We start from the raw sequence: 55709 nt of genomic DNA on the forward strand, positions 1-55709 counted from the left end.
ATATTTATATGGTAAAAATTTTCATCTTTTAATGGGGGGATGAAAAAATGATGCAAATATTCAGTGGCGCTTCGTCGGGTGGATGTTTTGAAAAAGCGCAGCGCTTTGGCAAATCCTTTATGTTGCCTATCGCCGTATTGCCCGCGGCGGGTCTGCTGCTCGGTATCGGCGGGGCGTTATCGAACCCCAATACGCTGGCGGCCTATCCGTTTTTAGATGTGAGCTGGCTGCAGGCCATTTTCACCATCATGAGCAGTGCGGGTTCGATTGTGTTTGCGAACCTCTCGGTGCTGTTTGCGGTTGGGGTGGCCGTCGGGCTGGCAAAAAACGATAAGGGCACGGCGGGGCTGGCAGCGCTACTCGCGTTTCTGGTGATGAACGCCACCATCAACGCGCTGCTGATCCTCACCGGCAAACTGGCGCACGAGAACCCGGGCGCTGTAGGGCAGGGCATGACGCTGGGTATTCAGACGCTGGAAACCGGGGTGTTTGGCGGCGTGGTGATTGGTCTCGTGACCTGCGCGCTGCATCATCGGTTTAACAAGATAGCGCTTCCGCAGTTCCTGGGCTTTTTTGGCGGCTCGCGCTTTGTCCCGATTATCAGCTCGCTGGCGGCGATACTCGTTGGCGCGATCATGACCGTGGTCTGGCCGCATTTCCAGAAGCTTATTTTTGGTCTGGGCGGGCTGGTGGATGCCACCGGTTATCTTGGCACGCTGCTGTACGGCTTTATTTTGCGCATGCTTGGCCCGTTTGGTCTGCACCACATCTTCTATCTGCCGTTCTGGACCACCGCGCTCGGCGGCAGCGAGATCGTCAACGGCCACCTGGTTGAGGGCACGCAGCGGATCTTCTTCGCTCAGCTCGCCGACCCGAACACGCAGCATTTCTATGAAGGCACGTCACGCTTCATGTCCGGGCGCTTTATCACGATGATGTTTGGCCTGCTCGGTGCCTGCCTGGCGATGTACCACATGGCGAAACCGGAGAACAAAAAGCGCGTTGCCGGGCTGCTGCTCTCCGCGGCGTTAACCTCATTCCTGACGGGAATTACCGAGCCCATCGAGTTCTCCTTCCTGTTCATTGCGCCGGTGCTCTACGTCATTCACGCGCTGTTTGACGGGCTGGCGTTTATGCTCGCGCACATGCTGCACATCACCATCGGGCAGACCTTCTCCGGTGGTTTTATTGACTTCGTGCTGTTCGGCATATTGCAGGGGGAGGCCAAAACCAACTGGATGTTCGTTCCGCTGGTCGGCGTGCCGTGGTTCTTCCTCTACTACTTCACTTTCCGCTACCTGATTAACCGCTTTGATTTCGCCACGCCGGGCCGTGAAAAGGAGGCGATGGTTGATGGCGTCAGCCTGCCGCAAAGCGAGCGCGCTGCGGCGGTGATCGCCGGGTTGGGCGGAAAAGACAATCTGGAAGAGGTGGACTGCTGCGCCACGCGGCTTCGCGTGACGGTCAAAGACGGCAGCAAAGTGAATGACGCGGCGCTGAAAGCCACCGGCGCGCGCGGCGTTATCGTGCGCGGTAACGGTGTACAGGTCATTTATGGCCCGCACGTCACGATTATCAAAAACGAAGTGGAAGAGATTTTATCGTAATGAAAAATGTACTGGATAACCTGAAGGGAAAACTGGTCGTCTCCTGTCAGGCGCTGGAAAACGAACCGCTGCACAGCCCGTTTATCATGTCGCGAATGGCGCTGGCGGCGGCACAGGGCGGAGCCTTCGCCATTCGCGCCAACAGCGTGGTGGATATCGAGGCCATTAAACAGCAGGTGTCTTTACCGGTTATCGGCATCATCAAACGGGACTATCCAGGGAGCGAAGTATTTATCACCGCTACGATGAAAGAGGTGGATGAGCTCATGGCCGTCTCTCCGGAAATCATTGCCCTTGATGCGACGGCGCGGGAACGTCCTGGCGGTGAATCCCTGGAAACACTGGTCACGGCCATCCGCTCACGTTACCCCTCGGTACTGCTGATGGCAGATATTTCCACCGTAGACGAAGCCGTGACGGCGCAGACGCTTGGCTTTGACTGCGTCGGTACCACGCTGTACGGCTATACGGCGGAAACGGCAGGCCATACGCTTCCGGAGAATGACTGTGCGTTCCTGAAAGCGGTGCTGGCGGCCGTGACGGTCCCCGTGGTTGCCGAAGGCAACGTGGATACGCCCGAGCGCGCGGCCCGATGTCTGGCGCTGGGCGCGCATACGGTCGTTGTCGGCGGGGCGATCACCCGCCCACAGCAAATTACCGCGCGCTTTATGGCGGCGATTAGCGCGCAAAGCACCGATGGAGCATGACCATCCGACGGGGATCTGCGATACTTATCGTTTATCCCCTTTACTGAGATGACTATGCAGTACCCGATTAACGAGATGTTCCAGACCCTGCAAGGCGAGGGTTACTTTACCGGCGTTCCCGCTATCTTTATTCGTTTACAGGGATGCCCGGTTGGCTGTGCCTGGTGTGATACCAAACATACGTGGGATAAGCTCGCAGATCGGGAAGTGTCGCTGTTTAGCATTCTGGCGAAAACCAAAGAGAGCGATAAGTGGGGCGCGGGCAGTGCAGAAGACTTGCTGGCCATAATTGGTCGCCAGGGCTGGACGGCTCGCCACGTCGTCATCACCGGCGGCGAACCCTGCATTCACGATCTGACGCCGCTGACCGAGCTGCTCGAAAAGAACGGCTACAGCTGCCAGATTGAGACCAGCGGCACCCATGAAGTGCGCTGCTCGCACACCACCTGGGTGACGGTATCGCCAAAAGTGAATATGCGTGGCGGGTATGACGTGCTGTCTCAGGCGCTGGAGCGCGCGGATGAAATTAAGCATCCGGTAGGACGCGTACGTGATATCGAAGCGCTGGATGAACTGCTGGCAACGCTGACGGATGAGAAGCAGCGGGTAATCGCCCTGCAGCCGATCAGCCAGAAAGAGGATGCGACGCGCCTGTGCATTGAAACCTGCATTGCGCGCAACTGGCGCCTGTCGATGCAGACGCACAAGTATCTGAATATTGCCTAGAAAAAAGCCCGGTTTTGCCGGGCTTTTTTTTACTCTCCGCGATACACGCAGCCTGCCGTGCAGGTTTCTTTGATCATCACCGCGCTCAGCAGCGGTACCAGCGGCTTCATCTGATCCCAGATCCATTTTGCCAGCACTTCGCTGGTCGGGTTTTCCAGACCCGGAATATCGTTGAGATAGTAGTGATCCAGACGATCGTAGGTCGGCTTAAACGCGGCCTTCAGCTCGGCAAAGTCCATGATCCAACCGGTATGCGGATCAACTTCACCGGTGATCTCAAGACGCACCATAAACGAATGCCCGTGCAGGCGGCCGCATTTATGTCCTGCAGGAACGTGCGGAAGGTGGTGGGCGGCTTCGAAGGTGAAATCTTTAAACAGTGTGGTGGACATGATCGCTCTCAGTAATGCGGAAAAAACCGCCGCATAGTACCGGAAAGCACAATTTTTAGCATTAACTAAAACGGCTCTGAACGGTGAACGCCCGGTATTCAGGGTGATTATTGGTTTTTATTCTTTTATTTCAAATGGTTATTCAATCGTTTTTATCGCTAAGAACGATAACTAAAACAGGTTAGTCCATTTGGTTATTTATTATTTCCATCCCTTCTTTAATTGTTATTATCCACGCCGTTAACCTTATCTTCAGTTTGGATTTATTCGCTTAAAGTCCGCTTGGCTACTGGAACATAACGACGCATGACAACACAGGCCCCACCTTCAAATTTGCTTCCCCTTAACCCGGAGCAACTGGCGCGCCTTCAGGCTGCCACCTCTGATTTTTCTCCCACTCAGCTTGCCTGGGTCTCCGGTTATTTCTGGGGAATGCTCAACCAGCAGCCTGGCGCTGTGGCTGGCGCACCGGCAACGGCCGTGGAAATTCCTGCCATTACGCTGATTAGCGCCTCGCAGACGGGCAACGCCCGCCGCGTGGCCGAAGCGCTGCGTGATGATCTGCTGGCCGCCAAACTGAACGTGAACCTGGTCAACGCCGGGGATTATAAATTCAAACAAATCGCGTCAGAAAAACTGCTGGTGATGGTCGCCTCGACCCAGGGTGAAGGTGAACCCGCTGAAGAAGCGGTGGCGCTGCATAAGTTCCTGTTCTCGAAAAAAGCGCCGAAGCTGAACGGCACGGCGTTTGCCGTCTTTGGCCTGGGCGATACCTCCTATGAATTCTTCTGCCAGTCCGGTAAAGACTTCGACAGCAAGCTGGCGGAGCTGGGCGCGGAGCGCCTGCTGGACCGCGTGGACGCGGATGTGGAATACCAGACTGCCGCCGCTGAATGGCGTGCGCGCATCGTTGAGGTATTGAAAGCCCGCGTCCCGAAAGAGACGCCAGCACAGGCCGCGGTGACCGCTGCGGGCACCGTCAATGAGATCCACACCAGCCCGTACACCAAAGAGTCGCCGCTGACGGCGAGCCTGTCGGTGAACCAGAAAATTACGGGCCGCGACTCGGAAAAAGACGTGCGCCATATTGAAATCGATCTTGGCGACTCCGGCCTGCGCTATCAGCCTGGCGATGCACTGGGCGTCTGGTATCAGAACGATCCGGCGCTGGTGAAAGAGCTGGTGGAACTGCTGTGGCTGAAGGGTGACGAGCCCGTCACCGTTGACGGCAAAACCCAGCCACTTTCAGAGGCGCTGCAGTGGCATTTCGAGCTGACGGTGAACACTCCGAATATCGTCGAGAATTATGCCACCCTAACGCGCAGCGAATCCCTGCTGCCGCTGGTGGGCGACAAAGCGAAGCTGCAGCATTACGCCGCGACGACGCCGATTGTCGATATGGTGCGTTTCTCTCCGGCACAGCTGGATGCCGATGCGCTGATCGGTCTGCTGCGTCCGCTGACCCCACGCCTGTACTCTATCGCCTCTTCCCAGGCGGAAGTGGAAAGCGAAGTTCACGTTACCGTCGGCGTGGTGCGCTACGACATCGAAGGCCGCGCCCGCGCGGGTGGGGCATCAAGCTTCCTGGCGGACCGCGTGGAAGAAGAGGGCGAGGTGCGCGTCTTTATCGAGCACAACGACAACTTCCGCCTGCCGGCGAACCCGGAAACTCCGGTGATCATGATTGGCCCGGGCACCGGCATCGCGCCGTTCCGCGCCTTTATGCAGCAGCGTGCCGCGGACGACGCGCCGGGTAAAAACTGGCTGTTCTTCGGCAACCCGCACTTTACCGAAGATTTCCTCTACCAGGTTGAGTGGCAGCGCTACGTCAAAGAGGGCGTACTGACCCGCATTGATCTGGCCTGGTCCCGCGATCAGAAAGAAAAAGTATACGTACAAGACAAACTGCGCGAACAGGGCGCAGAGCTGTGGCGCTGGATCAATGACGGTGCCCACATTTATGTCTGCGGCGACGCCAATCGCATGGCGAAAGACGTTGAGCAGGCACTGCTGGAAGTGATTGCCGAATTCGGCGGTATGGATGCCGAAGCGGCGGATGAATTTTTAAGTGAGCTGCGCGTTGAGCGCCGTTATCAGCGAGATGTCTACTAATGAGCGAAAAACATCCAGGGCCACTGGTGGTCGAAGGTAAACTGACAGACGCCGAGCGCATGAAGCTGGAAAGCAACTATCTGCGCGGCACCATTGCTGAAGATCTAAATGACGGCCTGACCGGCGGTTTCAAAGGCGACAACTTCCTGCTGATCCGTTTCCACGGCATGTATCAGCAGGACGACCGCGATATACGCGCCGAGCGTGCAGAACAGAAGCTGGAGCCGCGTCACGCGATGCTGCTGCGCTGCCGTCTGCCGGGCGGGGTGATTACCACCAAACAGTGGCAGGCGATCGACAAGTTTGCCGGTGAAAACACGATCTACGGCAGCATCCGCCTGACCAACCGTCAGACCTTCCAGTTCCACGGGATTCTGAAGAAGAACGTGAAGCCGGTGCACCAGATGCTGCACTCCGTGGGTCTGGACGCGCTGGCGACCGCCAACGACATGAACCGTAACGTGCTCTGCACCTCGAACCCGTACGAGTCCGAGCTGCACGCCGAAGCGTATGAGTGGGCGAAGAAAATTTCCGAGCACCTGCTGCCGCGTACCCGCGCCTATGCGGAGATCTGGCTCGATCAGGAAAAAGTCGCCACCACCGACGAAGAACCGATCCTCGGTCAGACCTACCTGCCGCGTAAGTTCAAAACCACGGTGGTGATCCCGCCGCAGAACGACATCGATCTGCACGCCAACGACATGAACTTCGTGGCGATTGCCGAAAACGGCAAGCTGATTGGCTTTAACCTGCTGGTGGGCGGCGGCCTGTCTATTGAGCACGGTAACAAGAAAACCTACGCCCGCACCGCGAGCGAGTTCGGCTTCCTGCCGCTGGAGCACACGCTGGCCGTGGCGGAAGCGGTAGTGACCACCCAGCGCGACTGGGGCAACCGTACCGACCGTAAAAACGCGAAAACCAAGTACACTCTGGAGCGCGTGGGCGTTGAAACGTTCAAAGAGGAAGTGGAGCGTCGTGCGGGGATCAAATTTGAGCCGATCCGCCCTTACGAATTCACCGGTCGCGGCGATCGCATCGGCTGGGTGAAAGGCATCGACAATAACTGGCACCTGACGCTGTTCATTGAAAATGGCCGTATTCTGGATTATCCGGGCCGCCCGCTGAAAACCGGTCTGCTGGAAATCGCGAAGATCCACAAAGGCGAGTTCCGTATCACCGCTAACCAGAACCTGATCGTCGCCAGCGTGCCGGAAAGCGAAAAGGCGAAAATTGAGGAACTGGCGCGCGAGCATGGGTTGATGAATGCGGTGAAGCCACAGCGTGAAAACTCGATGGCCTGCGTGTCGTTCCCGACCTGTCCGCTGGCGATGGCCGAAGCCGAGCGTTTCCTGCCGTCATTCACCGACAAAGTGGAAGCGATTCTGGAAAAACACGGCATTCCGGACGAGCATATTGTTATGCGCGTGACGGGCTGCCCGAACGGCTGCGGTCGCGCGATGCTGGCCGAGCTGGGGCTGGTGGGGAAAGCGCCGGGTCGCTACAACCTGCACCTGGGCGGTAACCGTATCGGCACGCGTATTCCACGTATGTTCCGCGAGAACATCACCGAGCCGGAAATTCTTGATTCCATCGACGAGCTTGTCGGGCGCTGGGCGAAAGAGCGCGAAGCGGGTGAAGGCTTCGGCGACTTTACGGTGCGTGCGGGCATCATTCGCCCGGTGCTCGATCCCGCCAGGGATTTCTGGGAGTAACCACGAGAGGTAATTATGTCCGTACTCGATCTAAACGCCCTTAATGACCTGCCAAAAGTCGAACACATTCTGGCCCTGGCAGAAACTAACGCTCACCTTGAAAAGCTGGACGCCGAAGGGCGCGTGGCGTGGGCGCTGGAAAACCTGCCGGGAGAGTATGTGCTCTCGTCGAGCTTTGGTATTCAGGCGGCTGTGAGCCTGCATCTGGTGAATCAGATCCGTCCGGACATACCGGTGATCCTCACCGATACCGGCTACCTGTTCCCGGAAACCTACCAGTTTATCGACGAGCTGACGGACAAGCTCAGGCTGAACCTTAAAGTCTACCGCGCAACGGAAAGCGCGGCCTGGCAGGAGGCGCGCTACGGCAAGCTGTGGGAGCAGGGCGTTGAGGGCATTGAGAAATACAATGAGATCAACAAAGTTGAGCCGATGAACCGGGCGCTGAAAGAGCTGAACGCCCAAACGTGGTTTGCCGGCCTGCGCCGCGAGCAGTCCGGGAGCCGCGCAACCTTACCGGTACTGGCGGTACAGCGCGGCGTATTCAAAGTGCTACCGATTATCGACTGGGATAACCGCACGGTGTATCAGTACCTGCAAAAACACGGACTCAAGTACCATCCGCTGTGGGACCAGGGCTACCTGTCCGTGGGCGACACCCACACCACGCGCAAATGGGAACCGGGAATGGCGGAAGAAGAGACGCGATTCTTCGGGCTGAAGCGCGAGTGCGGGCTGCACGAAGGGTAATGTTTTTTCGCCCGGTGGCGCTGCGCTTACCGGGCTTAACGACATCAGGCTTTGCCCGCTTTCGCCAGCTCCTTCACCAGCGGCAGCATCACTTTCACGACATCCCGGCTGCGGTGCTCAATCCGCTGCGGCAGCGTTTTATCAATGTGCTGCTGATTATCCAGCCGCACATCATGCCAACTGGTCCCGTCCGGGAACGCTTTCGATTTAGCGCGCTGCTGATAGCCATCCTTTTTGCCCAGCGCCCAGTTCGTCGCCTCGACGTACAACACCGGAATGCCTGCCTTATCAAACACTTCCCCGTCGTTACAACAGCCAGTGCCTTTTGGATAATCCGGGTTACCGCCTGGGTTTGTTGCGGCATAGACGCCATGCCTACGGGCAAGCGCCAGCGCGCGGTCGCGGGTGAGTTTACGCACGCTGCTCGGCGTGCTCTGTCCACTATTAAAATAGAGCTTATCGCCCACGATCAGGTTATCGAGGTTAATCACCAGCAGCGTATTTTTCTTCTCCTCAGCGCTCATCCGTTTAAGGAGATTCTCAGCGCCGAGTTTTCCTTCTTCTTCGCCGCTGGTCGCCACAAAGCGAATACCGTATTTCGTCGGAATATTTTTAAGGCGTTCAGCCAGTTCAAGCATCACGCCGAGACCCGCTGCGTTATCGTCCATGCCCTGCAGCGTCAGTCCCCCGAGGTTATTATCAATATCGGCGTCGCTCATTGGCGCATAGGTATCCAGGTGCGCCATGATAATAATCTGCTCAGCCGCTTTCCCCTCATGCGCCGCAATCACCGTGCTGCCGGTCACGTTATGCCAGTTTTGCGTTTTATTGCGTGAGGTATAGATGTAGCGGCTGTGAAACGAGCGTATGTCACTCTGGTAGCCCATCTGTGCAAACTGCTGGCGAATATAGTCGGCGGAGAGCATCTCCGCGGGTGAACCGGTCATGCGGCCAGGGAAAACCGTCGCAATATGTCGCGCCTGCATAGTGGCGATTTCACCATAAGGTTGATTTTTTGCCTGAGCCGGAAGGATAAAGCAAACGCCGAGCGCCAGGGCAGCAATACGGTGGCGCGTTGCGGAAAACATAGTGAGTCCTTAAAAACAGAGCAAAATAATAACGTGCATAGTATGAAACTGTGATCGTCCATACACAATTTGAATTGCTCTTAAATGCCCGAAATTTCGCGTGTTAAGCATTTTTTGGTATTTGCTTTTTCACGGCGTTATTCCATTGAGTAACTACTCATTCCAATTCGTAATTTCATTCGATCTAAGCCGCCCCCTATAGTCCCTCTATTCCTCGTTGTTAGTGAGTTGTTGCCTGTGGACTATCTGCCCCTTTTTGCCGCCTTAAAAGACCGACCGGTACTGGTTGTCGGCACGGGAGAAATTGCCGATCGCAAAATCGCGTTTTTGCAGCGCGCAGGGGCACAGGTGCGGGTTGTTGAAGAGGCGGATTTCGACGAGTCACAGATCGACAGCGTGGTGCTGGTGATTGCGGCGACTGAAAATCGGGAACTTAACCGGCGGGTCTCCGACGCGGCCCAGGCCCGTTACCGTCTGGTGAACGTGGTGGACGACCAGCCTTTATGCTCGTTTATCTTCCCGTCGATCGTTGACCGCTCGCCGCTGCTGGTGGCGATCTCCTCCGGCGGCACCGCGCCGGTGCTGGCGCGCGTGCTGCGGGAAAAGATCGAAGCGCTGCTGCCGACCAGCCTCGGGCGCATGGCGGAGAAAGCCAGCTACTGGCGCAACCATTTAAAAAACCGCCTGACCAGCGTGACGGAACGCCGTCGCTTCTGGGAGCGCGTATTTCGCGGCCGCTTTGCCAGCCTGATGCAGGCGGGCAATGAGACGGCGGCGCAGAAAATTCTCGAAGACGAACTGGATAACCCCGGCAGTACGGGCGGGGAAATTATTCTGGTGGGAGCCGGGCCGGGGGATGCCGGTTTGCTGACGCTGCGCGGCCTGCAGGTTTTGCAGGATGCGGACGTGGTGTTCTACGACCACCTGGTCACCGATGGCGTGCGCGAGCTGATCCGTCGCGATGCGGAGCAAATCTGCGTCGGCAAACGGGCGGGGGAACACTCCGTGCCGCAGCACGATACCAACCAGATGCTGATTGCCGCCGCGAAAGCGGGCAAAACCGTGGTGCGCCTGAAAGGGGGCGACCCGTTCATTTTCGGTCGCGGCGGTGAAGAACTGCAGGCGGCAGCTGAGGCGGGTGTACCGTTCCAGGTGGTGCCCGGCATCACGGCGGCGTCAGCCGTGACGGCCTACGCCGGCATTCCGCTGACCCATCGCGATTACGCCCAGAGCGTCACTTTTGTGACCGGGCACTACAAGGCCGACAGCACGCCGTTCGACTGGTCGCACCTCGCCCAGAGCCGACAAACGCTGGCGATATACATGGGCACGATGAAGGCTGCGGACATCAGCGAACAGCTTATTCAGCACGGTCGCGAGGCGACGACGCCCGTTGCCGTCATTTCTCGCGGTACGCGTGTCGATCAGCATGTCGCTATCGGCACATTACAAGACCTTGCAACCCTGGCGAAAGACGCCCCGATGCCTGCCCTGATCGTGGTGGGAGAGGTGGTGCAACTGCACAGCACCCTCGCCTGGTTCCAACACACAACCGATACAGAAGGCTTTGGTTCTTCTGTTGTAAATTTGGCTTAAGGAACGGTTATGGACCAAAAACGACTTACTCACCTGCGGCAGCTCGAAGCGGAAAGTATCCATATTATCCGCGAAGTGGCCGCCGAGTTCTCTAACCCGGTGATGATGTACTCCATCGGTAAAGATTCCAGCGTCATGCTGCACCTGGCGCGTAAAGCGTTTTATCCGGGCACGCTGCCGTTCCCGCTGCTGCACGTGGATACCGGCTGGAAATTCCGCGAAATGTACGAATTCCGCGACCGTACCGCCAAAGCCTACGGCTGCGAGCTGCTGGTGCACAAAAATCCGGAAGGGGTGGCGATGGGCATTAACCCGTTCGTCCACGGCAGCGCCAAGCATACCGACATCATGAAAACCGAAGGGCTGAAGCAGGCGCTGAACAAGTACGGTTTTGACGCGGCCTTCGGCGGCGCGCGGCGTGACGAAGAAAAATCCCGCGCCAAAGAGCGTATCTACTCCTTCCGCGACCGCTTCCATCGCTGGGATCCGAAAAACCAGCGCCCGGAGCTGTGGCATAACTACAACGGCCAGATCAACAAGGGCGAAAGCATTCGTGTCTTCCCGCTCTCTAACTGGACCGAGCTGGATATCTGGCAGTACATCTATCTGGAAAACATCGAGATTGTTCCGCTGTACCTGGCCGCCGAGCGCCCGGTGCTGGAGCGCGACGGCATGCTGATGATGATTGACGACGATCGTATCGACCTGCAGCCGGGTGAAGTGATCAAAAAACAGATGGTCCGTTTCCGTACCCTCGGCTGCTGGCCGCTGACCGGCGCGGTGGAATCGAACGCGCAGACGCTGCCGGAGATCATCGAAGAGATGCTGGTGTCCACCACCAGCGAGCGACAGGGGCGCGTGATTGACCGCGACCAGGCCGGCTCCATGGAGCTGAAGAAACGTCAGGGTTATTTCTAAGGAGCCGCCATGAACACCACTATTGCTCAACAAATTGCCAACGAAGGCGGCGTGGAAGCGTATCTGCACGCCCAACAACATAAAAGCCTGCTGCGCTTTCTGACCTGCGGCAGCGTGGATGACGGGAAAAGTACCCTGATTGGCCGCCTGCTGCACGACACGCGCCAGATTTATGAAGATCAGCTCTCTTCCCTGCATAACGACAGCAAGCGTCACGGCACCCAGGGCGAAAAACTTGACCTGGCGCTGCTGGTGGACGGCCTGCAGGCGGAGCGCGAGCAGGGCATCACTATTGACGTGGCCTACCGCTATTTCTCCACCGAGAAGCGCAAGTTTATTATTGCCGACACCCCGGGCCACGAGCAGTACACCCGCAATATGGCGACCGGCGCATCCACCTGCGATCTGGCGATCCTGCTGATGGACGCCCGTAAAGGCGTGCTGGATCAAACCCGTCGCCACAGCTTTATCTCCACTTTGCTGGGGATCAAGCACCTGGTGGTGGCGGTCAACAAGATGGATCTGGTGAACTTCAGCGAAGAAAAATTCGAGGAGATCCGCCAGAGCTACCTGACCTTTGCCGAACAGCTGCCGGGCAACCTGGATATTCGCTTTGTGCCGCTCTCGGCGCTGGAAGGGGATAACGTCGCCTCCCAGAGCGCAAACATGCCGTGGTACAGCGGCCCGACGCTGCTGGAAGTGCTCGAAACCGTTGAAATTCATCGCGTGGTCGACACTCAGCCAATGCGCTTCCCGGTGCAGTACGTGAACCGTCCAAACCTCGATTTCCGCGGCTTCTCCGGCACTATTGCTTCCGGTTCCGTGAAGGTGGGGCAGCGCGTGAAGGTGCTGCCATCCGGCGTGGAGTCGGCAATCGCTCGCATCGTGACGTTCGACGGCGACCTGCAGGAAGCCGGGGCAGGGGAAGCGGTCACGCTGGTGCTGAAAGACGAAATTGATATCAGCCGCGGTGACCTGCTGGTCGACGCGCAGGAGACGCTGGCGGCGGTGCAGGGCGCGTCCGTGGACGTGGTGTGGATGGCCGAACAGCCGCTGACCGCAGGCCAGAGCTACGACATCAAAATTGCTGGCAAGAAAACCCGCGCCCGCGTGGACGGCATTCAGTTCCAGGTGGACATCAACAACCTGACCCACCGTGACGTGAGCGAGCTGCCGCTGAATGGTATTGGCCTGGTGGATCTGACCTTCGACGAGCCGCTGGTGCTGGATCCGTATCAGCAGAACCCGGTGACGGGCGGGCTGATCTTTATTGACCGCCTGACCAACGTTACCGTCGGTGCTGGCATGGTGCGCGAGCCTAACGCGCAGGTGAGCGTGACCTCTGAGTTCAGCGCGTTTGAGCTGGAGCTGAACGCGCTGGTGCGTAAGCACTTCCCGCACTGGGGCGCCCGCGATCTGCTGGGAGGCAAGTAATGGCCGCCCATGATGAGAACGTCGTCTGGCATCCTCATCCGGTCACCGTCGCCCAGCGCGAACAGCTTCACGGCCACCGTGGGGTGGTGCTGTGGTTTACCGGGCTGTCTGGCTCCGGTAAATCCACGGTGGCGGGCGCGCTGGAAGAGGCGCTGCATCAGCAGGGAGTAAGTACCTACCTGCTGGATGGCGACAACGTGCGTCACGGCCTGTGCAGCGATTTGGGGTTCAGCGACGACGACCGCAAAGAGAACATTCGCCGGGTAGGTGAAGTCGCCAGCCTGATGGCAGACGCCGGGCTGGTGGTGCTGACGGCGTTTATCTCGCCGCACCGCGCCGAGCGCCAGATGGTGCGCGAGCGCGTGGGTCAGGATCGCTTTATCGAAGTGTTTGTCGATACGCCGCTGGAGATCTGCGAAGCGCGCGATCCGAAAGGGCTGTACAAAAAAGCGCGTGCCGGCGAGCTGCGAAACTTCACCGGAATTGACTCGGTTTACGAAGCGCCTGAATCGCCTGAGATTCACCTGGAAGGTCAACAATTGGTAACAAATTTAGTAAGCCAATTATTAGACCTGCTCAGACGGGACGATATTATCAGATCCTGAGGCGGTATCGTTCGGGAGCTGTCTTCCCGAACGATGAGTCACGGTCACAGGATTAGCTATGCGCAACAGTGAAAACTACATTATCACCACCGGGTCGGAACCGTTAACCACCGACAATGAGACGACCTGGTCCTTCCCTGGGGCGATAGTCGGCTTTGCGTCGTGGTTACTGGCGCTGGGTATCCCGTTTTTGATCTACGGTGGTAACACCCTTTTCTTCTTTCTCTACACCTGGCCCTTCTTCCTGGCGCTGATGCCCGTTGCGGTCGTTGTCGGGGTTGCGCTGCACTCCCTTTTCAACGGCAAGCTCCTGTACAGTACGGTTATCACGATTGCCACCGTTGTCGTCATCTTTGGCCTGCTGTTTTTATGGCTGATGGGCTAACTTGCGACATAATTAAAACCCCGCAGTAGAGTCGAACGGAAAGTTATGGGATGATGATGCCGTTTTTTCAGGGGGCAGGATGGGTAAACTAACGCTGCTGTTGCTGGCTTTGCTGGTCTGGCTGCAATATTCGTTGTGGTTCGGTAAGAACGGGCTGCACGACTACAGCCGGGTGAGCGATGACGTCGCGGCTCAGCAGGCAACAAATGCCAAACTTAAGGCGCGTAACGATCAACTCTTTGCTGAAATTGATGACCTCAATGGCGGCCAGGAGGCGATTGAGGAGCGCGCACGCAATGAACTCAGTATGACTAAGCCGGGCGAAACCTTTTATCGTCTGGTTCCGGATGCGTCTAAACGCAATCAGGGCTCAGCACAAAACAATCGATAATCAGGCCCAGGATTACGACATGGCAGCAACTTTTTCGGACGTATGTGCCGTGGTGCCGGCCGCAGGTTTTGGCCGGCGCATGCAGACAGAATGTCCCAAGCAGTACCTCTCAATTGGCGATAAAACGATCCTTGAGCACGCCGTGGCGGCGCTGCTGGCGCACCCGCGGGTGACGCACGTGGTCATCGCCATCAGTCCCGGCGATGCCCGCTTTGCGCAGCTGCCGCTGGCAAACCACCCACAGATTACCGTAGTTGATGGCGGCGCCGAGCGCGCCGATTCCGTGCTGGCGGGCATTCAGGCTGCCGGAAGCGCCCAGTGGGTGCTGGTCCATGACGCGGCACGTCCGTGCCTGCATCAGGACGACCTGGCACGCCTGCTGGCGCTGAGCGAAACCAGTAAAGTGGGCGGCATTCTGGCCGCGCCGGTGCGCGACACCATGAAGCGTGCCGAGCCGGGCAAGCGTGCCATCGCCCACACCGTTGAGCGCGTCGACTTATGGCACGCGCTGACGCCGCAATTTTTCCCCCGCGAACTGCTCCACGACTGCTTAACGCGTGCCCTTAATGAAGGCGCGACCATCACGGACGAAGCCTCCGCGCTGGAGTATTGCGGTTTTCACCCCACGCTTGTTGAAGGGCGCGCTGATAATATAAAAGTGACGCGCCCGGAAGATTTACAGCTCGCGGAATTTTATCTTACCCGTTCGACCCATCAGGAGAAGGCATAATGCGAATTGGACACGGTTTTGATGTACACGCCTTTGGCGGAGAAGGCCCAATTATCATTGGCGGCGTACGTATTCCTTACGAAAAAGGGCTGCTGGCGCATTCTGATGGCGACGTGGCGCTGCATGCGCTAACCGACGCGCTGCTCGGCGCTGCCGCGCTGGGTGATATCGGCAAGCTGTTCCCGGACACCGACCCGGCCTTTAAAGGGGCGGACAGCCGCGAACTGCTGCGCGAAGCGTGGCGCCGTATTCAGGCGAAAGGTTACACACTCGGCAACGTCGACGTGACGATTATTGCCCAGGCCCCGAAAATGCTGCCGCACATTCCGCAGATGCGCGTATTTATCGCTGAAGATCTGGGCTGCCATATGGACGACGTCAACGTCAAAGCCACCACCACGGAGAAGCTGGGCTTTACCGGTCGTGGCGAAGGGATTGCCTGTGAAGCCGTGGCGCTGCTGGTGAAGGCGGCAAAATGACGGACTTCGATAACCTGACATACCTGCACGGTAAGCCGCAGGGGAACGGGGTGCTGAAAGCCAGCCCGGAAGATTTCCTCGTGGTTGAGGATCTGGGCTTTGAACCCGATGGCGAAGGCGAACATATCCTGGTGCGTATTCTGAAAAACGGCTGCAACACCCGCTTTGTGGCCGACGCGCTGGCAAAATTCCTCAAAATTCACGCCCGGGAAGTGAGCTTTGCCGGGCAGAAAGATAAACACGCTGTCACCGAGCAGTGGCTCTGCGCCCGCGTGCCCGGCAATGCGATGCCTGATTTAAGCAAATTTGAGCTTGAAGGCTGTAAGGTGCTGGAGTACGCCCGCCACAAGCGCAAGCTGCGCCTGGGGGCGTTGAAAGGCAACGCGTTTACGCTGGTGCTGCGCGAAGTGACTAACCGTGAAGACGTTGAAAAGCGCCTGAATGCCATCAATGAACGCGGCGTTCCGAACTACTTTGGCGCGCAGCGCTTTGGCATTGGCGGCAGCAACCTGCAGGGCGCGCTGCGCTGGGCGCAAAGCGATGTGCCGGTGCGCGACAGGAATAAACGCAGTTTTTGGTTGTCGGCGGCCCGCAGCGCGTTGTTTAATCAGATTGTGAGCGAAAGGCTGAAAAAACCGGACGCGAATCAAGTTGTTGTTGGCGATGCGCTACAATTAGCGGGACGCGGAAGCTGGTTTGTGGCAACGGCCGAAGAAATGGCCGATGTGCAGTCGCGCGTGGATGCCAAAGCGCTGATGATTACCGCAGCTTTGCCGGGCTCAGGCGACTGGGGCACCCAGGGCGACGCGTTGAGCGCTGAGCACTCCGCCGTGGCGGATGCGCCGGAATTACAATCCTTGCTGGTGCGGGAAAAAGTCGAAGCAGCGCGCCGCGCGATGCTGCTCTATCCGCAGCAGTTAAGCTGGAACTGGTGGGATGACGTGACCGTCGAGTTACGCTTCTGGCTGCCGGCAGGTAGCTTTGCCACCAGTGTTGTCAGGGAACTAATCAACACCTCGGGTGATTATGCGAATATTGCTGAGTAACGATGACGGGATCCACGCGCCGGGCATTCAGACCCTGGCGAAGCACCTCCGTGAATTTGCGGATGTGCAGGTTGTGGCCCCCGATCGTAACCGCAGTGGAGCGTCTAACTCACTGACGCTGGAGTCGTCGCTTCGCACCTTTACCTTTGAAAATGGCGATATTGCCGTGCAGATGGGCACGCCGACGGACTGCGTGTTTCTGGGCGTGAACGCGCTGATGCGCCCGCGTCCGGATATCGTCGTCTCCGGCATTAACGCCGGGCCGAACCTCGGCGATGACGTGATTTACTCCGGAACGGTAGCGGCGGCAATGGAAGGGCGCCATCTGGGGTTCCCGGCGCTGGCGGTCTCGTTAAACGGCCACACGCACTACGATACCGCCGCCGCGGTGACCTGCTCGATCCTGCGGGCGCTCGGCCGCGAGCCGCTGCGTACCGGGCGCATTCTCAATATCAACGTGCCGGATCTTCCTCTTAATGAAATTAAGGGCATTCGCGTTACGCGCTGCGGAAGCCGGCATCCGGCCGATCAGGTGATCCCGCAGCAGGATCCTCGCGGCAACACGCTGTATTGGATCGGGCCTCCCGGCGATAAGTGCGATGCGGGTCCGGACACCGACTTTGCCGCCGTGGATGATGGCTATGTCTCGGTCACTCCGCTGCACGTAGATTTAACCGCTTATAGCGCGCATGATGTGGTGTCGGGCTGGCTGGATCGCGCAGGAGTGAACGCGCAATGGTAAGCAAACGTGTACAAACTCTTCTGGAACAACTTCGCGCACAGGGGATCCGCGACGAGCACGTGCTTGAAGCGCTCGCTCAGGTCCCGCGTGAGAAATTTGTAGACGAGGCGTTTGAACACAAAGCGTGGGAAAACGTAGCGCTGCCCATCGGGCAAGGCCAGACGATTTCGCAGCCTTATATGGTGGCGCGGATGACGGAGCTGCTGGAGCTCACGCCCGACTCACGCGTGCTGGAGATTGGCACCGGGTCGGGGTATCAGACCGCCATCCTGGCGCATCTGGTACACCATGTCTGTTCCGTAGAACGGATCAAAGGTTTGCAATGGCAGGCGCGTCGTCGCCTGAAACAACTTGATTTACATAATGTTTCGACACGACACGGTGATGGATGGCAGGGTTGGCAGGCTCGCGCCCCGTTTGACGCTATCATCGTGACGGCGGCTCCGCCTGAAATTCCCGCTGCGCTCTTGTCGCAGCTGGATGAGGGGGGCATTCTTGTTCTGCCCGTCGGGGACGAGCAGCAGCTATTGAAGCGCGTTCGTCTGCGCGGCGGCGAGTATATTATCGACACCGTGGAAGCCGTGCGCTTTGTGCCTCTGGTAAAGGGGGAGTTGGCCTGAGACTCGGATTTATCCAGGGTTATTAAGGCAAATTCAGCGTATGGTGTGGCGCGAAAGATTCGTGTCATCACGGTAAATTTTAAGTCACTGGTAGTTAACACATTCCTGGGGGATAAATGAGCGCGGGAAGCCCTAAATTCACCATCAGCCGTGTTGCGGCATTATCACTGGTTTCGCTCTGGCTGGCAGGCTGTACAAGTTCCAACAACGCGCCTGCGCCCGTCAGTTCCGTCGGGGGAAACAGCGGCTCCGGTAACACGTCCAGCGGAATGTTGATCACGCCTCCGCCTAAAATGGGTACTGCTGCGCCGCAGCAAACACCACAAATTCAGCCTGTGCAACATCCTGTTACACAGCCAACGCAGATTCAGCCAGTTGAACAGCCTGTTCAGACCCAAAATGGCCGCATAGTCTATAACCGCCAGTATGGGAACATTCCGAAAGGCAGCTATACCGGCGGCAGCACCTATACCGTGAAGCGCGGCGATACGCTGTTCTACATTGCCTGGATCACCGGGAACGATTTCCGTGACCTCGCGCAGCGCAATAACGTCCAGGCCCCGTATGCTCTGGAAGTTGGCCAAACACTCCAGGTGGGCAACGCAACGGGTACGCCACTGACGCCTGGCAATACGGTTTCAGCGGCCGATGTGACGGCTCAAAATAACAGCGTTAAGCCTGCACAAAAATCCACCACGGTGGTTGCTTCACAACCTGTAATTACGTATTCTGAGGATTCAGGTGATCAGACTGCTAACAAAATGTTGCCGAATAATAAAGGGACTGCGACTGTTGTCACAGCACCGACCACGGCACCTGTGGTTAGCTCTACTGAACCGACTGCAAGCAGTCAGAATGCCAGTTCGTCCATCACCGCATGGCGCTGGCCAACCGACGGCAAGATTATCGAGAACTTCGCAACCTCTGAGGGTGGGAACAAAGGGATCGATATCGCAGGCAGTAAAGGACAGGCTATCATCGCGACCGCAGACGGACGCGTTGTGTATGCCGGTAATGCGCTGCGCGGTTACGGTAATCTGATTATCATCAAACATAACGATGATTACCTGAGTGCCTACGCCCATAACGACACAATGCTGGTCCGGGAACAACAAGAAGTTAAGGCGGGGCAAAAAATCGCTACCATGGGTAGCACCGGAACCAGTTCTACACGCTTGCATTTTGAAATTCGTTACAAGGGGAAATCCGTAAACCCGCTGCAGTACTTGCCGCAGCGATAAATTGACGGGGCATGCCAGCCAGGGTGTCTCGTTCAGGGATCACGGGTAGGAGCCACCTTATGAGTCAGAATACGCTGAAAGTTCATGATTTAAATGAAGACGCGGAATTTGATGAGAACGGAGCAGAGGCTTTTGACGAAAAAGCCTTAGTAGAAGAGGAACCCAGTGATAACGATTTGGCTGAAGAAGAGCTGTTATCGCAGGGCGCCACACAGCGTGTACTGGACGCGACTCAGCTTTACCTTGGGGAGATTGGTTACTCTCCACTGCTAACGGCCGAAGAAGAAGTCTATTTCGCACGTCGTGCTTTGCGTGGTGATGTTGCCTCGCGTCGTCGCATGATCGAAAGTAACCTGCGACTGGTCGTGAAAATTGCCCGCCGTTACGGCAATCGTGGTCTGGCTCTGCTGGATCTGATTGAAGAGGGCAACTTAGGTCTCATCCGCGCAGTTGAGAAGTTTGACCCGGAACGCGGGTTCCGTTTCTCAACCTACGCGACCTGGTGGATTCGTCAGACCATCGAACGGGCTATTATGAACCAGACCCGTACGATCCGACTGCCGATCCACATCGTCAAAGAGTTGAACGTCTATCTGCGTACCGCGCGCGAGTTGTCCCATAAACTGGACCACGAGCCAAGCGCAGAAGAAATTGCCGAACAACTCGACAAACCGGTTGATGACGTAAGCCGTATGCTGCGTCTCAACGAGCGCATTACCTCGGTTGACACCCCGCTGGGTGGCGACTCCGAAAAAGCGCTGCTGGACATCCTGGCCGATGAAAAAGACAACGGCCCGGAAGACACCACGCAGGACGATGACATGAAGCAGAGCATCGTCAAATGGCTGTTCGAACTGAACGCCAAACAGCGTGAAGTGCTGGCACGTCGTTTCGGTTTACTGGGGTATGAAGCTGCGACACTGGAAGACGTCGGCCGCGAAATTGGCCTGACCCGTGAACGTGTTCGTCAGATTCAGGTAGAAGGTCTGCGCCGCCTGCGTGAAATCCTGCAGGGGCAAGGTCTGAATATCGAAGCGCTTTTCCGCGAATAAGCATCCTTTCGTCAAAAAAGGCCCGTCGTGAGACGGGCCTTTTTCTTTTGTGCTACGGCCTGGCCGTTTCGTGCAGCAGACGCCATGTAATCCCGCCGCCTTCCTGATTAAGCACCGCGGTTGACCAGCGCACGTTGACGGGCTGGTCCGGCCGGGTTTGCGTCTCCCGGTAGTGCAGTACCGCGCCACGATCCCAGCGCTCGATCGTGGATAATTCGTCAATGACGATCTTCAGTCCGGGGCGGCTACCTCGCTGACTGTGCAGAAAGTCCACAAGGCCGTGATAGTCGATATGAACGCCACCCGGTGGGATCATCAGAAAATCTGGCTGGAAACGGGCGAGCAGGGCGTCGAAGTCGCCTTCGCCTTTGCCTAACCAGTTTTCAAGCGCAATGTGGAGATCGATAATGTCGTGTTCAAAAGGCGTCATGAATTCTCCTGTCGCAGCTGGGCGAGCACCTGCGTATTGTTAAGTCGGAAAACGTACAGTACAGGCAATAGGGTCATGCCTGCGGCAAAAAGAAACATTCCGTGCCATGCGGCAAGCGGCGCCAGATAACTCTGCGCCAGACTCAGCACCTCTGCCAGCAGCAGGGCTCCGGCAAAAAAGCTCAACTGACGATTGAGATTCCACAGCGCGCTGGCATCCGGCATCTCTTCCCGGCGCGTTGTCAGAAAAGCGCTGCTCTGAGCGGTACTGCTGCACAGGCTGCCCCCCGCGCCCATCAGGGTAAACGCAACGACAGGTAGCAGCGTGGCCGAACTGACGTTAAGCAAAAGCAGAATGCCCGTCGCCTGCAGCAGGCAGCCGATAACAATCAGCGGCTGTGGGCCGATACGGTTAAAATAGCGTCCCGTCGCCGTGATGGCGATAAACGATGCCACGGACCACGGCAGCATGAGCATACCAGTTGCGGCTGGACTCATGTTCGCCTCGTGCTGAAGATAAAACATGCCCGTAACGTTCACCCCGATAAATACGCCAGGAACGCATACATAGACAAGCATGGCAAAACGCAAAAGCGGGTCCGCGAGCAACCGCAGGTTGAGCAGCCTGGCCGCTTTCATCGCGGGTATTTCATGTTTAAGCCACAGGCAGGCCAACACAAAGGTCACGATGGCCACCGGAAGCGTCGCGAAAAATATCCACCGCCAGCTTAGCATCTGCACCAGCAGGCCCCCAATAGCGGGGGAGCAGGCGGGAGCAAGCAGCGCGACCAGCATGACCGCCGAGGAGAGTCTGGCTCGCTCGTGAGGCTGAAACAGTTGCCAGGTCAGCGCCTGTCCGACGGGGATCAGTAAGCCACCGCCCACGCCCTGCAGCACGCGCCAGGCGATCAGACTTTCCAGCGTTGCAGACAAGCCTGCCGCAGCAGAAGCCGCGCTGAACATAAAAAGCGAGATCAGGATGACCCGTTTTGGTCCGAAACGGCGCGTGAGCATGCTGCTGAACGGGATCGCTAGCGTCAGGCCGGCAATGTACCCGTTACTGACCCAGGCAAGCGCTGAAGGCGTGGCGTTAAGAGCTTGCGCCATAGCCGGAAAAGCGACGCTGGCAATAAACATGTTGATCAAATCAAGAAAAAAGCCCAGCAGATAGACAGCGGCGACTTTGCTGCGATACGTCATGGTGGATCCTCCCGTGAGGTGGCGTATCGTATCGACCCCGGAAGCACGGATAAACCTGACAAAGCGCGATATAATGTCAAAAAAATTTTGACGGTAAAAGGCGTAATGATGATTAACCTACAGCGGACGCAGATGTTTGTTGCGGTGGCCGATACCGGCAGCTTCACTGCCGCAGCCGATGCGCTGGGCCTGACAAAAGCCGTGGTCAGCTTCAATATTCGCCAGCTCGAAGCCGAGCTGGGGGTGACGCTGCTGCTGCGCTCCACCCGCCGACTGACGTTAACCGAGGCGGGAGCGCTTTTTCATCAGCGCAGCGTGGCGCTTCTGAAGGACGCAGAACGGCTGCAGGATGATGTTCGCGCGAATCATGCAGGACTCACGGGGGAATTGCGGATCACCACCACGCCTGAGTATGGTTCGCGGGTCGTGGTACCGTTGCTGGCAAGGTTTAGCCAGCTGCACCCGGAGCTTCGCGTGCGTCATGTTTCGTCTTCACTCCATGCCGACCTGATCTCAGAGCGCTTTGACGTGGCTATTCGGTTGGGAACGCTTACCGACTCGCGCTACCACGCCGCATTGATTTCACATTTTTCCATCCTGCCCATCGCGACGCCGGAATGGCGGATGAATCATCCGGTTGAATCGCTTGCGCAGCTGGCGCAAGCCGACTGGATTATTCACGAGCGCTTAGCGTCGCCGCTGCGCTGGCAGGTAAAAGATGCCAGCGGTGCGTCTGAAATGCTTGAGATAAAAAAAGCGCCGCGCCTGTTTGCCGACAGCGCGCAGGCGCTTATGGCTTTTGCGCTTGCGGGAAGTGGCGTGGCGTTACTGCCGGAATGGCTGGTGCGCGATGCGCTTGATGCGGGAAAACTGGTCCCGGTTTTACCGGAATATACCTTCGCGCGGCAGGGCATCCACGCGGTTTATCCGGATGCCCGGCACGTGCCTGCGAAAGTGCGCACCTTTATTGATTTTATGCGCGCCAGGGTGAATTAATCGTGCATCATCTTTTTGATGAGCGCAGAGAACTGCTCCCGTTCGGCCTTATTAAGACGCCCTAAAAACGCCTCATCCACCTCGTTGCCGACCGGCTGGCAGTCTGCAAGCAGGGCTTCGCCTTCCGGCGTCAGGAAGACAAACCGGCGGCGCTTATCTGCGGGATCGTGCTCGCGTTTGACCAGCCCGCGCGCCTCCATTCGGCTGAGCATCTCCGCCAGCGTCGCCTTCGTGCTGACCGCCACTTCGGTCAATGCCACCTGCTCAATGCCCGGGTGCTCGGCAATGGAGCGCATAACCGCATACTGCGGCTTGGTCAGTTCCGGCAGGGAATGTTGCCACTTAGCGGTATGCTGTTGAAAAAGCTGACGTAACAGGTGGAACGCCTCTTGTCTTAGTTCCATGAACACTCCGACCGAAAAAATCACCCCCTATGATAGCCGCTAAAGCCCGGGATGATAACGCGGGATTTTTTAGCAATTAATGTGATCGTGTGCGAACGATCTTGTCAGTAGAGCGATCCGGGAGTAGTTTATCTATAAATGTTCGTACACGAACAAATTAATTGAGGTGATGAATGAGATTGATCGTGGGAATGACAGGAGCAACGGGGGCTCCGCTGGGCGTGGCGCTGCTGCTGGCGCTGAGGGAAATGCCGGAGGTAGAGACCCATCTGGTCATGTCGAAGTGGGCAAAAACAACCATTGAGCTGGAAACGCCTTACAGCGTGCAGGACGTTGCTGCGCTGGCTGACGTTGTTCACAGCCCGGCTGACCAGGCCGCCACCATCTCCTCCGGCTCGTTTCGCACCGACGGCATGATCGTCATTCCCTGCAGCATGAAAACGCTGGCGGGGATCCGCGCGGGCTACGCCGAAGGGCTGGTGGGCCGTGCGGCAGATGTGGTGCTGAAAGAGGGGCGCAAGCTGGTGCTCGTTCCCCGCGAAACGCCGCTCAGCACCATTCATCTGGAGAACATGCTGGCGCTTTCCCGCATGGGCGTGGCGATGGTGCCGCCCATGCCTGCGTATTACAACCACCCGCAAACCGCCGATGACATCACCCAGCATATCGTCACCCGTGTGCTCGACCAGTTTGGTCTGGAGCACAAAAAGGCGCGCCGATGGAACGGGTTGCGGGAGGCGAAACATTTTTCACAGGAGAACAAAGATGGCATTTGATGATTTGAGAAGCTTCCTGCAGGCGCTCGATGAGCAAGGGCAACTGCTGAAAATTGAGGAAGAGGTGAATGCGGAGCCGGATCTGGCGGCGGCAGCCAACGCCACAGGCCGTATTGGCGACGGCGCGCCCGCGCTGTGGTTCGACAATATTCGTGGCTTTACCGATGCCCGCGTGGTGATGAACACCATCGGCTCGTGGCAAAACCACGCCATATCGATGGGGCTGCCAGCGAATACCCCGGTAAAAAAACAGATCGACGAGTTTATTCGCCGCTGGGATAAATTCCCCGTTACGCCGGAGCGCCGCGCTAACCCGGCCTGGGCGCAAAATACGGTCGACGGTGAAGACATTAACCTGTTCGATATCCTGCCGCTGTTTCGCCTGAACGACGGTGACGGCGGTTTTTATCTCGATAAAGCGTGCGTTGTCTCGCGCGATCCGCTCGACCCGGACCATTTCGGCAAGCAGAACGTCGGGATCTACCGCATGGAGGTCAAGGGCAAGCGCAAGCTCGGCCTGCAGCCGGTACCGATGCATGATATCGCCCTCCATCTGCACAAAGCGGAAGAGCGCGGGCAAGATCTGCCGATCGCGATTACTCTCGGCAACGACCCGATCATCACCCTGATGGGCGCCACGCCGCTGAAATACGATCAGTCTGAGTATGAAATGGCCGGCGCGCTGCGCGAAAGCCCGTACCCGATTGCCACCGCGCCGCTGACCGGCTTCGACGTGCCGTGGGGGTCTGAAGTGATCCTGGAAGGGGTGATTGAAGGCCGCAAACGTGAAATCGAAGGGCCGTTCGGCGAGTTTACCGGACACTATTCCGGTGGCCGTAATATGACGGTGGTCCGTATCGACAAAGTTTCTTACCGCACCAAACCGATCTTCGAATCCCTTTACCTCGGCATGCCGTGGACCGAGATTGACTATCTGATGGGACCAGCCACCTGCGTGCCGCTTTACCAGCAGCTGAAGGCGGAATTCCCGGAAGTGCAGGCGGTGAATGCCATGTACACCCACGGTCTGCTGGCAATTATCTCCACCAAAAAACGCTACGGTGGTTTTGCCCGCGCGGTCGGTTTACGCGCCATGACCACGCCGCACGGTCTGGGCTACGTGAAGATGGTGATTATGGTGGATGAGGATGTCGATCCGTTCAACCTCCCGCAGGTGATGTGGGCGCTCTCATCGAAGGTCAATCCGGCAGGGGATCTGGTGCAGCTGCCGAACATGTCAGTGCTTGAACTCGATCCTGGCTCCAGCCCGGCGGGCATTACCGACAAACTGATTATTGATGCCACCACGCCTGTTGCACCGGACACCCGTGGCCACTACAGCCAGCCGGTACAGGATCTGCCTGAAACTAAAGCCTGGGCTGAAAAACTGACCGCGATGCTGGCAGCACGCCAATAAGGAGGAAAAGATGATTTGTCCACGTTGTGCCGATGAGCATATTGAAGTGATGGCGACGTCACCGGTGAAAGGGGTCTGGACCGTTTATCAGTGCCAGCATTGTCTTTATACCTGGCGCGATACCGAACCGCTGCGTCGTACCAGCCGCGAGCATTACCCGGAAGCGTTCCGCATGACGCAGAAGGATATTGATGAAGCACCGCAGGTGCCGACGATCCCGCCGCTGTTGTAAAAATAAGCCCGGTAGCGCTGCGCTTACCGGGCCTACGGGTTTTGTAGGTCGGGTAAGGCGAAGCCGCCACCCGACAAAACAGACCGCAGAAAACTAAACCAGACTCTTCAACCGATAAATCCACTCCAGCGCCTGACGCGGCGTCAGTGAATTCGGGTCGAGGTTCTCCAGCGCTTCCACCGCAGGCGACGTTTCTTCAGCTGGCGCCAACAGCGACATCTGGGTGCCATCAATCTGCGTCGCCGCCGCATTCGGCGAGAGGCTTTCCAGCTCACGCAGCTTCTGGCGAGCGCGCTTGATCACCTCTTTTGGTACACCTGCCAGCGCCGCAACGGCCAGGCCATAGCTCTTGCTCGCCGCTCCATCCTGCACCGTGTGCATAAAGGCGATGGTGTCGCCGTGCTCCAGCGCATCAAGATGAACGTTAGCCACGCCTTCCATTTTCTCCGGCAGCTGCGTCAGCTCGAAGTAGTGGGTGGCGAACAGCGTCATGGCCTTGATTTTATTCGCGAGGCTTTCAGCACAGGCCCAGGCCAGAGACAGGCCGTCATAGGTTGAGGTTCCGCGTCCTACCTCATCCATCAGCACCAGGCTGTGCTCCGTCGCGTTATGCAGAATGTTAGCCGTTTCGGTCATCTCGACCATGAAGGTTGAGCGACCGCTCGCCAGATCGTCCGCTGCCCCAACGCGGGTGAAGATACGATCGATGGGGCCAATCTCCACTTTTTGCGCCGGGACGTAGCTGCCGATATACGCGAGCAAAGCAATCAGCGCCGTCTGGCGCATATAGGTACTCTTACCGCCCATGTTCGGGCCGGTAATGATCAGCATTCTTCTCTGCGGCGAGAGGCTCAGCGGGTTGGCGATGAACGGTTCGTTCAGCACCTGCTCAACGACCGGGTGACGGCCTTCCGTAATGCGAATGCCGGGCTTGTCGGTAAAGGTCGGGCAGGTATAGTTCAGCGTTTCAGCCCGTTCTGCCAGGTTCACCAGCACGTCCAGCTCCGCCAGCGCGCTGGCGCTGAGCTGCAGGTCAGCCAGGTGCGGCATCAGCATGTCAAACAGCTCGTCATACAGCTGTTTTTCCAGCGCCAGGGCTTTACCTTTCGAGGTGAGTACTTTGTCCTCGTACTCTTTCAGCTCGGGAATGATGTAACGCTCGGCGTTTTTCAAGGTCTGACGACGTACGTAGTGAATCGGCGCCAGATGGCTTTGCCCGCGGCTGATCTGAATGTAGTAACCGTGTACCGCGTTATACCCCACTTTCAGCGTGTCGAGCCCAAGACGCTCGCGCTCGCGGATTTCCAGCTTATCCAGATAGTCCGTCGCGCCGTCGGCCAGCGCGCGCCATTCGTCCAGCTCCTCGTTGTAGCCTGGAGCAATCACGCCGCCATCGCGCACCAGAACCGGAGGGGCATCAATAATGGCGCGCTCCAGCAGCTCGCGAAGCTCGGTGAATTCACCCATCGTTTCGCGGAGTTTCTGCACCGGCGCGCTGTCAACGTCACTCAGCTGCGCACGCAGTTCCGGCAGTTGCTGGAAAGCATGTCGCATCCGCGCAAGGTCGCGCGGGCGCGCGGTGCGCAGAGCCAGACGGGCCAGGATACGCTCCAGATCGCCCACCTGGCGCAGGATCGGCTGCAGCTCGGTATAGCGATCCTGCAACGCAGCAATCGTCTGCTGGCGGCAAACCAGCGTATCGGTATCGCGAATCGGCATATGCAGCCAGCGCTTCAGCATGCGACTGCCCATTGGCGTCACCGTGCTGTCGAGCACCGACGCGAGCGTGTTTTCAACGCCACCTGCCAGGTTCTGGGTGATCTCCAGGTTACGGCGCGTGGCGGCATCCATGATGATGCTGTCCTGCTGGCGCTCCATGGTGATAGAGCGGATATGCGGCAGGGCGGTGCGCTGGGTGTCTTTCACGTACTGCAGCAGGCAACCTGCGGCACACAGCCCGCGTGGAGCATTTTCCACGCCAAAGCCAATCAGATCGCGGGTACCGAACTGCAGGTTCAGCTGCTGGCGCGCGGTATCAATTTCAAATTCCCACAGCGGGCGACGGCGCAATCCGCGACGGCCTTCAATCAGCGCCATTTCGGCGAAGTCTTCGGCGTAGAGCAATTCTGCCGGGTTGGTGCGCTGCAGTTCGGCAGCCATCGTTTCGCGGTCAGCCGGCTCACTCAGGCGAAAACGCCCGGAGCTGATGTCCAGCGTGGCGTAGCCAAACCCTTTGCCGTCCTGCCACAGCGCCGCCAGCAGGTTATCCTGGCGCTCCTGAAGCAGGGCTTCATCACTGATGGTGCCTGGCGTGACGATGCGCACGACTTTGCGCTCAACCGGGCCTTTCGAGGTTGCCGGATCGCCGATTTGTTCGCAGATGGCAACGGACTCACCCTGATTCACCAGCTTGGCCAAGTAGTTTTCAACCGCGTGGTGCGGGATACCGGCCATCGGGATGGGCTCGCCTGCGGATGCGCCACGTTTGGTTAGCGAGATGTCGAGCAACTGCGAGGCACGTTTAGCATCGTCATAAAACAGCTCGTAAAAATCGCCCATGCGGTAAAACAGCAGGATTTCCGGATGCTGTGCCTTCAGCTTCAGGTACTGCTGCATCATCGGCGTATGTGCGTCGAAATTGTCGATTGTGCTCATGGAGTTATGATGTCCATTTCTTTGAAAATAAACCGTTTTGAGCGGCTCAGTGGCCGTTTGTTCGTTCTATTGTCGCATGAAAAAAAGGTACGGCGCAGAAAAATGTGGCGGCTTTACGAGGCGCCTTCAGACATTAACTCAATGACGATTTTTCCATGCTCAACGCCCACCCTGACCTGGGAGTTGGTGGTAAAGCCCGCCTTTTCAAGCCAGTCTCCTTTTAAGCTCAGTGCCGCATGCACGCTGTATCGCTTTGGTATCTTCGTTTTTCGATCCTCGTGACGTTTTCTGAAATATCCCACTTTTAAATGGCGGTAGGGTTTGCCGATCGCGATCTCTTTCATAGGGTCTCCAGACTATACGGACAACGGTCATTCCTGATGCCTGTATAAAATACCAGTGATTTTCAGGAGGTGCAGGGTTAATAGTGGAATCAGGCTTCAGAAAACGGAATGCAACACCTGAAATCCACAGTTTTAAAGTGTATTATTGATGCATCTTATTATTTGGTAAGTCGCTATGACCGGTAAACGCATATCACGTGAAAAAGAGACCATCGCGAAAATGATCGCGTTGTACGCAAAGCAGTGTCCACAGGCTTCTCAGGAAGCGGGGCATTATCAGGCGCTCAACGCGTATGCTGATAAGCGCCTGGATAAGTGCGTTTTTGGTGAAGAAAAGCCCGCCTGTAAACAATGCCCGGTGCACTGCTACCAGCCTGCCAGACGTGAAGAGATGAAGCAGATTATGCGCTGGGCAGGCCCGCGTATGTTATGGCGTCACCCCATTCTGACCGTCCGCCATCTGATGGATGACCGTCGTCCGGTGCCGGAACTGCCGGAGAAGTATCGCCCGAAAAAGTGAATCGATCAGCTTCGTAGCGGGCGGCAAATCACGTTCAGGGCCAGCGCGCTGCAAAGTGGAAAGAGCGCCAGCAGCAGCCACGGATAAATCGCCTGCGTTGAAGGCACCAGTGCGCGATCCAGCAGGCTGCCAAATAACAAGTTTCCAGCCAGTACCGCAATGCCTCCGGCGGTGGAGAGTGCGCCATAGTGCGCGCCCAGCGTGGATTCATCGGCGAAACGCGGAATGAGATCTTTTGCCGACGGCACCAGCAGCATCTGCCCCAGCGTCAGCAGCGTGACAAACGAGACCGAGGGCAGAAGCCGCAGCCAGCCTTCAGGCGGTTCTGTTGCCGCAAACATTGCCACGCTCGCAAAGGCGGCGGAAAGCAGCAAAAAGCCCACCGGAAGAATGTTCACCGCGCCCACGCGTCGGGCGACACGCGCCAGCGGCAGCTGTAAGGTAATGATCAGAACGGAGGCCAGCATAAAAAGCGGGCCGAGATCTTTCTCGTTACCGCCGGAGCGCTGGATCTCCACCGGCAGCGCCAGATAGAGCTGGTTATAGCTTAACAGCCAGGAGCTGTAGGCAATGATAAAGGCGACAAAGCGCGGCTGGCGGAACGTCGTCCACCAGGGCACTATTTTTATCTTCTGTGAACGTTGCCCGGCAGCAGGTAGACAGAAGTAAAGCACCACTAGCGCAATGATAAAGACGCCTGCCCCCGCCAGCGCCACCTGGCGGAAGCCAAGCCCCGTTAGCAGAGCGCCAGCAACCGGGCCCAGTACCGCGCCGAGCTCCCCGCAGACGGCAAAGAGCGCAAACCACTCCGCCCGGCTTCGTTTCCCTTTCGCCTCGCTGTGGGTACCCGCTTTCGCCAGCAGAGCCTCAATTGAGGGAGAAAATAACGCGCCGCCGACGCCCGTCAGACACGCGCCCAGAATAATCGGCCACAGCGATCCCCCGAAGGCCAGCAGCAGATAGCCTGAAACACGAACTATACAGCCGCTGAGGATGATGACCTTCGCGCCAAACCGGTCCGAGAGCGCACCGCCAACGATAAACATCCCCTGCTGCGAGAACGTGCGCAGGCCCAGGATCAGCCCGATGAGCCCGCCGGAGAGCAGCATGTCGTCACGCAGAAATACCGCCAGGAAGGGAACGACGGCGTAAAAACCAATGTTAAAAACAAACTGGCTACCCAGTAAAACGGGCGGCCAGAGCGTGGTGGCGGGGCGAAGGGGCATTGTCGATCAGTCGTCCCTAAACGATAAAGTGAATGTGCTTTTTGCCATGAAACGGCGAGATCTCAATTTTGGTTTTGACCCGGAAGACATCCCAGAGCAACGACTCGGATAAGATGTCCTGCGGCGTTCCGGTCGCCACAATTTGCCCTTTCTGCATCACAATCAGCGAGTCGCAGAACATTGAAGCGTGGTTGAGATCGTGGATGGCGACGATACTGGTAACGGGTAATTGGCTGATCAACTGCATCAGCTGCATCTGATGATGGATATCCAGGTGGTTGGTCGGTTCATCCAGCAGGATTTCGGTTGGCGTTTGCGCCAGCGCTCGGGCAATATGCACCCGCTGACGCTCGCCGCCGGACAGGCTCAGCCAGCCCTGCTCGCTGCGGTCCAGCATATCGACACGCTGCAGAGCCGCGGTGACGGTGTCGTCATCCTGCGCGCTCCAGTTAGAAAAAGGGGAGTGGTGCGGAATACGTCCAAGTTTGACCACGTCGCGCACGCGCATATTGGCGTCGGTCATCCCGTGCTGCTCAACGAACGCCACCCGGCGGGCAAGCTGCTTTTTGGCGATGCGGGAAATGTCCTGCCCGTCCAGGGTCACGCTGCCCGAATCCGGGCGACGCAGGCCTGCCAGGATACGCAAAAGGGACGATTTGCCGCAGCCGTTAGGACCAAGCAAACCCACCGTTTCGCCGCGTGAAACCTTCAGCGAGACACCATTGACGATAACTTTTTTGCCTACCTTCCAGGTAATATTTTCAGCGCAGATACTCATCACTTATTCCTTGAGCGGTAGATAATCACGGCAAAGAAAGGTACGCCCACCAGCGCGGTGACCACGCCGACGGGCAGGCTCTGCGGGGCAATCAGCATGCGCGAGGCGATATCGGCCAGCACCATCAGGATCGCCCCCGCCAGCGCGCTGGCAATCAGCAGCGTGCGGTGCAGCGGCCCGAACAGGAAGCGCATGACGTGAGGCACCACCAGCCCTACAAAGCCGATTGAGCCCGCCATGCTGACGATGGTCGCGGTGATCAGGGCCGTGGTGGTAAACAGGGCAAGACGCACCCAGGGCACGGCAATGCCTAAGGAGGCTGCCGCGTCATCACCAAAGGTAAAGGCGTCCAGCGCCCGGGAATAGTAGAGGCAGACGGCAAGGCCCGCCAGCACGACAACCAGCGCCAGCTGGAATTCCGGCCAACGCACGCCGCTAAAGCTGCCCAGCAGCCAGAACATCACGTCGCGCGCCTGCTGCGCGCTGGCGGAGGTGCTGATGGTGTAGGCGGTAATGGCGTTGAAAAGCTGAGATGCAGCAACGCCTGCCAGAATGGTGCGTTCATTGCCGCCGCGCGCGCCGTTCGTCAGAAAGGCGACAAACGCAAAGGCGGCGAACGCCCCGGCAAACGCGCCCGCAGAGAGCGACACCGCGCCGGTGCCGATGCCCAGGACGACGACCGACACCGCCCCGGTTGAGGCACCCGCCGACACGCCGAGCACGTAAGGTTCCGCCAGCGCGTTCTTCAGCAGGCTTTGCAGCACGGCACCGCAGATGGCTAAACCGGCCCCGCAGCAGGCCGCCACCAGCGCGCGGCTCAGGCGAAAGTCCCAGATCACGCTCTCATAGATGCGGTTGAGCGGAACGTCGGTCAGCCCCAGCTTATTACCAATAGCGTAAAAGACGTTGGACAGCGGAATCGGCAGCTCACCGACGCTGACGCCAAGAGCAATCACTAAAAACAGCAGGACAACGGCAAGCAGAGCGGAAGTGGTCAGGATCAGGCCCTGGCGGGCCTGAAGTACGGCTGCCGTCATCAGTTCAGCCCCAGTTTTCTGAGCTGTTCACCCACCTGTTCAGCACCGTAAATCGTACGAATCGTCGGGTTCATCGCCTGACCGTCCATCACCACGATATGGCCTTTTTTGACGGCATCAAGCTGGCTCACGGCAGGATCGCTTTTCAGGAATTTGATTTTCTCATCCGCGTTATCCAGCGCCCAGCGGTTGCGGTCCAGACTGGAGACGACAATCACATCAGGGTTCGCGGCAATAATACTTTCCCAGCCGACGGTCGGCCATTCGGTCTCAGCGGTAATGGCGTTATGGCCACCCAGCACGTTAGCAATAAAACCGGAGGCGCTGTTTTTCCCGCCGACATAGGCATCTGCCGAAGGCGAGGCGCTTGAGAACCAGAAAACAAAGGAGAGGTCTTTTTTGTTTTTACCAAATTCCTGACGCAGGTCAGCCTCACGTTTTTTGAAATCAGCGATAACGGCCTGGCCGCGCGCTTCAACGTTGAAAATCTTCGCGAAATCTTCAATCTCTTTATAAAGGTACGTCATATCCCACAGCGTCTGGCGGCTGCCGTACATATCGCCTGCCGCTTTTTTGGTGGCGCACATGCCTGGAGATAAATAGCTGTTCACGCCGACGGTAGCCAGATCTTCACGTTTTGCGACCTTACTTTCCGGCCCAAGCAGCAGCGGCAGCTGTGCAGGAACAAAATCGGGGTTTTGCGCAAGGATGGATTCAAGAGTCGGAATTTCGACGGTCAGGGTTTTGATTTTTGCATTCTGCTCAGCCAGTTGCGGCAGCACTTTGGTCGGCCAGAAGGCGCTGGCTTTGACCTTATCTTCCAGCCCCAGCAGGAGCAAAATTTCCACGGTGTTCTGACCGAGGGCCACGACGCGTTCCGGCGCTTTAGTGAATGTCTCTTTATAGCCACAGTTTTCAATCGTCAGAGGATATGTGGTTGCCAGAGCAGAACTGACCGACGCAATCGCCAGGCCTAACGCGCAGATGACCTTCTTCATGAAACGCTACCCTTCATTAATATTATTTTTGATGCAAATGAAACGCATTATTAAGGCGGAATTTTATACAGAGGAAAATATATTGTGTCAATGAGGGACAATTGCGCAGGGTGACGAAAAGCGGCGCCATAAGCGGCGCCGGAATGACGGGTTAAAGCAGGCTCTCTTTATCGATTCCCAGACGCTTCATGCGAGAGAGCAGGGTAGTGCGTTTCAGCCCCAGCCGCTGAGCTGCGCCCTTCGGTCCGGCTACCACGCCGTTGGTCTCTTTCAGTACGCGCAATATCAGCTGATATTCATCTTCGCCTTCCTGCGCGACTTCTGCCGAAAGCGTGGGGGCTTCCTGAAGGGAGACTTCAGGCAAAGAGAGCTGAAGGACGTTCCCGCGCGTCAGCAGTACCGCGCGTTCAATGACGTTTTCCAGCTCGCGCACGTTGCCGGGCCACTCCATCGCCGAAAGAGTACGTAGCGTTTCGGCAGGAATACTATCGATATTCCTCCCCATCCGGCGGGCTATCTTCGCGGTAAAGGCCTTCACCAGCAGCGGAATATCTTCCGGGCGCTCGCGCAGCGGCGGCAGGCAGATCGGAAAGACGTTCAGGCGATAGTAGAGATCGCTGCGAAACTCGCGGTCGGCGACCATCTTTTTCAGGTCGCGGTTGGTGGCGGCAATCAGCCGCACGTCGGTCTGGATCAGCTTGTTGCTGCCGAGGCGCTCAAACTCCTGCTCCTGCAAAACGCGCAGCAGCTTGGGCTGCAGCTCCAGCGGCATATCGCCCACTTCGTCGAGGAACAGCGAGCTTTTATCCGCCAGTTCGAAACGGCCCAGCCGCTGGCTGCTGGCCCCGGTAAACGCGCCGCGCTCGTGGCCGAAGAGGTCACTTTCCAGCAGACCCGCGGGCATCGCCGCGCAGTTCATCTTCACCATCCGCCGGCTGTTGCGGTTGCTCAGGTTATGAATGGCGCGGGCTATCAGCTCTTTACCGGTGCCGGTTTCACCGAGGATCAGCACCGTGCTGTCGCTCTGGGCCACCATCTCCACCTGCTTAAGCACGCTGTACATGGCATCGCTGCGTCCGATGATTTCGCCAAACTCGCTGTCCACGTTGTTGAGCTGTTCGGTCAGGGCCAGGTTTTCGTCCACCAGCCGCTCTTTCAGGCGGTGGATCTCCTGATAGGCGAGGGCGTTATCCAGCGCGATGGAAATACGCTCGGCGATCTGGCGCAGCAGCTTCAGGTTGGCGGTGGTAAACACGGCTTCATCGCACTGCGCCAGTTTGAGCACCCCAAGCATGGTGCTGCCGGACATCAGCGGCAGCAGGCACAGGGTCTGAATTTTGTTGCCCCAGGTGTTAAACAGCATCCGCTCGTACGGCGCCACCGGGTCCTGCTCGCTGAGATTCAGCAGCAGGATCTCTTTGCTTTTAAATACCCGCTCAGAAAGGGTGCCCGCTTCGTCCACCTCGCTCTGCTCGTGCGCCGGGTTGGCCTCATCAAGATAGTGTGTGGAGTAGATGTTCAGCTTGCCTTTGCGGTTCCCGCGTAGCGCGATGCTGATGGCGTCGATCCTGAAATAGTGGTGGATCTCCTTGGCGACTTCGCTGACCAGCTCGTCCATGTCGAGCCTTGAGAGTACGGCGTTGGTGATGGCGACCAGAATGCGGAAGTTATCGCGCTCGCGGCTCAGCAGGTCGTAATCCACGTTATTGGTGACGCGGCTTTGGATCTGCTCCGCGACGACGGCCACAATCTGGGTAAAGGTGTGCAGCCGCTCGTACTCCGCCTCGCTCCAGGGCTGGTCGGTATTGCGGATAAACTCGCAGCCGCCAAAAATATGGCCCTCCGCCGCCAGCGGCAGCATGCCGTAATGACCGAAAGGCTGATAGAGATTGCTCTCTGCCAGCCGCGGCCATGCCATCCGAAACTCTTCAAAATTGCAGTGCAGCACTTCAGGCCGGGAGAGAATGCGGCGCACCGGGCCGTGCGCGAGGTACGTTTCGTCTTCGTATTCAAACGTTTTGCCATTCTCGCGCGTGGAATAGTAGCTCGCGCGGTGCGTTCCGCTATGCCAGAGCACAATCGCCGCGCTGTCCGCCAGCGCTGATTGCCTGACCAGCCGCGTCAGGGCATCGCTCAGCGCGCCGAGATCGGGCTGTTGTAAAAGTGTGCGCGTGATATCAAACAGGCCCTGCTGTCCAAGATCGCTCATCGGTGTATACGGCATTATTGCTTTCCAATAGAAACTGGCAAAAAAGAGACTTCACTGCTGACCGCTTATGGCGCGGTTCTAGCAAATTCGGGGTAACGGCTCAGCGTGCGGTAGATCCAGCGTGCGCTTCACGCCATAAAGTCCGGTCAGGCGCACCCCTTTGCGCTCAACCACGTCGCCAATGATGGCCGCGTCTTTCCCTAAAGGATGCGCTCTCAGCTGTTCAAGTACGGCTTCCGCCGCCGAACGTTCCACGCCGATCGCCAGCTTGCCCTCGTTGGCAAAGTTTAGCGGGTCAAGCCCTAAAAGCTCACACAGCCCCCGCACGGCAGGCTTAATGGGTAGGTCGCGTTCGCTCAGTTCAATCCCGCACCCGCTGCTTGCGGCGAACTCGTGGACAACGGCATTCACCCCGCCCCGGGTGGCGTCGCGCAGGGCTTTGACGCCCGGTATGTCGCGCAGCGTCTGGATAAGCGGGGTGAGCACCGCGCAGTCGCTGCGAAGCTCGCCGTCCAGCCCCAGGCCTTCGCGCAGGTTCAGGATGGTTGCCCCGTGGCAGCCCAGCGTTCCGCTGACAATCAGCACGTCGCCCACCGAAAGCTGCTGCGCGCCCCAGTGAACGTCGGCGGGGATCGCCCCCATTCCGGCGGTGTTGATGAAGAGCTTATCCGCCGCGCCGCGCTGGACCACTTTGGTATCCCCGGTGACGATAGCGATCCCCGCCTCGCGGGCGGTGTGCGCCATGCTGTTGACCACTGCCGCAAGCGTCTCCATCGGTAATCCTTCTTCGAGGATAAATCCGCACGAGAGGTAGCGCGGAATGGCGCCGCTGACGGCCACGTCGTTGGCCGTACCGCAGACGGCGAGCTTGCCAATATCGCCGCCCGGGAAGAATAGCGGGTCAATCACGTAGCTGTCGGTGGAGAACGCCAGCCGGTCGCCGTGTGCGGTGAGGGTTGAGAGCGCGATGCGCGCCTGATCCTCCTGCTCGGCGAGCCAGGGGTTATTAAAGGCCTCCATGAACAGCCTGTTAATCAGCTGCTGCATCGCCTGTCCACCGCTTCCGTGCGCCATTTCCACCGTGTTCATGCTTCACACTCCTGGTTGCGATACTGATACCACGCGGCGCATGCCCCTTCAGAGGAGACCATCAGTGCGCCAAACGCGGTTTGCGGGTTACAGGTGTTGCCAAATAGCGGGCAGTGATGAGGTTTGCATTTGCCGGTAAGCACCTCGCCGCAGCGGGCCCGGGGATCGTCGCACACCTGCTGCGGCTGCGGGCGGAAGTGCGCTTCGGCATCAAATTCGCGATAGGCAGGCGTCAGGCGCACGCCGGATTCCGCAATCAGCCCCAGCCCGCGCCACTCGCTGTCGCCCTCAACGCTAAACACGTCAGCTATCGCCTGCTGCGCCCGTTCATTTCCCGCATCGGGCACCACGCGGCGGTACTGGTTTTCGACCGCGCTCAGGGACGCTATTTTCTGCTCAACCAGCATGGCTACGCCTTGCAGTAGATCAAGCGGTTCGAAACCAGCCACCACTAACGGACGATTGTGCTGATCAGCGATAAAACCGTAGGCGTCTGTGCCAATCACCATGCTGACGTGGCCCGGCGCCAGAAACGCGTCGATGCCGTTGTCTGGCTCTTCGAGCAGGCTGCGCAGCGTGGGAATGAGCGTAATATGCTGGCAGAAAAAGAAAAAGTTAGTGACGTTGCGCACTTTCGCCTGCTGCAGCGTGATGGCCGTAGCGGGCATGGTGGTTTCAAAACCCAGCCCGAAAAAGACGACCTTGCGCTCAGGGTTAGCCTCTGCCAGCGTCAGGGCATCCATCGGTGAGTAAACGATCCGCACGTCCGCGCCGCGCGCCTTCGCCTGCAGCAGCGAGCCGTTTTTCCCCGGCACGCGCATCGCGTCGCCAAAGGTGCAGAAAATGACGCCGGGCTGGCCGGCAATTTCGATGCAGCTGTCGATACGCCCCATCGGCAAAACGCACACCGGGCAGCCGGGGCCGTGAATAAACTCGATGTTCTCCGGCAGCAGCTGGTCGAGGCCAAACTTGAAGATGGCGTGCGTGTGCCCGCCGCACACCTCCATGATCCGCAGCGGCCTTTCGTTCGTGTAGTCCAGCAGCGCCGCGCGCGTTTTCAGATGTCCGATAAGCTGCATCACCTGTTCTGGCGCGCGGTATTCATCAACGTAACGCATAGGCTAGCGCTCCTCGCCGTACAGGAGCGCGCCCACGTCCGGCTCCACGTCAAACATGTTTTGCAGCGCGTCCAGCGTGTCGCGGGCTTCCGCTTCGTTAATCACGCTCATCGCAAACCCCACGTGGACCAGCACCCACTGGCCGAGGCGCGACGCGCCCGTCTCATCGGTGCTGCCCACCAGCGTCAGGTCGACGTCGCGCAGGATGCCGCAAACCTCCACTTTGGCCTGATTGCCGTCGAGGGAATGGATTTGTCCCGGTACGCCTATGCACATCGTTCGCTCTCCAGCCAGTCCAGCCAGGCGTCCATGCCGTCGCCGCGCGTGGCGGAAACCAGCAGGATGTGAATGTCCGGGTTCACCTCGCGGGCACAGGCAAGGCACTTATCCACGTCGAAGTTCAGGTACGGCAGCAGGTCAACTTTGTTCAGCAGCATGAGGGAGGCGGCGGCGAACATGTGCGGGTACTTCAGCGGCTTGTCCTCCCCTTCGGTCACGGAGAGCACCGCCACTTTATGCCGTTCGCCGAGGTCGAAGCTTGCCGGGCATACCAGGTTGCCGACGTTTTCGATAAACAGGATGCCGTTATCCGCCAGCGGCAGGCGAGGGGCGGCGTCGGCAATCATCTGCGCATCCAGGTGGCAGCCCTTGCCGGTGTTAACCTGGATGGCGGGCGTCCCGGTTTCGCGGATGCGCGCCGCGTCGTTAACGGTTTGCTGATCGCCTTCGATAACCGCGCAGGAGACGCGTTCGTTCAGGCGCGTGAGCGTTTCGGTCAGCAGCGTGGTTTTGCCGGAGCCGGGGCTGGAGACCAGGTTCAGCACCAGCAGTTGACGCGCGGCAAAGCGGGCGCGGTTGCGGGCGGCGATCTGGTTATTTTTGTCCAGCACGTCGATCTCCACCTCCAGCATCTGGCGCTGGCTTATGCCCGGCGCGTGGGTGCCCGCTTCGCCGTGGCCGTAATGCAGGTCGCCCGCGTCGGAACGCTGCGGCGCAAAGGTGATGCCGGTCAGGGCCGCCGCAGGACGCGGGGCAGGGGAAAAGGGCGCGGAGCGAAACGCGGAGTGAGGACGGTGTTCATCCCCTTCTATATACAGGTTGCCTTCAGCGCAACCGCAGGTGCTACACATACATTACTCCTTCTCGATTTCGAGGCGTTGGATCTGCATACCGTCATCCGCCACGATGCGAAGACCCGTGCTCTGACACTGCGGGCAGCGCTGAACCTTTGATGAGAGCAGGGTGACGTATCGCTGGCACTGCTCGCACCAGCACTCCGCCTGCTGCTCGTCGATATGCAGCGCGCAGCCTTCCGCCAGCGTGCCGCGGCACACCAGCTCAAAACAAAAGTTCAGGGCGCTGGTCTCGACGCAGGAAAACGCCCCGACCTTCAGCCAGACGCCGGTGACGCGCTTCGCATGGTTTTGCACTGCCTGCTGTTCGATAAGTTCCAGAGCCCGCTGGCAGAGGGTGATTTCGTGCATGACGCCTCCTCAATGATTTGCGCCAGTAAATGCAATAACGGTGCCAGCTTGATTTGCGTTACGGCGTGACGATGTCAGCGCTGTCGAAATGACACGTCGACACGGCGGCGTTGACAGTGTCTTTTTTGATAAAAATCATTCAAATCAACAAATTAAAAACTGGCACGGAATCTGCTTAACAGCCGCTATCTCCATTAACCGGATACCTTCTATGACTATTTGGGAAATTAGCGAAAAAGCGGATTACATCGCGCAGCGCCACCAGCAGCTTCAGGATCAGTGGCACCTCTACTGTAACTCTCTGGTTCAGGGGATCACCCTGTCAAAAGCCCGACTGCATCATGCGATGAGCTGTGCGGCGCAGGGGGATATGCGCTTTGTCCTGTTCGGTCATTTCACGGTCTTTGTGACCCTGGCAGACAGCTTTAACAGCCACACCATCGAGTACTACGTTGAGAATAAAGAGGGTGAAAAACAACGTATTGCGCAGGCGCAGCTGATGGCCGACGGCATGGTTGACGGCTACGTCAGCAACCGCGATCGCCAGCAGGTGCTTGAGCACTATCTGGAAAAAATCGCGCCGGTTTACAACGGTCTCTACGCCGCGGTTGAGCACGACTTGCCGGTCGACCTCAAACAGCTCGTCGTGGGAAAGGCCCCCGCAAATCTTGCCTGATAACCGAATGTCGAAAAGTGTCGATGAGACAGTTTTTCGTCGTCAAAAATGACCATCACCAGAGGATTGCCCGGTGAACCGTTTTGTAATTGCTGACTCGACGGTCTGTATTGGCTGTCGGACCTGTGAGGCGGCGTGTTCGGAAACGCACCGCCTGCACGGGCTGCAGTCCATGCCGCGCCTGCGCGTCATGCGTAATGAGAAAGAGTCTGCCCCGCAGCTCTGCCACCACTGTGAAGATGCCCCTTGTGCGGGCGTGTGTCCCGTCAATGCCATCACCCGCGTCGATGGCGCGGTCCAGCTGAACGAAAGCCTGTGCGTGAGCTGCAAGCTGTGCGGCATCGCCTGCCCGTTCGGTGCCATTGAATTCTCCGGCAGCCGCCCGCTGCATATCCCGGCGAACGCCAATACCCCGAAAGCGCCGCTTGCGCCACCGGCTCCGGCACGCGTGAGCACGCTGCTGGACTGGGTGCCCGGCATCCGCGCTATTGCGGTGAAGTGCGACCTGTGCAGCTTTGACGAACAGGGCCCGGCCTGCGTGCGGACCTGCCCGACCAAAGCGCTGATCCTGGTTAACATCCGCGATATCGCCCGCACCAGCAGGCGCAAACGCGAGCTGACCATTAATACCGACGTCGGCGATCTTTCGCTTCTGCAGGCGCTAAACGAGGGGGCGAAATGAACGCGATATTTATGATTAACAGCGCCGTGGCGTACTTTGCCGCTGCCGCCGCGCTGGCGCTGGTGTTCTCTTTCCATAAAACCCTGAGCGGCTGGATAGCCGGTATCGGCGGGGCGGTCGGCAGCCTGATGACGCTGGCGGCGGGCGGTGTCGTCCTGCTCGGCGGACAATCCGTGGAAACACTCATGCCGCTGATTCGCCACACCGTGGCGATTACGCCGCTGAACGCCATCTGGCTGGTGACCTTTGGCCTGTGCGGGCTGTTTATCAGCCTGTTCAATATCGACTGGCACCGCCATCAGCAGACCAAAGCCAACGGCCTGCTGGTCAATCTGCTGATGGCTGCCGCGGTTTGCACGGTTATCGCCAGCAACCTCTGCGCGCTGGTGGTGATGGCGGAGATCATGGCGCTGTGTGGCGTGTTCCTGACCGGCTGCAGCGCCTCCGGTAAGCTGTGGTTTGCACTCGGACGCCTCGGCACGCTGCTGCTGGCGCTGGCCTGCTGGCTGGTGTGGCAGCGTTTCGGCACCCTGGACTTTGCCGCGCTTAACGGCCAGCCGCTGGGGAACGACGTCTGGCTGCTGGGCGCACTCGGCTTTGGCCTGCTGGCCGGGATTATCCCGCTGCACGGTTGGGTCCCGCAGGCGCACGCGAATGCCTCTGCGCCCGCCGCCGCGCTGTTTTCGACGGTGGTAATGAAGGTCGGTCTGTTCGGCATTTTGACGATTACCCTGACGGGCGGTCAGCCGCCGCTGTGGTGGGGGGTAGCGCTGCTGATTGCGGGGATGATGACCGCATTTGTCGGCGGCCTGTACGCCCTGATGGAGCACAACATCCAGCGTCTGCTGGCGTACCACACCCTGGAAAACATCGGCATCATCCTGCTCGGCATGGGCGCGGGCGTCACCGGGCTGGCGCTCAACCAGCCGGCGCTGATTGCCGCCGGGTTTATCGGCGGTCTGTATCACCTCGTCAACCATAGCCTGTTTAAAACCACTCTGTTCCTCGGCGCGGGCAGCGTCTGGTTCCGCACCGGCCATCGCGATATCGAAAAGCTCGGTGGGATTGGCAAAAAGATGCCGATGATTTCACTCGCCATGCTGGTGGGGCTGATGGCGATGGCCGCGCTGCCGCCGCTGAACGGCTTTGCCGGGGAGTGGGTGATCTATCAGTCCTTCTTCGCGCTCGGCCAGAGCGACGCGTTTATCGCGCGTTTACTCGGCCCGCTGTTGGCGGTGGGCCTGGCGATTACCGGGGCGCTGGCGGTGATGTGCATGGCGAAAGTCTATGGCGTCACCTTCCTCGGCGCGCCGCGTACCCGCGAAGCGGAAAACGCCTGCTGCGCCCCGGTACTGATGGCCACCAGCGTGGTCGCGCTGGCGCTGTGCTGCATTGCGGGCGGGGTTGCCGCGCCGTGGCTGCTGCCGCTGCTGGGCCACGCCATTCCGCTGCCGCTGGCGACGGCGCATACCGTTGTCTCCCAGCCGATGATGGCGCTGCTGCTGATCGCCGGGCCGTTCCTGCCGTTCGTGCTGATGCTGTTCTTCAGACGCGACCGTCTCGCCTCCCGCTCTCGCGGCGCGGCGTGGGCCTGCGGTTATGAACACGAGCCGTCAATGGTTATCACCGCCCATGGATTTGCCATGCCGGTGAAGGAGAACTTCGCCGCCGTGCTGAAGCTGCGCCAGTGGCTTAACCCGCAGGGCTGGGTGCCGGGCTGGCAGAGTGCTGCCGTGCCCGTGCTGTTCCGCCGACTGGCGCTGATCGAGCTGGCGGTGCTGGTGGTGATTGTGATTTCACGAGGAGCCTGACATGAGTCTGTTACTGGCAATTCTTCAGGCGCTGGTGCTGTTCGCCGCCGCGCCGCTGCTGTCGGGCATCACGCGCGTGGCGCGCGCCCGAATGCACAACCGTCGCGGGCCTGGCGTGCTCCAGGAGTACCGCGATCTCATCAAGCTGCTCTCTCGCCAGAGCGTCGCGCCGGATGCTGCGGGCTGGGTGTTCCGCCTGACGCCGTTCGTGATGGTCGGCGTGATGCTCACCATCGCCACCGCGCTGCCGGTGGTCACGGTAGGCTCGCCGCTGCCGGTGCTCGGCGATCTGATTACGCTCATCTACCTCTTCGCCATCGCGCGCTTCTTCTTTGCGATTGCGGGCCTGGACACCGGCAGCCCGTTTACCGGCATCGGCGCCAGCCGTGAGGCGATGCTCGGCGTGCTGGTTGAGCCGATCCTGCTGCTGGGGCTGTGGGTAGCCGCGCAGGTTGCAGGTTCGACCCACATCAGTTTTATCACCGACACCGTTTACCACTGGCCGGTGGCCCGCTCCATCCCGCTCGTGCTGGCACTCTGCGCCTGCGCGTTCGCCACGTTTATTGAGATGGGCAAGCTGCCGTTCGATCTCGCGGAAGCGGAGCAGGAGCTGCAGGAAGGGCCGCTCACCGAGTACAGCGGCTACGGCTTCGCGGTGCTGAAGTGGGGCATCAGCCTTAAGCAATTGGTGGTGTTGCAGATGTTTGTTGGCGTTTTCTTCCCGTGGGGGCAGATGACGCACTTCTCTGCAGGCGGCCTGCTGCTGGCCGTGGTGGTGGCCGCCCTCAAGCTGCTGGTCGGCGTGCTGGTCATCGCCCTGTTTGAAAACAGCATGGCACGCCTGCGTTTTGCGGCAACCTCGCGCATCACCTGGGCCGGTTTTGGTTTTGCATTTTTAGCGTTCGTCTCCTTGCTGGTGGCGTGATTAAAGAGAGTGTTTATGTCTGAAGAAAAGAAAGGTCAGCAGTATCTCGCCGCGTTGCATCAGGCTTTCCCGGGCGTGGTGCTGGAGGAGTCCTGGCAAACCAAAGATCAGATCACCATTACCGTGAAGGTGAACTACCTGCCGGAAGTGGTGGAGTTTCTCTATTACCAGCAGGGCGGCTGGCTGTCGGTGCTGTTCGGTAACGACGAGCGCCAGCTGTGCGGTAACTACGCGGTGTACTACGTGATGTCGATGGAGCAGGGCGAGAAGTGCTGGCTCACCGTGCGCGTCGAGGTCGACCCGAACAAGCCGGAATACCCGTCCGTAACGCCGCGCGTTCCTGCCGCCGTCTGGGGTGAGCGCGAGGTGCGCGACATGTACGGCCTGGTGCCGGTCGGCCTGCCGGACGAGCGTCGTCTGGTGCTGCCGGACGACTGGCCGGATGAACTCTATCCGCTGCGTAAGGACAGCATGGATTACCGCCAGCGTCCGGCCCCGACCACCGACAGCGAAACCTACGAGTTCATCAACGAGCTGGGCAGCAAGAAGAACAACGTGGTGCCGATCGGCCCGCTGCACGTCACCTCCGACGAACCGGGCCACTTCCGCCTGTTCGTCGACGGCGAAAATATCATCGACGCCGACTACCGCCTGTTCTACGTCCACCGCGGTATGGAGAAGCTGGCGGAAACCCGCATGGGCTACAATGAGGTCACGTTCCTCTCTGACCGCGTGTGCGGCATCTGCGGCTTCGCCCACAGCACCGCCTACACCACCTCGGTGGAGAACGGCATGGGGATCGTGGTGCCGGAGCGCGCGCAGATGATCCGCGCCATTCTGCTGGAGGTGGAGCGCCTGCACTCGCACCTGCTGAACCTCGGCCTGGCCTGCCACTTCGTCGGCTTTGACTCCGGGTTTATGCAGTTCTTCCGCGTGCGCGAAGCGTCGATGAAGATGGCGGAGATCCTCACCGGGGCGCGTAAAACTTACGGCCTGAATCTGATCGGCGGGATCCGCCGCGACCTGCTGAAAGACGACATGATCAAGACCCGCCAGCTGGCGCAGCAGATGCGTCGCGACGTGCAGGAGCTGGTGGACATGCTGCTCAGCACGCCAAACATCGAGCAGCGCACCGTCGGGATTGGTCGCCTCGATCCGGAAATTGCCCGCGACTTCAGCAATGTCGGCCCGATGGTGCGCGCCAGCGGCCACGCCCGCGACACCCGCGCCGATCACCCGTTCGTCGGCTACGGCCTGCTGCCGATGACCGTGCACAGCGAACAGGGCTGCGACGTTATATCTCGCCTCAAGGTGCGTATCAACGAGGTCTACACCGCCCTGAACATGATCGACTTCGGGCTGGACAACCTGCCGGGCGGTCCGCTGATGGTGGAGGGCTTCACCTACATTCCAAACCGCTTTGCCCTCGGCTTTGCCGAAGCGCCGCGAGGGGATGATATCCACTGGAGCATGACCGGCGACAATCAGAAGCTCTACCGCTGGCGCTGTCGCGCGGCGACCTACGCCAACTGGCCTACCCTGCGCTATATGCTGCGCGGTAATACGGTCTCTGACGCGCCGCTGATCATCGGCAGCCTCGATCCGTGCTACTCCTGCACCGACCGCATGACGGTGGTGGACGTGCGCAAGAAGAAAAGCCAGGTGGTGCCGTACAAAGAGCTTGAGCGCTACAGCATCGAGCGCAAGAACTCGCCGCTGAAATAAGGACACGCCATGTTTACCTTTATCAAAAAAGTAATCAAAACCGGCGCGCAGACCAGCAGCTATCCGCTGGAGCCGATCCCGGTGGATAAAAACTTTCGCGGCAAGCCGGAGCACAACCCGCAGCAGTGCATCGGCTGCGCGGCCTGCGTCAACGCCTGCCCGTCGAACGCCTTAACGGTGGAAACGGATCTTAAAACCGGCGAGCTGGCCTGGCAGTTTAACCTCGGGCGCTGCATCTTCTGCGGCCGCTGCGAGGAGGTTTGCCCGACGGTCGCCATTCGACTTTCTCAGGAGTACGAACTGGCGGTGTGGAAAAAAGAGGATTTTCTCCAGCAGTCGCGCTTCGCGCTGTGCAATTGCCGCGTCTGCAAGCGTCCGTTCGCCGTGCAAAAAGAGATCGACTACGCCATCGCGCTGCTGCAGCACAACGGCGACGCCCGCGCAGAGCATCACCGCGAAAGCTTCGAAACCTGCCCGGAGTGTAAGCGCCAGAAATGCCTGTTGCCGTCTGACCGCATTGATATTACCCGCCATATGAGAGAGGCCAGCTGATGGAAAACTTACTCGGCCCGCGCGACGATAACGGCATTCCGGTGCCGCTGACGGTGGAGGAGTCCATCGCCAGCATGAAAGCGTCGCTACTGAAAAAAATCAAACGCTCGGCCTACGTTTACCGCGTGGACTGCGGCGGCTGCAACGGCTGTGAGATCGAGATCTTCGCCACCCTGTCGCCGCTGTTTGACGCCGAGCGCTTTGGCATCAAAGTGGTACCGTCCCCGCGTCATGCGGACATTCTGCTGTTTACCGGGGCGGTGACCCGCGCCATGCGATCGCCCGCGCTGCGCGCCTGGCAGTCCGCGCCGGATCCGAAAATCTGCATCTCCTACGGCGCCTGCGGCAACAGCGGCGGCATTTTCCACGATCTTTATTGCGTCTGGGGCGGCACCGACAAAATCGTGCCGGTGGATGTCTATATTCCGGGCTGCCCGCCGACGCCTGCCGCCACGCTGTACGGCTTTGCGATGGCGCTCGGCCTGCTGGAGCAGAAGATCCACGCCCGCGCCCCCGGCGATATCGACAACCAGCCCGCGGCCATTCTGCATCCGGACATGGTCCAGCCGCTGCGCGTGAAGGTGGACCGCACGGCGCGCAGGCTGGCGGGCTATCGCTACGGGCGTCAGATTGCCGACGATTACCTGCGCCTGCTGAGCCAGGGCGACCATCAGGTGGCGCGCTGGCTGGAGGCGGAAAACGATCCGCGTCTCAATGAGATCGTGGCGAACCTGAACAGCATTGTGGATGAGGCGCGTATCCGATGAGTGAAACGGTGGTGTTCAGCCAGCTGAGCCGTAAGTTTATTGATGAGAACGATGCCACGCCGGATGCGGCGCAGCAGGTGGTCTATTACAGCCTGGCGATTGGGCACCACCTCGGGGTGATCGACTGTCTGGAGGCGGCGCTAACCTGCCCGTGGTCGGAATACCTGGCGTGGATCGCCACGCTGGAGGAGGGCAGCACCGCGCGGCGCAAGATGGAGGGTGTGCCGAAGTATGGCGAGATCGTCATCGACGCCAACCATATCACGATGCTCGCTAATGCCTTTGACGCGGCGCTCGGCAGGCAAACCCCGGCGCAGCAGGCGTGGAGCAAAACGCTGCTCGGCATGCTGCACGATATTCATCAGGAGAGCGCCATCTACCTGATGGTGAGGAGATTACGTGACTGACGTTTTACTGTGTGTCGGCAACAGCATGATGGGCGACGACGGCGCGGGCCCGCTTCTGGCAGAAATGTGCGCCGCGAACCCGCAGGGCGATTGGGTGGTAATCGACGGCGGTAGCGCGCCGGAAAACGATGTGGTCGCCATTCGCGAGCTGCACCCGGAAAGGCTGCTAATCGTCGATGCCACCGATATGGGGCTCAACCCGGGCGAGATCCGCCTGATTGATCCGGACGACATCGCCGAGATGTTTATGATGACCACCCACAATATGCCGCTGAACTACCTGGTCGATCAGATTAAAGACGACGTGGGCGAGGTGTTGTTTTTAGGAATTCAGCCGGACATTGTCGGGTTTTATTACCCGATGACGCCGCCGGTGAAGGCGGCGGTGGAGGAGGTGTATTCGCGGCTGGCGGGGTGGGTTGGGGACGGAGGGTTTTCTCCGCTCTGAGCAGTGCCGGGTGGCGGCTACTCCTTACCCGGCCTACAAAACCGTAGGCCCGGTAAGCGCAGCGCCACCGGGCAACAGGCTACGCCAGATCCGCCCCGTTACTCGCAATCACCTTCTTATACCACCAGAACGATTTCTTGCGCTTTCTCTCCAGCGTCCCGTTGCCGGCATCATCGCGGTCAACGTACACAAACCCGTAGCGCTTGCTCATCTCGCCCGTTGAGGCCGACACCAGGTCGATGCAGCCCCAGGTGGTGTAGCCCATCAGCGGCACGCCGTCCTCAATCGCATCGCCCATCGCGCGGATATGCTCGCGCAGGTAGCTGATGCGGTAGTCGTCGTTGATCTCGCCATTTTCATCTATGACGTCCTTCGCGCCGAGGCCGTTTTCCACCAGGAACAGCGGCTTCTGGTAGCGGTCGTACATCATGTTCATGGTGATACGCAGGCCGAGCGGATCGATGCCCCAGCCCCACTCGCTTACCTGAATATGCGGGTTACGCAGGGACTTCACGATGTTTGCCGCGCTGGTGTTGCCCGCGTTCATGTCCGCCGACGCGCAGCGCGAGGCGTAATAGCTGAACGAGACAAAGTCGACGGTGTTTTTCAGCAGTTCGTCGTCGCCGGGATCTTTCACAATCACCACGCCTTTTTCGCGGAACACGCGGGCGGAGTAGGCCGGATAGCTGCCGCGCGCCTGCACGTCGATAAAGAACAGGTTCTCTCGGTCTTTCTCCAGCGCCATCCACACGTCTTCCGGTTTGCAGGAGTACGGGTAGAAGTTACCGCCCGCCAGCATGCAGCCGACCTGGTTTTCCGGGTTCACCTCGTGAGCGATTTTTGTCGCCAGCGCGCTCGCCACCAGCTCGTGGTGCGCGGCCTGGTATTTCACCTGAACCTCGTTTTCACCTTCCTCAAACACCAGCCCCGCGCCGGAAAACGGGCTGTGCAGCATGATGTTGATTTCGTTGAAGGTCAGCCAGTATTTCACCAGCCCGTTAAATTCCTCGAAGCAGGTGCGGGCGTAGCGGGCGAAGAAATCGACCATCTTACGGTTGCGCCAGGAGCCGTACTCCGTCACCAGGTGCATCGGCACGTCGAAGTGGCAAAGCGTTACCAGCGGCTCAATGTTGTACTTTTTGCACTCCTCGAACACCGCACGGTAGAAGGCAATGCCCTCTTTATTTGGCAGCGGCTCGTCGCCGTTCGGGTAGAGGCGGCTCCAGGCGATCGAGGTGCGGAACACCGTAAAGCCCATCTCCGCCATCAGGGCGATGTCCTCTTTATAGCGATGGTAAAAATCAATCGCCTCGTGGCTCGGGTAAAACTCATCGTCACGCAGCGAAAAACGCTTTTCCTGACCGACCTTCACCGCCAGGCGATGCGCGCCGTGGGGGATCATATCGACCGTCGTCAGTCCTTTGCCGCCTTCACGGTAAGCACCTTCACTCTGGTTGGCGGCAAGCGCGCCGCCCCATAAAAATCCTTGTGGAAAAACAGACATTCTTACCTCGCTTTCAATTTATGCTTTTGCTGCGTTGTTCTGTACCGGTGCGGTCTGCAGGGCGCGCGCTTTTTCAGCCTCGTCTTCGACCGGGATATCCTCAAACCCTAACAGCAGGGTCAGAACAAATGACAGCACCACGGCCAGACCCATTACGCCAAACACCCAGACGATGGTCATCGGGTTGGCCGGGTCGAAGAACTGCACGCTGGTAAACAGCCCCGGCGCCGCCATCGAGTGGCTGGCAAGGCCTGCCATACCCGCCACCGCGCCGCAGATAAAGCCGCTGATCAGGCTCGCAATCAGCGGACGCTTCAGGCGTACCGCTACGCCGTACAGGGCCGGTTCAGAGATCCCCGCCATGATGGCGGAGGCCGCCGCGGCCAGTGCCGTCTGGCGCAGTTCCGGGTTTTTCGTTTTCCATGCCACCGCCAGCGACGAGCCGCCGAGCGACAGGTTGGCGCCGATTTCTGACGGCATCACCATTCCTTCTTTGCCCGTTTCGGCAATGGTCTGAATGATGGTCGGCGTAAACACGCGATGCATCCCGGTCATCACCAGCAGCGGCCACAGTGCGCCCATGATGGCGACGGAGAGCCAGCCCAGGTAGCCGTGAATGGTGTAAACCAGCGCGGAGATGGCGCTACCGATCCAGATCCCCAGCGGGCCAATCAGCACGATGGCGAGCGGGGCGGCAATCAGCACGATCAGCATCGGCTTGAGGAAGTTTTTGGTCACCGCCGGGGTGATGCGATCCACCCAGCGTTCGATATACGACAGGCACCAGGTCATGACCAGCGCCGGGATGACGGTATAGGTGTATTTCACCGCCGTCACCGGAATAAAGGCGAATTCAACGTGCTCCCCCTGCGCGGCTTTCGCCATCAGCTCGATAAAGCTCGGGTGCACCAGCACGCCCGCGATGGCAATCGCCAGCGACATGTTGGTTTTAAACTTCACCGCCGCCGAGGCCGCCACCATCAGCGGCAGGAAGAAGAACGCCCCGTCGCCTATGACGGTCAAAATGGTGAGCGTCGGCGCGCCTTTTTCCAGCACGCCAGTCATTTCGAGGATCATCGCCAGCAGCTTGACCATCGAACCGCCGATGATCGCCGGGATCAGCGGCGACATGGTGCCGATCAGCGCGTCGAGGATCCCGGCGCCAATGCGGCGTAACGTCAGCTTCTGCGGGCCTTCCGGTACCACGGACTGCAGGTCAACGGGCAGCAGGCTCACTACTTCGCGGTACGCCTGTGAAACCGTGTTGCCAATAATCACCTGGCACTGGTTGTCATTACGCACCACGCCAAGCACGCCGCTGATGCTTTTCAGGCGCGCAACGTCGGTAAGATTTTCGTCTTTCAGAACGAAACGCAGGCGCGTCATGCAGTGGGTGACGGCGACGATATTCTCTTTGCCGCCCAGCGCGCTGATAACGTCGTTTGCCAGCGCAGCGTAGTTTTTGGCCATCGGATCTGTTCCTGTTATCGTTGTGTGAAATGTAGGAAACCGGTTCCACATAATCATCATGAGTTTCTTTTGTTGAAACAAGACCGCTTTTTGGACATTTTTTCTTTTCGTGATGAAGATCGCAGTGGGGTGTAGAAAGCGTGACGTCGTCGCTGCGACAATTTTTTCGCGGTGCAGTACACTGCCCGCATGAGTTTCGGATGGAAGAACAATATGACCACGATGCTGGAAGTGGCGAAGCGGGCAGGCGTGTCGAAAGCGACGGTTTCCCGGGTGTTGTCGGGCAACGGCTACGTTAGCCAGGAGACCAAAGACCGGGTTTTTCAGGCCATTGAAGAGAGCGGCTATCGCCCGAACTTGCTGGCGCGAAATCTGGCGACCAAACGCACCCAGACGCTTGGGCTGGTAGTGACCAACACCCTGTATCACGGCGTCTACTTTAGCGAGCTGCTGTTTAACGCCGCGCGGATGACGGAAGAAAAAGGGCGGCAGCTGATCCTCGCCGACGGCAAGCACAGCGCCGAAGAAGAGCGCGAGGCGATCCAGTATCTACTGGATATGCGCTGCGATGCGGTAATTATCTACCCGCGTTTTCTCAGTGTGGAAGAGCTGGACGAGCTCGTCGAGAAATGCGAGCAGCCGATTATGGTGCTTAACCGCCGTCTGCGGAAAAACAGCAGCCACAGCGTCTGGTCCGATCATAAAGCCTCGTGTCAGGACGCGGTGTCGCAGCTGATTGCGAAAGGGCACCGGGAGATTGCCTTTATCACCGGTTCGCTGGATTCCCCCACCGGGGTTGAGCGTCTTTCCGGTTACAGGGATGCGCTGGCGCAGCACGGTATTGCAGCGCGTGACGCGCTTATCGCCGAAGGGAAGTGGAACCCGGCCAGCGGCGCGGCGGCGGTCACTCAACTCCTCTCCCGCGGCGAACCGTTTACCGCGCTGGTGGCGAGCAACGACGATATGGCGATCGGCGCCATCAAGCAGCTGCACGACAGCGGCGTCGCCACGCCGGACGCGGTGTCCGTCATCGGCTTTGACGACGTGGCGATAGCGCCCTACATCGTGCCGTCGCTTTCCAGCGTCCGTATTCCGGTGACGGCGATGATCCAGGAGATCGTCAGTCGCCTGATTTTCATGCTCGACGGCGGAGAGTTCAAATATCAGCAAACCTTTTCTGGCGAGCTTGTTCTGCGCGACTCCGTTACCGATGGCCCGCACCGCTGACGTCGACATCTGTCATCGTCACTAATGACGATGACAGAAACGCTGCGTTTTTATTATTGTTAAAAATCAGTGGGTTAAATATTGGCACGGTTTATGAATAGCTTCGCGCATAACAGTTATGCCGGAGAAGCAGATGAACCGTTTTATTATGGCCGATGCCAGCAAGTGCATTGGTTGCCGTACCTGTGAAGTGGCGTGCGTGGTTTCCCACCAGGCGGAGCAGGATTGCGCCTCTCTCACTCCCGATACCTTCCTGCCGCGCATTCACGTCATTAAAGGTGTGAATATTTCCACCGCCGCCATCTGTCGCCAGTGCGAAGATGCGCCGTGCGCGAACGTCTGCCCGAACGGGGCGATTAAGCGCGAGAAGGGCTTTGTGCACGTGATGCAGGAGCGCTGCATCGGCTGCAAAACCTGCGTGGTGGCGTGTCCGTATGGCGCGATGGAGGTGGTTGTCCGCCCGGTGGTGCGCAACAGCGGCATGGGGCTGAGCGTGCGGGCAGAGAAAGCCGAAGCCAATAAATGCGATCTTTGCTATCACCGCGAAGCCGGCCCGGCCTGTATGGAGGCCTGCCCGACGCACGCGCTGGTCTGCGTGGATCGTGACAAGCTTGAGCAGATGAGCGCAGAAAAACGCCGTCGCGCGGCGTTCGACACCTCGTCATCGCTGCTGTTTTAAGCTGCGATGAGCGTTAACGGCGTACTGCTTCGGGTGCGCGGCAAAGTGCAGGGCGTGGGGTTTCGGCCCTTCGTCTGGCAGCTGGCGCACCGGCTGAAGCTTGTGGGCGATGTCTGCAACGACGGAGAGGGTGTCCTGGTGCGTCTCGCGGGTAATGGGGGGGACTTTACCGCGAGGCTGCATCAGGACTGCCCACCGCTGGCGCGCATCGATCGCGTTGAAACGCAGCCGTTCACCTGGGCGGACATGCCTGAGGACTTTACCATCCGCCACAGCGATCGCGGGGCGATGGATACGCAAATCGTGCCGGATGCCGCCACCTGCCCGGCGTGTCTGGCTGAAATGCGCGATCCCCGCGAGCGCCGCTATCGTTACCCGTTTATCAACTGCACCCACTGCGGGCCGCGGTTTACCATTATCCGCGCCATGCCGTACGACCGTCCGGCCACGTCGATGGCCGCATTCCCGCTCTGCGCGCCGTGCGAAACCGAGTACCGCAACCCGGCCGACCGCCGCTTCCACGCCCAGCCGGTGGCCTGCCCGGACTGCGGGCCGCAGCTGGAATGGCGAGCCGGAGATGCTGTTGCCATACGCGAGTCGGCTTTACGCGCGGCGGTGGCGATGCTGAAAGGCGGCGGCATTGTCGCGGTGAAAGGGCTGGGCGGTTTCCACCTCGTTTGCGACGCGCTGGATCCGCAGGCGGTACAGAAACTGCGAATGCGCAAGCAGCGCCCGACGAAGCCGCTGGCGGTGATGCTACCGGATGCGGACGATCTGCCGGAGACGATACAGACGCTGTTACGCTCGCCCGCGGCACCGATCGTGCTGACGCTGAAAGCTTCGCTTCCCGCGTTTCCCGAGGAAATTGCCCCAGGGCTCGACTGCGTTGGCGTGATGCTGCCCGCGAACCCGCTCCAGCATCTTTTGCTGATGGACTGCCGGCGCCCGCTGGTGATGACCTCCGGCAACCTCAGTGGCAGGCCGCCTGCCGTCACCAACGCGCAGGCGCTGGAGGATCTCAGCGGCATCGCGGACGGCTTCCTGCTGCACAACCGCGACATCCTGCAGCGCATGGATGATTCGGTGATGGATCGGGATGGCGCTATCCTGCGTCGCGCCCGGGGTTTTGTGCCCGATGCCGTCACGTTGCCCGTGGGTTTTGAGAATATCCCCGCCATGCTGTGCACCGGTGCAGAGATGAAAAACACCTTCTGCCTGGTGCGAGGCAACCAGGCGGTGGTGAGCCAGCACTTTGGCGATCTGAGCGACGAGGGCGTAGAGGCGCAGTGGCGCAGCGCGCTCTCGACGATGCAGGACATCTACGCTTTCCAGCCTGATAAGCTGGTGTGCGATGCCCATCCGGGGTATCGCGCGCGCCGGTGGGCGCAGGAGCAGGCGCTGCCCGTCGAAACCGTGCTGCATCATCACGCTCACGCGGCGGCGTGCCTGGCGGAGAACGGCTGGCCGCTCGGCAGCGGAGACGCTATCGCTCTGACGCTGGACGGGATCGGCAAGGGCGAGAACGGCGCGCTGTGGGGCGGAGAGTGCCTGCGGGTGAACTATCTCGACTGCGAACGGCTCGGCGGCCTGCCTGCCGTGGCGCTGCCGGGCGGCGATCTGGCGGCAAAGCAGCCGTGGCGTAATCTGCTCGCCCACTGCCTGGCGTTTGTCCCGGACTGGCAACGCTACCCGGAAACGCGAGCGGTTCAGCGCCACAGCTGGCCGCTGCTGGCAACGGCGATCCAGCGTGGCATCAACGCGCCGCAGGCGTCGTCCTGCGGGCGTTTGTTTGATGCGGTCGCCTGCGCGCTGGGCATCGACGCGCAGCGCTACGAAGGCGAGGCAGCGTGCAGGCTGGAGGCGCTGGCATCGCAGTGCGCGGGCGTTGACCATCCGGTGATTCTGAAAGCGAATAACCTTGCGCTGTTCTGGCAGCAGTGGCTGAACTGGCAGGCGGAGCCCTGCGAGCGCGCGTGGGCGTTTCACGACGCGCTGGCAAAAGGGCTGGCTCAGCTCGCCGCGCGCCATGCCCGACGCTTATCGATTTCGACAATCTGCTTCAGCGGCGGCGTGTTGCACAACCGCCTGCTGCGCGCGCGCCTGCGTCATTATCTTTCTGACTTTACGCTTCTTTTTCCTTCGCGCCTGCCCGCAGGTGACGGAGCGATCTCCTTCGGGCAGGCGGTGGTTGCCGCTGCCCGGTCATGTTCAAAAAGGATTTAAAATGTTACGACTGTTACGCAACGAACCTCGCGCCGCGCTTCTGCTGCTGGCTCTGGTAATGGCAAACCTGCTGGCCTGGGGATGGGCATGGCACTCTTTTAGCGGCAGCACGGCGCTGATGGCCGCCAGCCTGCTGGCGTGGTGCTACGGGCTGCGCCATGCGGTGGATGCCGACCACATCGCGGCCATTGATACCGTGACGCGTAAGATGATGCAGCAGGGCAAACGCCCGTGCGGGGTGGGGGCGTGGTTCTCGCTGGGGCACTCCACCATCGTGGTGCTGGCCTCCATTGCCATCGCCGCCACCGCCACGGCGTTTCAGAAAAACATGGAATGGTTCCACGAAACCGGCAGCCTGATTGGCACTGCGGTATCCGCCACCTTCCTGCTGGCGATGGCGCTGGTGAATATGGTGATCCTGCGCGGCGTCTGGCGCAGTTTCCAGGCGCTGAAAAAGGGCCAGACGGTGCAGGGTGACGTCACGCTGCCTGCCCAGGGGGGCGTTATGAACTGGCTGTTCGGTAAAACCTTCCGCCTCGTCAATAAAAGCTGGCAGATGTATCTGGTGGGTTTCCTGTTTGGCCTCGGCTTCGACACGGCCACCGAAATTGGCGTGCTGGGGATCTCCGCCGCCAGCGCCTCCAGCGGGATGTCCGTGTGGTCAATCATGATCTTCCCGGCGCTCTTCGCCAGCGGCATGGCGCTGGTGGATACGCTCGATAACCTGCTGATGGTCGGTGCCTACGGCTGGGCGTTTGATAAACCGCAGCGCAAGCTCTACTACAACATGACCATCACCGGCACCTCCGTGGTGGTGGCGCTGTTTATCGGCGGGCTGGAAGCGCTGGGTCTGCTGATGGATAAATTTGCCCTCAGCGGCGGCATCTGGGATCTGATCGGCGCGGTAAATGACAACCTGGGCAACGCCGGGTTTGTGGTTGTCGGGCTGTTCGTTGCCTGCTGGCTCATCTCCATGGCCAACTATCGCTGGCGCGGCTACGACGCGCTGGTGGTGCGTTCCTGAACTCCCCACCCTGTTTTACCCGGCGGCGCTACGCTTGCGCGGGTCTGCATGTAGGCCGGGTAAGCGGAGCGCTACCCGGCAATACGAGGGTTAAGCAGGTAGCGATTTCAGCAGGGCGAAGGCCTCCTTCATCCGGTCTTCGCTGACGACAAAGGCGCGCATCAGACCGTCAGCATCGGTGCCGCGCGCCACCATTCCCTGCGGTTCGAGGGTAATTTGCCAGTTCAGATCCTGACGCTGCGTTTCACCTGCAAGATGCAGCGGCAATTCCGGCGTTTTGACCTTTACCAGCATGGCGGGTAATTTCAGCGGCGCGCTGCCGCCGAGCAGGTTTTTTGCCAGAT

Annotated in this window: 57 protein-coding genes (1 of these 57 running past the window's edge); 37 read left to right on the top strand and 20 right to left on the bottom strand. The window is 59.1% G+C overall.

Features of this window, described 5'->3' with window-relative positions:
* Positions 1–47 precede the first annotated feature (47 nt).
* From IM284_RS20020 to queE, 3 genes are read left to right on the top strand one after another with little or no spacing between them, the layout of a single operon-like run.
* Positions 48–1607 carry a PTS transporter subunit EIIC gene (locus IM284_RS20020; protein ID WP_047367480.1) on the top strand — a complete coding sequence of 520 codons (1560 nt, stop codon included), beginning with the start codon at positions 48–50 and terminating at the stop codon, positions 1605–1607.
* Positions 1607–2314 (top strand): N-acetylmannosamine-6-phosphate 2-epimerase, encoded by a 708-nt coding sequence (locus IM284_RS20025; protein WP_045261276.1) that lies wholly within the window; start codon positions 1607–1609, stop codon positions 2312–2314. The genes IM284_RS20020 and IM284_RS20025 overlap by 1 nt, the downstream gene beginning before the upstream one ends.
* Before the next feature lie 54 nt (positions 2315–2368).
* The gene (gene queE / locus IM284_RS20030; RefSeq protein WP_028014249.1) at positions 2369–3040 is read left to right on the top strand and encodes a 7-carboxy-7-deazaguanine synthase QueE; all 672 of its coding nucleotides are present in this window, start codon (positions 2369–2371) and stop codon (positions 3038–3040) included.
* A 29-nt stretch (positions 3041–3069) separates the two neighbouring features.
* On the opposite strand, the gene queD is transcribed toward queE, so the two are convergent.
* Entirely contained in the window at positions 3070–3432 is a 363-nt protein-coding gene (gene queD, locus IM284_RS20035) for a 6-carboxytetrahydropterin synthase QueD (RefSeq protein WP_003862700.1), read from the bottom strand.
* Between the two features lie 306 nt (positions 3433–3738).
* Here queD and cysJ point away from each other — a divergent pair, with 306 nt between their 5' ends.
* From cysJ to cysH, 3 genes are read left to right on the top strand one after another with little or no spacing between them, the layout of a single operon-like run.
* The gene (gene cysJ / locus IM284_RS20040; protein ID WP_041908421.1) at positions 3739–5544 is read left to right on the top strand and encodes an NADPH-dependent assimilatory sulfite reductase flavoprotein subunit; all 1806 of its coding nucleotides are present in this window, start codon (positions 3739–3741) and stop codon (positions 5542–5544) included.
* Complete coding sequence (gene cysI, locus IM284_RS20045; RefSeq protein ID WP_045261277.1) at positions 5544–7256, top strand: assimilatory sulfite reductase (NADPH) hemoprotein subunit; 1713 nt, start codon at positions 5544–5546, stop codon at positions 7254–7256. Before cysJ ends, cysI begins: the two co-directional genes overlap by 1 nt.
* A 15-nt stretch (positions 7257–7271) precedes the next feature.
* Positions 7272–8006 (top strand): phosphoadenosine phosphosulfate reductase, encoded by a 735-nt coding sequence (gene cysH / locus IM284_RS20050; protein ID WP_047367481.1) that lies wholly within the window; start codon positions 7272–7274, stop codon positions 8004–8006.
* A gap of 44 nt (positions 8007–8050) precedes the next feature.
* Here cysH and IM284_RS20055 read toward each other — a convergent pair whose 3' ends face one another.
* Entirely contained in the window at positions 8051–9094 is a 1044-nt protein-coding gene (locus IM284_RS20055) for an aminopeptidase (protein WP_047367482.1), read from the bottom strand.
* 246 nt (positions 9095–9340) lie between these two features.
* On the opposite strand from IM284_RS20055, the gene cysG reads away from it, so the two are divergent.
* The 13 genes from cysG (at position 9341) to rpoS (ending at position 20333) form a co-directional block, all read left to right on the top strand.
* A complete protein-coding gene (gene cysG, locus IM284_RS20060; protein WP_162269371.1) occupies positions 9341–10690 on the top strand; it encodes a siroheme synthase CysG in 1350 nt (449 codons plus the stop codon).
* A 9-nt stretch (positions 10691–10699) separates the two neighbouring features.
* Positions 10700–11608 (top strand): sulfate adenylyltransferase subunit CysD, encoded by a 909-nt coding sequence (gene cysD, locus IM284_RS20065; RefSeq protein WP_008499613.1) that lies wholly within the window; start codon positions 10700–10702, stop codon positions 11606–11608.
* Positions 11609–11617: 9 nt separating this feature from the next.
* A complete protein-coding gene (gene cysN / locus IM284_RS20070; RefSeq protein WP_047367484.1) occupies positions 11618–13042 on the top strand; it encodes a sulfate adenylyltransferase subunit CysN in 1425 nt (474 codons plus the stop codon).
* Positions 13042–13647, top strand: coding sequence for an adenylyl-sulfate kinase (gene cysC, locus IM284_RS20075; RefSeq protein ID WP_028014242.1), 606 nt, complete (start codon positions 13042–13044; stop codon positions 13645–13647). The genes cysN and cysC overlap by 1 nt, the downstream gene beginning before the upstream one ends.
* A 58-nt stretch (positions 13648–13705) precedes the next feature.
* Positions 13706–14032, top strand: a complete 327-nt coding sequence (locus IM284_RS20080) for a DUF3561 family protein (protein WP_028014241.1) — start codon at positions 13706–13708, stop codon at positions 14030–14032.
* A gap of 79 nt (positions 14033–14111) precedes the next feature.
* Positions 14112–14423: a cell division protein FtsB gene (gene ftsB / locus IM284_RS20085; RefSeq protein WP_003862095.1), complete on the top strand. Its 312-nt coding sequence runs from the start codon at positions 14112–14114 to the stop codon at positions 14421–14423.
* Positions 14424–14442: 19 nt separating this feature from the next.
* Complete coding sequence (gene ispD / locus IM284_RS20090; protein WP_028014240.1) at positions 14443–15153, top strand: 2-C-methyl-D-erythritol 4-phosphate cytidylyltransferase; 711 nt, start codon at positions 14443–14445, stop codon at positions 15151–15153.
* Positions 15153–15632 carry a 2-C-methyl-D-erythritol 2,4-cyclodiphosphate synthase gene (gene ispF / locus IM284_RS20095; RefSeq protein ID WP_006811766.1) on the top strand — a complete coding sequence of 160 codons (480 nt, stop codon included), beginning with the start codon at positions 15153–15155 and terminating at the stop codon, positions 15630–15632. The genes ispD and ispF overlap by 1 nt, the downstream gene beginning before the upstream one ends.
* Entirely contained in the window at positions 15629–16678 is a 1050-nt protein-coding gene (gene truD, locus IM284_RS20100; protein WP_047367485.1) for a tRNA pseudouridine(13) synthase TruD, read from the top strand. Before ispF ends, truD begins: the two co-directional genes overlap by 4 nt.
* Positions 16659–17420, top strand: coding sequence for a 5'/3'-nucleotidase SurE (gene surE / locus IM284_RS20105; RefSeq protein ID WP_041908434.1), 762 nt, complete (start codon positions 16659–16661; stop codon positions 17418–17420). Before truD ends, surE begins: the two co-directional genes overlap by 20 nt.
* Positions 17414–18040: a protein-L-isoaspartate(D-aspartate) O-methyltransferase gene (locus IM284_RS20110; protein WP_047367486.1), complete on the top strand. Its 627-nt coding sequence runs from the start codon at positions 17414–17416 to the stop codon at positions 18038–18040. The genes surE and IM284_RS20110 overlap by 7 nt, the downstream gene beginning before the upstream one ends.
* A gap of 116 nt (positions 18041–18156) precedes the next feature.
* A complete protein-coding gene (gene nlpD / locus IM284_RS20115; protein ID WP_041908436.1) occupies positions 18157–19281 on the top strand; it encodes a murein hydrolase activator NlpD in 1125 nt (374 codons plus the stop codon).
* Between the two features lie 59 nt (positions 19282–19340).
* Positions 19341–20333: an RNA polymerase sigma factor RpoS gene (rpoS, locus tag IM284_RS20120; RefSeq protein ID WP_013098493.1), complete on the top strand. Its 993-nt coding sequence runs from the start codon at positions 19341–19343 to the stop codon at positions 20331–20333.
* A 52-nt stretch (positions 20334–20385) separates the two neighbouring features.
* On the opposite strand, the gene IM284_RS20125 is transcribed toward rpoS, so the two are convergent.
* Entirely contained in the window at positions 20386–20763 is a 378-nt protein-coding gene (locus IM284_RS20125) for a DUF4440 domain-containing protein (protein ID WP_047367487.1), read from the bottom strand.
* Entirely contained in the window at positions 20760–21962 is a 1203-nt protein-coding gene (locus IM284_RS20130) for an MFS transporter (RefSeq protein ID WP_047367488.1), read from the bottom strand. The genes IM284_RS20125 and IM284_RS20130 overlap by 4 nt, the downstream gene beginning before the upstream one ends.
* Before the next feature lie 108 nt (positions 21963–22070).
* Between IM284_RS20130 and IM284_RS20135 the strand changes: the two genes are divergently transcribed.
* On the top strand, positions 22071–22958 hold the full coding sequence (locus tag IM284_RS20135; RefSeq protein WP_047367549.1) for a LysR family transcriptional regulator: 888 nt from the start codon (positions 22071–22073) through the stop codon (positions 22956–22958).
* On the opposite strand, the gene IM284_RS20140 is transcribed toward IM284_RS20135, so the two are convergent.
* Positions 22955–23362: a MarR family winged helix-turn-helix transcriptional regulator gene (locus tag IM284_RS20140; protein ID WP_028014232.1), complete on the bottom strand. Its 408-nt coding sequence runs from the start codon at positions 23360–23362 to the stop codon at positions 22955–22957. The two genes, IM284_RS20135 and IM284_RS20140, sit on opposite strands and share 4 nt — an antisense overlap.
* Positions 23363–23535: 173 nt before the next feature.
* On the opposite strand from IM284_RS20140, the gene IM284_RS20145 reads away from it, so the two are divergent.
* Genes IM284_RS20145 through IM284_RS20155 form a run of 3 tightly spaced genes read left to right on the top strand, consistent with a single transcriptional unit; the run spans position 23536 to position 25787 of the window.
* Positions 23536–24138, top strand: a complete 603-nt coding sequence (locus IM284_RS20145; RefSeq protein ID WP_028014231.1) for a non-oxidative hydroxyarylic acid decarboxylases subunit B — start codon at positions 23536–23538, stop codon at positions 24136–24138.
* A complete protein-coding gene (locus IM284_RS20150; RefSeq protein WP_041908445.1) occupies positions 24128–25555 on the top strand; it encodes a non-oxidative hydroxyarylic acid decarboxylases subunit C in 1428 nt (475 codons plus the stop codon). The genes IM284_RS20145 and IM284_RS20150 overlap by 11 nt, the downstream gene beginning before the upstream one ends.
* A gap of 10 nt (positions 25556–25565) precedes the next feature.
* Positions 25566–25787 carry a non-oxidative hydroxyarylic acid decarboxylases subunit D gene (locus IM284_RS20155; RefSeq protein WP_003862116.1) on the top strand — a complete coding sequence of 74 codons (222 nt, stop codon included), beginning with the start codon at positions 25566–25568 and terminating at the stop codon, positions 25785–25787.
* A 93-nt stretch (positions 25788–25880) separates the two neighbouring features.
* On the opposite strand, the gene mutS is transcribed toward IM284_RS20155, so the two are convergent.
* Both mutS and IM284_RS20165 read right to left on the bottom strand, forming a co-directional pair.
* Positions 25881–28442 carry a DNA mismatch repair protein MutS gene (gene mutS, locus IM284_RS20160; RefSeq protein ID WP_047367489.1) on the bottom strand — a complete coding sequence of 854 codons (2562 nt, stop codon included), beginning with the start codon at positions 28440–28442 and terminating at the stop codon, positions 25881–25883.
* Positions 28443–28555: 113 nt separating this feature from the next.
* Positions 28556–28786, bottom strand: a complete 231-nt coding sequence (locus IM284_RS20165; RefSeq protein WP_041908449.1) for a SymE family type I addiction module toxin — start codon at positions 28784–28786, stop codon at positions 28556–28558.
* Between the two features lie 175 nt (positions 28787–28961).
* Between IM284_RS20165 and IM284_RS20170 the strand changes: the two genes are divergently transcribed.
* The gene (locus tag IM284_RS20170; RefSeq protein WP_047364429.1) at positions 28962–29306 is read left to right on the top strand and encodes a nitrous oxide-stimulated promoter family protein; all 345 of its coding nucleotides are present in this window, start codon (positions 28962–28964) and stop codon (positions 29304–29306) included.
* A 5-nt stretch (positions 29307–29311) separates the two neighbouring features.
* On the opposite strand, the gene IM284_RS20175 is transcribed toward IM284_RS20170, so the two are convergent.
* From IM284_RS20175 to hypA, 10 genes are all read right to left on the bottom strand, one after another.
* Positions 29312–30532, bottom strand: a complete 1221-nt coding sequence (locus IM284_RS20175) for an MFS transporter (RefSeq protein WP_047367490.1) — start codon at positions 30530–30532, stop codon at positions 29312–29314.
* Positions 30533–30548: 16 nt separating this feature from the next.
* On the bottom strand, positions 30549–31310 hold the full coding sequence (locus tag IM284_RS20180; RefSeq protein ID WP_041908454.1) for an ABC transporter ATP-binding protein: 762 nt from the start codon (positions 31308–31310) through the stop codon (positions 30549–30551).
* The gene (locus tag IM284_RS20185) at positions 31310–32347 is read right to left on the bottom strand and encodes an iron ABC transporter permease (RefSeq protein ID WP_047367491.1); all 1038 of its coding nucleotides are present in this window, start codon (positions 32345–32347) and stop codon (positions 31310–31312) included. Before IM284_RS20185 ends, IM284_RS20180 begins: the two co-directional genes overlap by 1 nt.
* On the bottom strand, positions 32347–33345 hold the full coding sequence (locus IM284_RS20190) for an ABC transporter substrate-binding protein (protein WP_028014223.1): 999 nt from the start codon (positions 33343–33345) through the stop codon (positions 32347–32349). The genes IM284_RS20185 and IM284_RS20190 overlap by 1 nt, the downstream gene beginning before the upstream one ends.
* Positions 33346–33496: 151 nt before the next feature.
* A complete protein-coding gene (flhA, locus tag IM284_RS20195) occupies positions 33497–35569 on the bottom strand; it encodes a formate hydrogenlyase transcriptional activator FlhA (RefSeq protein WP_047367492.1) in 2073 nt (690 codons plus the stop codon).
* Between the two features lie 63 nt (positions 35570–35632).
* Positions 35633–36643: a hydrogenase expression/formation protein HypE gene (gene hypE / locus IM284_RS20200; protein WP_047367493.1), complete on the bottom strand. Its 1011-nt coding sequence runs from the start codon at positions 36641–36643 to the stop codon at positions 35633–35635.
* Positions 36640–37761 (bottom strand): hydrogenase formation protein HypD, encoded by a 1122-nt coding sequence (gene hypD, locus IM284_RS20205; RefSeq protein ID WP_047367494.1) that lies wholly within the window; start codon positions 37759–37761, stop codon positions 36640–36642. Before hypD ends, hypE begins: the two co-directional genes overlap by 4 nt.
* Before the next feature lie 3 nt (positions 37762–37764).
* Positions 37765–38037, bottom strand: coding sequence for a HypC/HybG/HupF family hydrogenase formation chaperone (locus IM284_RS20210; RefSeq protein ID WP_028014219.1), 273 nt, complete (start codon positions 38035–38037; stop codon positions 37765–37767).
* Positions 38028–38891, bottom strand: coding sequence for a hydrogenase nickel incorporation protein HypB (gene hypB / locus IM284_RS20215; RefSeq protein WP_047367495.1), 864 nt, complete (start codon positions 38889–38891; stop codon positions 38028–38030). Before hypB ends, IM284_RS20210 begins: the two co-directional genes overlap by 10 nt.
* A 3-nt stretch (positions 38892–38894) precedes the next feature.
* Positions 38895–39245: a hydrogenase maturation nickel metallochaperone HypA gene (hypA, locus tag IM284_RS20220; RefSeq protein ID WP_047367496.1), complete on the bottom strand. Its 351-nt coding sequence runs from the start codon at positions 39243–39245 to the stop codon at positions 38895–38897.
* Between the two features lie 211 nt (positions 39246–39456).
* Here hypA and hycA point away from each other — a divergent pair, with 211 nt between their 5' ends.
* The 9 genes from hycA (at position 39457) to hycI (ending at position 47238) form a co-directional block, all read left to right on the top strand.
* Entirely contained in the window at positions 39457–39921 is a 465-nt protein-coding gene (hycA, locus tag IM284_RS20225) for a formate hydrogenlyase regulator HycA (RefSeq protein ID WP_041908468.1), read from the top strand.
* Positions 39922–39994: 73 nt separating this feature from the next.
* Positions 39995–40603: a 4Fe-4S dicluster domain-containing protein gene (locus tag IM284_RS20230; RefSeq protein ID WP_047367497.1), complete on the top strand. Its 609-nt coding sequence runs from the start codon at positions 39995–39997 to the stop codon at positions 40601–40603.
* A complete protein-coding gene (gene hycC, locus IM284_RS20235) occupies positions 40600–42414 on the top strand; it encodes a formate hydrogenlyase subunit 3 (protein ID WP_047367498.1) in 1815 nt (604 codons plus the stop codon). Before IM284_RS20230 ends, hycC begins: the two co-directional genes overlap by 4 nt.
* A 1-nt stretch (position 42415) precedes the next feature.
* On the top strand, positions 42416–43339 hold the full coding sequence (locus IM284_RS20240) for a respiratory chain complex I subunit 1 family protein (RefSeq protein WP_047367499.1): 924 nt from the start codon (positions 42416–42418) through the stop codon (positions 43337–43339).
* Positions 43340–43354: 15 nt separating this feature from the next.
* Positions 43355–45064, top strand: coding sequence for a formate hydrogenlyase subunit HycE (hycE, locus tag IM284_RS20245; protein WP_041908476.1), 1710 nt, complete (start codon positions 43355–43357; stop codon positions 45062–45064).
* Between the two features lie 9 nt (positions 45065–45073).
* Entirely contained in the window at positions 45074–45616 is a 543-nt protein-coding gene (locus IM284_RS20250) for a formate hydrogenlyase complex iron-sulfur subunit (protein ID WP_041908477.1), read from the top strand.
* A complete protein-coding gene (locus tag IM284_RS20255; RefSeq protein ID WP_047367500.1) occupies positions 45616–46383 on the top strand; it encodes an NADH-quinone oxidoreductase subunit B family protein in 768 nt (255 codons plus the stop codon). Before IM284_RS20250 ends, IM284_RS20255 begins: the two co-directional genes overlap by 1 nt.
* Positions 46380–46790: a formate hydrogenlyase maturation HycH family protein gene (locus tag IM284_RS20260; RefSeq protein ID WP_047367501.1), complete on the top strand. Its 411-nt coding sequence runs from the start codon at positions 46380–46382 to the stop codon at positions 46788–46790. Before IM284_RS20255 ends, IM284_RS20260 begins: the two co-directional genes overlap by 4 nt.
* The gene (gene hycI / locus IM284_RS20265) at positions 46783–47238 is read left to right on the top strand and encodes a hydrogenase maturation peptidase HycI (RefSeq protein ID WP_047367502.1); all 456 of its coding nucleotides are present in this window, start codon (positions 46783–46785) and stop codon (positions 47236–47238) included. The genes IM284_RS20260 and hycI overlap by 8 nt, the downstream gene beginning before the upstream one ends.
* Before the next feature lie 79 nt (positions 47239–47317).
* On the opposite strand, the gene IM284_RS20270 is transcribed toward hycI, so the two are convergent.
* Both IM284_RS20270 and ascF read right to left on the bottom strand, forming a co-directional pair.
* Entirely contained in the window at positions 47318–48742 is a 1425-nt protein-coding gene (locus IM284_RS20270) for a 6-phospho-beta-glucosidase (RefSeq protein ID WP_047367503.1), read from the bottom strand.
* Positions 48743–48760: 18 nt separating this feature from the next.
* The gene (gene ascF / locus IM284_RS20275) at positions 48761–50212 is read right to left on the bottom strand and encodes a PTS cellobiose/arbutin/salicin transporter subunit IIBC (protein WP_047367504.1); all 1452 of its coding nucleotides are present in this window, start codon (positions 50210–50212) and stop codon (positions 48761–48763) included.
* A gap of 213 nt (positions 50213–50425) precedes the next feature.
* Between ascF and IM284_RS20280 the strand changes: the two genes are divergently transcribed.
* The 4 genes from IM284_RS20280 to IM284_RS20295 all read left to right on the top strand — a co-directional run bounded on the left by IM284_RS20280 (position 50426) and on the right by IM284_RS20295 (position 55365).
* Positions 50426–51439, top strand: a complete 1014-nt coding sequence (locus tag IM284_RS20280; RefSeq protein WP_032644912.1) for a LacI family DNA-binding transcriptional regulator — start codon at positions 50426–50428, stop codon at positions 51437–51439.
* 133 nt (positions 51440–51572) lie between these two features.
* The gene (gene hydN / locus IM284_RS20285; RefSeq protein ID WP_008499565.1) at positions 51573–52118 is read left to right on the top strand and encodes an electron transport protein HydN; all 546 of its coding nucleotides are present in this window, start codon (positions 51573–51575) and stop codon (positions 52116–52118) included.
* A 6-nt stretch (positions 52119–52124) separates the two neighbouring features.
* The gene (gene hypF / locus IM284_RS20290) at positions 52125–54341 is read left to right on the top strand and encodes a carbamoyltransferase HypF (protein ID WP_193055872.1); all 2217 of its coding nucleotides are present in this window, start codon (positions 52125–52127) and stop codon (positions 54339–54341) included.
* Between the two features lies 1 nt (position 54342).
* The gene (locus tag IM284_RS20295) at positions 54343–55365 is read left to right on the top strand and encodes a HoxN/HupN/NixA family nickel/cobalt transporter (protein ID WP_045261259.1); all 1023 of its coding nucleotides are present in this window, start codon (positions 54343–54345) and stop codon (positions 55363–55365) included.
* A gap of 90 nt (positions 55366–55455) precedes the next feature.
* On the opposite strand, the gene norW is transcribed toward IM284_RS20295, so the two are convergent.
* Positions 55456–55709, bottom strand: partial view of an NADH:flavorubredoxin reductase NorW gene (norW, locus tag IM284_RS20300; protein WP_047367506.1) — the 3' portion only. Its footprint extends 880 nt past the window's final position; the window shows 254 of its 1134 coding nt (coding positions 881–1134); its start codon lies beyond the right edge, outside the window — the gene reads right to left on this strand; it ends in the stop codon at positions 55456–55458.

It is taken from the genome of Enterobacter cloacae complex sp. P12RS, from assembly GCF_014895875.1.
GTDB classification, from domain to species: Bacteria; Pseudomonadota; Gammaproteobacteria; order Enterobacterales; family Enterobacteriaceae; genus Enterobacter; species Enterobacter bugandensis.

Excerpts from the sequence above, each read along its gene's own strand:
- mutS (WP_047367489.1), bottom strand. The coding sequence starts at position 28,442 with ATGAGCACAATCGACAATTTCGACGCACATACGCCGATGATGCAGCAG.
- cysC (WP_028014242.1), top strand. The coding sequence starts at position 13,042 with ATGGCCGCCCATGATGAGAACGTCGTCTGGCATCCTCATCCGGTCACC.
- hypE (WP_047367493.1), bottom strand. The coding sequence starts at position 36,643 with ATGAACACGGTGGAAATGGCGCACGGAAGCGGTGGACAGGCGATGCAG.
- ispD (WP_028014240.1), top strand. The coding sequence starts at position 14,443 with ATGGCAGCAACTTTTTCGGACGTATGTGCCGTGGTGCCGGCCGCAGGT.
- IM284_RS20155 (WP_003862116.1), top strand. The coding sequence starts at position 25,566 with ATGATTTGTCCACGTTGTGCCGATGAGCATATTGAAGTGATGGCGACG.
- IM284_RS20175 (WP_047367490.1), bottom strand. The coding sequence starts at position 30,532 with ATGCCCCTTCGCCCCGCCACCACGCTCTGGCCGCCCGTTTTACTGGGT.
- IM284_RS20055 (WP_047367482.1), bottom strand. The coding sequence starts at position 9,094 with ATGTTTTCCGCAACGCGCCACCGTATTGCTGCCCTGGCGCTCGGCGTT.
- hypA (WP_047367496.1), bottom strand. The coding sequence starts at position 39,245 with ATGCACGAAATCACCCTCTGCCAGCGGGCTCTGGAACTTATCGAACAG.
- ftsB (WP_003862095.1), top strand. The coding sequence starts at position 14,112 with ATGGGTAAACTAACGCTGCTGTTGCTGGCTTTGCTGGTCTGGCTGCAA.
- IM284_RS20165 (WP_041908449.1), bottom strand. The coding sequence starts at position 28,786 with ATGAAAGAGATCGCGATCGGCAAACCCTACCGCCATTTAAAAGTGGGA.
- IM284_RS20145 (WP_028014231.1), top strand. The coding sequence starts at position 23,536 with ATGAGATTGATCGTGGGAATGACAGGAGCAACGGGGGCTCCGCTGGGC.
- IM284_RS20260 (WP_047367501.1), top strand. The coding sequence starts at position 46,380 with ATGAGTGAAACGGTGGTGTTCAGCCAGCTGAGCCGTAAGTTTATTGAT.
- IM284_RS20270 (WP_047367503.1), bottom strand. The coding sequence starts at position 48,742 with ATGTCTGTTTTTCCACAAGGATTTTTATGGGGCGGCGCGCTTGCCGCC.
- IM284_RS20190 (WP_028014223.1), bottom strand. The coding sequence starts at position 33,345 with ATGAAGAAGGTCATCTGCGCGTTAGGCCTGGCGATTGCGTCGGTCAGT.
- IM284_RS20250 (WP_041908477.1), top strand. The coding sequence starts at position 45,074 with ATGTTTACCTTTATCAAAAAAGTAATCAAAACCGGCGCGCAGACCAGC.
- IM284_RS20125 (WP_047367487.1), bottom strand. The coding sequence starts at position 20,763 with ATGACGCCTTTTGAACACGACATTATCGATCTCCACATTGCGCTTGAA.
- IM284_RS20240 (WP_047367499.1), top strand. The coding sequence starts at position 42,416 with ATGAGTCTGTTACTGGCAATTCTTCAGGCGCTGGTGCTGTTCGCCGCC.
- ascF (WP_047367504.1), bottom strand. The coding sequence starts at position 50,212 with ATGGCCAAAAACTACGCTGCGCTGGCAAACGACGTTATCAGCGCGCTG.
- IM284_RS20110 (WP_047367486.1), top strand. The coding sequence starts at position 17,414 with ATGGTAAGCAAACGTGTACAAACTCTTCTGGAACAACTTCGCGCACAG.
- cysH (WP_047367481.1), top strand. The coding sequence starts at position 7,272 with ATGTCCGTACTCGATCTAAACGCCCTTAATGACCTGCCAAAAGTCGAA.
- surE (WP_041908434.1), top strand. The coding sequence starts at position 16,659 with ATGCGAATATTGCTGAGTAACGATGACGGGATCCACGCGCCGGGCATT.
- IM284_RS20185 (WP_047367491.1), bottom strand. The coding sequence starts at position 32,347 with ATGACGGCAGCCGTACTTCAGGCCCGCCAGGGCCTGATCCTGACCACT.
- IM284_RS20170 (WP_047364429.1), top strand. The coding sequence starts at position 28,962 with ATGACCGGTAAACGCATATCACGTGAAAAAGAGACCATCGCGAAAATG.
- IM284_RS20020 (WP_047367480.1), top strand. The coding sequence starts at position 48 with ATGATGCAAATATTCAGTGGCGCTTCGTCGGGTGGATGTTTTGAAAAA.
- IM284_RS20140 (WP_028014232.1), bottom strand. The coding sequence starts at position 23,362 with ATGGAACTAAGACAAGAGGCGTTCCACCTGTTACGTCAGCTTTTTCAA.
- rpoS (WP_013098493.1), top strand. The coding sequence starts at position 19,341 with ATGAGTCAGAATACGCTGAAAGTTCATGATTTAAATGAAGACGCGGAA.
- IM284_RS20210 (WP_028014219.1), bottom strand. The coding sequence starts at position 38,037 with ATGTGCATAGGCGTACCGGGACAAATCCATTCCCTCGACGGCAATCAG.
- ispF (WP_006811766.1), top strand. The coding sequence starts at position 15,153 with ATGCGAATTGGACACGGTTTTGATGTACACGCCTTTGGCGGAGAAGGC.
- truD (WP_047367485.1), top strand. The coding sequence starts at position 15,629 with ATGACGGACTTCGATAACCTGACATACCTGCACGGTAAGCCGCAGGGG.
- IM284_RS20255 (WP_047367500.1), top strand. The coding sequence starts at position 45,616 with ATGGAAAACTTACTCGGCCCGCGCGACGATAACGGCATTCCGGTGCCG.
- hypD (WP_047367494.1), bottom strand. The coding sequence starts at position 37,761 with ATGCGTTACGTTGATGAATACCGCGCGCCAGAACAGGTGATGCAGCTT.
- IM284_RS20135 (WP_047367549.1), top strand. The coding sequence starts at position 22,071 with ATGATTAACCTACAGCGGACGCAGATGTTTGTTGCGGTGGCCGATACC.
- IM284_RS20080 (WP_028014241.1), top strand. The coding sequence starts at position 13,706 with ATGCGCAACAGTGAAAACTACATTATCACCACCGGGTCGGAACCGTTA.
- IM284_RS20025 (WP_045261276.1), top strand. The coding sequence starts at position 1,607 with ATGAAAAATGTACTGGATAACCTGAAGGGAAAACTGGTCGTCTCCTGT.
- IM284_RS20180 (WP_041908454.1), bottom strand. The coding sequence starts at position 31,310 with ATGAGTATCTGCGCTGAAAATATTACCTGGAAGGTAGGCAAAAAAGTT.
- cysD (WP_008499613.1), top strand. The coding sequence starts at position 10,700 with ATGGACCAAAAACGACTTACTCACCTGCGGCAGCTCGAAGCGGAAAGT.
- hypF (WP_193055872.1), top strand. The coding sequence starts at position 52,125 with ATGAGCGTTAACGGCGTACTGCTTCGGGTGCGCGGCAAAGTGCAGGGC.
- nlpD (WP_041908436.1), top strand. The coding sequence starts at position 18,157 with ATGAGCGCGGGAAGCCCTAAATTCACCATCAGCCGTGTTGCGGCATTA.
- IM284_RS20295 (WP_045261259.1), top strand. The coding sequence starts at position 54,343 with ATGTTACGACTGTTACGCAACGAACCTCGCGCCGCGCTTCTGCTGCTG.
- IM284_RS20150 (WP_041908445.1), top strand. The coding sequence starts at position 24,128 with ATGGCATTTGATGATTTGAGAAGCTTCCTGCAGGCGCTCGATGAGCAA.
- cysJ (WP_041908421.1), top strand. The coding sequence starts at position 3,739 with ATGACAACACAGGCCCCACCTTCAAATTTGCTTCCCCTTAACCCGGAG.
- IM284_RS20280 (WP_032644912.1), top strand. The coding sequence starts at position 50,426 with ATGACCACGATGCTGGAAGTGGCGAAGCGGGCAGGCGTGTCGAAAGCG.
- hycE (WP_041908476.1), top strand. The coding sequence starts at position 43,355 with ATGTCTGAAGAAAAGAAAGGTCAGCAGTATCTCGCCGCGTTGCATCAG.
- cysI (WP_045261277.1), top strand. The coding sequence starts at position 5,544 with ATGAGCGAAAAACATCCAGGGCCACTGGTGGTCGAAGGTAAACTGACA.
- queE (WP_028014249.1), top strand. The coding sequence starts at position 2,369 with ATGCAGTACCCGATTAACGAGATGTTCCAGACCCTGCAAGGCGAGGGT.
- IM284_RS20130 (WP_047367488.1), bottom strand. The coding sequence starts at position 21,962 with ATGACGTATCGCAGCAAAGTCGCCGCTGTCTATCTGCTGGGCTTTTTT.
- hycA (WP_041908468.1), top strand. The coding sequence starts at position 39,457 with ATGACTATTTGGGAAATTAGCGAAAAAGCGGATTACATCGCGCAGCGC.
- hycC (WP_047367498.1), top strand. The coding sequence starts at position 40,600 with ATGAACGCGATATTTATGATTAACAGCGCCGTGGCGTACTTTGCCGCT.
- flhA (WP_047367492.1), bottom strand. The coding sequence starts at position 35,569 with ATGCCGTATACACCGATGAGCGATCTTGGACAGCAGGGCCTGTTTGAT.
- hydN (WP_008499565.1), top strand. The coding sequence starts at position 51,573 with ATGAACCGTTTTATTATGGCCGATGCCAGCAAGTGCATTGGTTGCCGT.
- cysN (WP_047367484.1), top strand. The coding sequence starts at position 11,618 with ATGAACACCACTATTGCTCAACAAATTGCCAACGAAGGCGGCGTGGAA.
- hypB (WP_047367495.1), bottom strand. The coding sequence starts at position 38,891 with ATGTGTAGCACCTGCGGTTGCGCTGAAGGCAACCTGTATATAGAAGGG.
- queD (WP_003862700.1), bottom strand. The coding sequence starts at position 3,432 with ATGTCCACCACACTGTTTAAAGATTTCACCTTCGAAGCCGCCCACCAC.